This window comes from Tissierella carlieri, assembly GCF_018917285.1.
Lineage (GTDB): Bacteria > Bacillota > Clostridia > Tissierellales > Tissierellaceae > Tissierella > Tissierella carlieri.
Genome location: NZ_JAHLOH010000049.1, coordinates 1 through 57,671, shown reverse-complemented (window position 1 = coordinate 57,671; position 57,671 = coordinate 1). Strand labels below are relative to the sequence as shown.

The window sequence follows — 57,671 nt, the reverse complement described above, 5'->3', positions numbered from 1 at the left end:
AAGTACTTCAAGATATCCTACATTTCCATTCTTATACATTACCCTTAATCTTTTATTAAATGTTTCTTGTTTATCATTAACATTCTCTTCTGCCTCTTTTAATTCTAGTGTTGTCTTTTCAATATTATTCTCTAAATCCTGCAATTCTTTTTCTACATTATTTAGCTCATTAGTAGCATTATCCATTTTTACATCTAAATCTGCTATTTGTTTAGATACATCCTTTGCCTGTTGTTCAATGGCTTTAATTTCTTTTTTGGTATTCTCTATCTGCTTATTAACGTTTTTCTGTTGCTTTTTCAAATCATTTACTGAATCTGCATATGCTTGAATAAAGTTAAATGTAAATATTAAAGCTAGAACCAAAAATATAATTTTTCTTTTTTTCATATTGCCCCCCCTATACATTAAGAAAACGTTTTAAAGATACTATACTCCCTAATGCCCCGATTCCAACACCTATAGCTGTAAACATTATTGTTATGTCCTTAATTAGCAGAGACGGTGGCACTAGATATACTGTAAGAAGAACATAGAGCTTATCACTGACTGATTTGAAGAAATATTCATATCCATAATTTATCAATAATATGGAAAATACCGCTCCAATAAGCCCAAATAATATTCCTTCTATAATAAATGGTCCTCTTATATAACCATTAGTTGCACCTACATATTTCATTATATTTATCTCTCTTTTTCTTGAGGCCACTGTAATTTTTATAGTATTGGAAATGATAAATACTGATACCAATACTAAGATTCCTATTACAACTATACCTCCAAATCTAATATAATTAGCAACTACCATAAGCTTGTCTATTATATCCTTATAATAGTTTACATCCTCTATTCCTTTTATAGACTTAAGTGTCTCAACTACTGAATCTGCATATTTTATATCTTTTAACTGAATTATATAAGAATTTTGAAGAGGATTATCATCTTCCAGCCCTTCTAGCACATAGCTCTCTTCTTCCCATTGTTCCTTCATTATTTCTAGTCCTTGCTCCTTAGAGCGAAATACTACAGATAATACACCTTCTATTGATTTTATGGATTCCTCTATAGGTTCTATATCTTTATCTTCTAGATCTAGTTCTAAAAACACTTGTATTTCATCAAACTTAGTTTTTACCTCTAATACTAAATTATTTATACTTAAGATTAAAATTAAAACTATACCTAGTATCATAAGTACAGCTGATATGGATCCAACAGATGCTAGTCCCATACCACGGTTTCGCCACATGCCCTGAAACCCTTGTTTTATTGTGTTCTTAAACACCCGAAATCGCATCACCATACCCGCCCTTCTGTTCATCTCTAACTAATTTACCATCATGAATTTCTATTACTCTTTTCTTCATTTGGTTTACTATGTCTTTGGCATGGGTTGCCATAAGTATTGTAGTACCCCTACCATTTATTTCAGATAGAACTTTCATTATTTCCCATGCAGTTTCTGGATCTAAATTACCAGTAGGCTCGTCCGCAATCAACACAGGAGGACTATTGACTATTGCCCTGGCAATAGATACTCTTTGACGTTCTCCTCCAGATAACTGATCTGGATAACTAGATGCCTTTCTACTCAAGTCTACCATACTAAGTACCATGGGTACCTTTCTTCTTATTTCCTTCGGATGAGAACCTATTATTTCCATTGCAAAGGCTACATTTTCATATACAGTCTTATTTGGCAGCAGTCTAAAATCTTGAAATACAACACCTACATCTCTCCTAATATAGGGTACTCTTCTATTTCTAACCTTTGTAATATCCATATCATTTAATATTATCTTACCCTCTGTAGGTTGTTCTTCTTTTAGTAATAATTTAATCATAGTAGATTTACCTGCTCCAGATGAACCTACTACAAAAACAAATTCACCTTTATGTATATCCACATTTATATTTGAAAGAGCTTTAACATTATTATCGTATTCTTTGCTTACATTTTCAAATTTTATCAAACATATCACCTCGTTTTTCTATAATATAATATATTAAAATTCGAGTAAAGTCCCATTAATTTCCATTTTTTTATAATACATAGGAAAATTCTCTTAAATTATTCTTTTTAAAAAAGGTTACCTTGATAATATTTTATAGAAACATTTTTTACTTTCCCTTAATTGTATATTATAATATAAAATGTGAGATAAATAAACCATAAGAGGTGATTATTTTGGACAAAAAAATTTTAAGAGAAAAAGTCTTGCAAAAAAGAGCGGATTTATCTCCTAAAAGTATTATTGAATATAGCGATATTATTGCGGAGAAATTGTATAAAATGGATTCTTATAAAGAAGCTAAAACCATTATGTCTTTTATTAGTTTTGATTCCGAAGTTAATACACATGAAATAATTAAAAGATCTATAAGCCATAATAAATCAATAGTTGTACCTATAACCATACCTAAAACTAAAGAATTGAAGGTTTCTGAAGTCCTAGATTTTTCAGAGCTTGAATTAGGATACTATAATATCCTTACCCCTAAGAAAGAATATATAAGATTTATTGACCCTAGTACTATAGACCTAATTTTAGTTCCTGGTGTGGTTTTCGCTAGAAATGGTTATAGAGTTGGATATGGTGGCGGTTATTATGATAGATTTTTATCTAAATTTGAAAAAAAGGTGGATAAGATTGGATTAGCTTTTGACCTACAAGTCACAAATGAAGTTCCTACAGATTCCTTTGATATACCTGTAGATTTAATTATAACTGAAAAGGAAATAATTAATTGTTTGAAAAAATAAACTTAACACTATCTTTTAATTTATATTATTAATGATATAATATATGAGGTGTTAAATTTGTTATTTAGGAGGAATTATAATGGTAAGAACCGTAGGCACTACAGCAAGAGGTATTAGAACCCCTATTGTCAAGAAAGGTGACGATTTAGTTAATATTGTAGTGGATTCTTTACTCCTAGCAGCTAACTCTGAAAACTTTCATATTAACGATAGAGATGTTTTAGGTATTACTGAATCCTTATTAGCTAGAGCCCAAGGTAATTATGCTACTGCTGATATTATAGGAAAAGATATTGAATCTAAATTCCCTTCAACTGTGGGATTAGTTTTCCCGATTTTGAGTAGAAATAGATTTTCCATTATATTAAAAGGAATAATATCCAGTGGAAGAAAAGTAGTATTACTTCTTTCCTATCCATCAGATGAAGTAGGAAATCACCTAATGGATATAGATAAAATGGATGAATTGAAAATCAATCCTTATACTGATGTCTTAGCAGAATCTGATTATAGAAAACTATTTGGTGAAAAAGTAGTACATCCTTTTACAGGTGTAGACTATGTAAATGTATATAAAGAAATAGGTAAAGAAAATATTGAAATAATTTTCTCTAACGATCCAAGAACTATATTAAACTATACGAAAGATATCTTGGTGGCGAATGTTCATGATAGACATAGAACTAAAAGAATACTTAAAGAAGCTGGAGCTAATCTAGTTTATGGGCTAGATGACATTCTAAACTCGCCTATAGATAACTCTGGTTACAATCCAGAATATGGAGTACTTGGTTCAAACCTTTCTTCTGACCATGAGCTAAAACTATTTCCAAGGGATTGTCAGGTTTTTGTAGAATCTGTACAAAACAAGATTAAGGAAAAAACTGGTAAGAATATTGAGGTTATGATTTATGGAGATGGGGCTTTTAAAGATCCCGTCGGAAAAATTTGGGAACTTGCTGATCCAGTAGTTTCTCCAGGATACACTAAGGGGTTAGAAGGCACACCAAATGAATTAAAATTAAAATATATCGTTGATACAGAATTAGATGCTTTACGTGGTGATGAAGTTATAGAGGCTGTTAAAAAGAAAATAAATACTAAAAATAATCATATGGTGGCAAAAGAAGAATCTCTTGGTACAACTCCTAGGAGATTAACGGATTTATTAGGAAGCCTTTGTGATTTAACTAGCGGTAGTGGTGATAAAGGTACTCCTGTAGTACTTATTCAAGGGTATTTTGATAATTATGCAACTGAATAATTTTAAGGGATGGTATTTTAATTATCCATCCCTTTTTCTTATCTTAGTTTGAAAGCTATTTTCTATTCTTCTAGTTCTCTATCTAGCATAGCATAATATATTAGTTTTTCCTGTACATAAGCATTAATAGTATTTTCTTCGTATTCTCCACTTTCATTTAATTCTCCTGCTTTTATACCTGTTAATATTTCCATCCCCTCATCTATAGTATCTATAGCATAAATAGTGAACTTTGCATCTTTTACTGCCATGATTACTTCATCATTTAGCATTAAATTTTCTATGTTTTTACTTGGAATTATGACTCCCTCCCCACCTTTGAATCCTTTTATCTTGCAAATCTTATAAAAGCCCTCTATCTTCTCATTTACTCCTCCAATAGGCTGGATCATTCCCTTTTGATTTACAGAACCAGTTACCGCAATTCCTTGTTTTACTGGGATATCTCCTAAACTTGATAATATAGCATACAACTCAGTACTTGATGCACTATCTCCATCTATACCATCATAGGATTGCTCAAAGGTAATACTAGCTGTCATAGATAATTGAATATTTTGAGCATATTTCTCCCCTAAATATCCACTCATAATTAAAACTCCTTTATCATGGATATTTCCACTTTGCTCTGTTTCTTTTTCAATGTTTATTATTCCATCTTTTCCAAAGTAGGTATTTGCAGTTATCTTAGTAGGTCTACCAAAAGAATATTGACCTAAATCAATAACTGATAGACCATTTATTTCTCCGACTTTTTCTCCTTGAGTATCTATCAAGATAGTTTCATTATTTATTAACTCTAAAAGTTTTTCCTCATATGAATTATTTCTATACTGTTTCTTTAATATTGCCTTTTCAACATCTTCTTTTGTAACTACTTTTTTACCTTCACTTGATGCCCAACCATCAGCTTCATATATTATCTCTACAAGTTCATTAAAACTGGCAGTAAGTTTATTTTTCTCATCTGCTATTCTACTGCTTAAATCTATTATTGCTCCTAATGCCTCTTTATGGAATGGTAGCAAGTTTTCCTCTTTACATTGATAAGCTACAAAAGAACCTATTTTTAATATATTTTCTTTATTTCTCTCCATTTCAGTATCAAAGTCTGCCCTTATTCTAAATATTTTTTTGAATTCTTCATCATAAGCATACAAAATATGATAGGTGATGTAATCACCAATAATTATTATCTTGATATCTAATGGAATTGGCTCAGGATTTAATGTTTCAGATGTTAAATTTGAACTGTAAACATTTTCAACCTTTAATTCCTCAGTAGTTATTGTCCTCTTTAACCCTTCCCAAGAAATTCTATTTTGTAAAATGTCTTTTGCTTGAATTAATATATATCCTCCATTAGCTTCATGCATAGAACCTGGTTTAATTCTAGTATGATCTGTCTTTGCAACACCCATCTCATTAGCATACTCTATTTTACCAAATAAATTATAATAATTAGGATTCATCTCCCTAATAACTGGTGCTCCTTGAGTATAGCTATTATCTATAAATAAATTGATAGAATATCTTTTTAAAAAATCCTCTTTTTTATTCCCTTGTAAAAAGATCTTCTCCACATAGTTTTCTTCTTCATTGTCTAAAAACATTTCATAATTTTTTACTATATCTTCCTTCATATCCAAAAGAAAACTAGTTATTCCTTCATTTTCTCTATACTTTACTTGAATTGGCCCTATAAATGTAGTAGCTACTAATACAATTTGTTCTTCCTTTATCCTTTTTATTTCATTTTTTAATTTAGTTTCAACAGCCTTTATTCGCTTAATATAATCATAAGATTTTTGAGTTAACTCTATGGATATATCTCCAAGTCTATCCATTTCATCATCTGATAATTTTTCAAGTTCTTCATCAGTCATAGGTCTATTATCAATCAAGGGTATGCTCAATATACCTCTATCTGTTTGCTTAAATACGAAACTATATTCTTTTGCAAAATTATTCAATTCCATTAATATACTTTCAGCTACTTTTTTATTTTCATTAAATATAGCATTTTTACTATCTTCATAATCCTTTGAACTTAAGGCCCTAGGTATTTCAGTTTCTATATTCTTTATAGCAGATTCTATTTCTTGTTTAAAACCTATTCCTTTCCCAGAAGATAAATTTATTGCCTTAGGACAATTTGGCTTTTTAAAATTATATACATAACACCAATCACAAGGTGTAGGTTTTTTCTTAGCAAATTCTTCAGCAACTAAATATGAATAGGAGTTTCTTCCTGTACCTATAAAACCTGATACATAAATATTATATCCTTTTCTCTTCATTGAGAGCCCATATTTTAATGCTTCCATAGCTCTATCTTGACCTATTAGTTCTCTATCTACTATCCAATCTTCCGTAGTCTCATGGGGAAATATATTTGGATCACATTGATTTCTTAGCTTTTCAACTGGAACTTTATACTTTTTTAACATTTGGATCACCTCCGTAGATAACTGATTTAATTATACACTATTTCATAATTTAATGTATTCCAAAATTTGGATTTGTTGAGTAAAAATGGAGTAGGAGGTAACTAATTTTTAGTTACCTCCTACTCCATTTTTATTTACTTAATTTTATCTATTTAGTTACTAAGCTTAATTCTACCGGAATACTTGCTTCTACTTTTTCACCATTTAACGATTTAACTGCTGTTTCAACACCAATTGATCCAATTAGTGTTGGCTGTTGAGCAACTGTTGCAGCCATTTCTCCTGCATTTACTGATGCTACAGCATCATCAGTAGCATCAAATCCTACTACCATTATATCTCTTCCACTAGCCTTTATTGCTTCCAATGCACCTAGAGCCATTTCATCATTATGAGCAAATAATGCTTGGATATCTGGCTGTGATTGAAGAATATTTTCCATTACATCTAATCCTTTTACCCTATCAAAGTCTGCAGTTTGTTTTGCTACTACTTTAAGCTCAGATCCAGCTACAGCTTCATTAAATCCTTGTCCGCGATCTCTAGCTGCACTTGTTCCTGCTATACCTTCTAATTCTACTACATTACCTTTTCCACCTAATTTTTCAATTATAAATTCTCCTGCCATCTTTCCACCTGCTACGTTATCAGAAGCTATATGAGATAGAACTTCTCCACCATTTGATGCCCTATCTAATGTAATTACAGGTATCTTTGCATCATTAGCAGCTCTAACACTATTTACTACTGCATCAGAATCTGTTGGATTAACTAAGATTAAGTCAACACCTTTTGTTATTAAATCCTCCATATTTGATATTTCTTTTGCTGGATCATCTTGTGAATCTAGCACTATAATTTCTACTCCTAATTCTTTTGCTTTTGCTTCTGCCCCTTCTTTAAGTGATACGAAGAAAGGATTTGTCTGAGTTGATATTACTAGTCCTATTTTCTTTGCTCCGTCAGTTGATTTTCCTCCCGTATTAGAACTACATGCTACTAATGATAATGATAGAACTAATACTAATAAAAGCACTAATAGTTTTTTCATGTTAACTCTCTCCTTTTCAATTAATTTATATTTCTTCTAGGCATTTGCCCTATAGAAAACAATGATTAAAATAATACTCCTGATTTAAGAATTATATTTGCATAAGGTGTGAATTCCCCAGTTCTAATCACCGCTTTTACATCACAAGACAGCTTTTTTAATTCTTCATGTGAAATAGCTTTTAAAATAAATTCACCTTTCACAACTTCTTCTAGTTCTTTTTTAAAGTTAGGACTAACTTCACTCATCTCAGTTCCGATTATTCCTTCAGCTACACACAATTCACCTAATACCGCTTTTAATACATCAAAAAAACCTGGCACACCATTGGCTATTGCAAGATCTATTAATTGTACTCCCTTTGGTACTGGCATTCCTGCATCTCCAATTAAAATCATATCATTGTGAGCCATTTCTGCTATGACCTTGGATAGTTCTCCATGTAAAAGACCTATTTTCTTCATATTTATACCACCTTTATTTTGTCTTCTCTTTTTTATCTAGTAGCACTGCAACTATTATTACTATTGCTTTGGCTATCATTTGATAATAGGACTGGACATCCATTAGATTTAAAGCATTATTAAGTATTCCTATAATCAACGCACCAATAATAGTCCCTATTATCGTACCTTGTCCACCTACTAAAGATGTTCCGCCAAGTACTACTGCCGCTATTGCATCTAATTCATAGCCCTCTCCTGATGTTGGTTGAGCTGAAGATAGTCTAGATGTTACAATGATTCCAGCAATAGCTGCTAGTATACCACTAGCTGTATATGCTAATATTTTTATCTTAGCAGTATTTACACCGGATAGTAACGAAGCTTCTTCATTACCTCCTACAGCATATAGATGTCTTCCATATTGAGTGTGGTTTAAAATGTAATAGCAGACTATAAATACAATAATCATAATAGCTATAGGTACTGGTATACCTAATACTTCTCCCGTACCAATCCATCTAAATACCCCTGATATATGTTCTCCAGAAACAGGTATTGGCCTCCCAGAGGTAAATACCATTGTTGCACCTCTCAAAAGAATCATAATAGCAAGAGTGGCTATAAATGGTTGTACCTTTCCTTTAGTAATAATTATTCCATTCACTATTCCTGCTACTGCACCAATAACTATGGCCGCTAAGAGAGATAACCAAATATTATAGCCTGATGCTAGCATCTTCGCCCCTACAGCTCCTGAAAATCCTAGAATAGACCCTACAGATAAATCTATGCCCGCTGATAATATTACAAAGGTCATTCCAGCAGCAATTATTGCATTTATAGATGTTTGTCTAAATACATTTAGAAGATTTCCCATAGTTAGAAATCTTGGATTTAAAATACTTATAATTACTGAGAAAATTATTAGTCCAATTATTGGTCTTAACTTGTCTAAGTTTCTATTTTCCATTCTATCTATCCTCCCCTCTTACTATATAACTCATTATCTTTTCTTGTGTAGCTTCTTCCCTAGATATCTCACCTCTTAATTGTCCTTCATGCATTACTAATATACGATCACTCATTCCTAATATCTCTGGCATTTCTGATGAAATCATTATAATTGATCTGCCTTCCTCTTTGATTTTATTTAAAAGATCATATATTTCTTTTTTGGCTCCTACATCAACACCTCTTGTCGGTTCATCTAAGATTAATACCTTTGGGTCTGTAAGAAGTGATTTAGCAATTGCTACCTTCTGCTGATTTCCACCACTCAGGTTCTGAACTTTTTGATGAAGGGAAGGTGTTTTTATATTGATTTTCTCTCTATATTCTGATGCAATTCTATTTTCTTTCTTTTTATCTATGCCTAGAAATCTTTTGAATTTCTCCAATGCAGATATGGTCATGTTACTCCTTACATCCATCATTAAAATAAGCCCGTCATGCTTTCGATCTTCTGACACATATACTATACCTTTATCTAATGCCTCTTTCGGAGTTCTAAGATTTACTTTTTCACCATCTAATGTCATTGTGCCGCTATCCTTCTTATATACTCCATAAAGTGTTTTTGCTAATTCCGTTCTACCAGCACCTACTAATCCAGAAATCCCTAGTATCTCACCTTTTCTAAGTGTAAATCCAATATCTTTAATATATTCATTACTTAAATTCTCTACATTTAATACTTCTTCTTGAAAATTAGTTTTTATATAGGGAAATTGTTCTTCTAGTGTTCTACCTACCATAAGTCGTATAATCTCATCTTCATCTACTTCTGATACTTTTTTTTCAGCTATAAATTGTCCATCTCGAAGAACTGTAAGTTTATCACATATTTCAAAGACCTCTTTTAATCTATGAGATATATATACTATTCCTTTTCCTTCTTTTTTTAGTTCCCGAATTATCTCAAATAAATTCTCTACTTCTTGATCTGTTAAGGTGTCTGTAGGTTCATCCATTATAATGATCTTAGCATTTAATGAGAGTGCTTTAGCTATTTCTACCATTTGCTGCTGAGCGATAGATAATGTATTCACTTTTACATTAGGATTAATATTTATTTTTAGCTTTCTTAATAATTCATCTGATTGTCTTATCATTTCTCTTTTATTAAGAACTCCTGTCGTTAGCTTCAATTCTCTACCTAAAAATATATTTTCGTATACTGTCAGATAGGGAATCAAATTTAATTCTTGATGAATTATTGCTATTCCCTTATCAGTAGCATCTCTTGGCGAAATCATTTCCACTGGCTGGTCCTCAAGGATTATTTGACCTGAGTCTCTTTTATATACTCCTGATAATATCTTCATTAATGTACTTTTTCCTGCACCATTTTCACCTAATAGGGCCATCACTTCATTTTCATACACTGTAAAATTTACGCTATCTAGAGCCTTTACTCCTGGAAAACTCTTGGATATCATTTCCATGATTAACATTGGTTCTCCCATTATCGACACCTCCTTTACCTAAAATTATCCACTTCTTCTTTTGTCGGAAGGGAACTCTGAGCCCCTACTTTTTGTATTGCTAATGCTGCTGTTTTTTGCCCCATTTCTATAGATCTTTCTATATTTCCATTTTCTATATAAGAAGAAACAAAGCCACCAATGAAACTATCTCCAGCCGCTGTTGTGTCAACTACATTTACTTTATAGGCCTCAAAAAATTTATGGCCTCTTGTATCTATATATAGAACACCTTTGCTGCCCAATGTAACTATTATTTGTCTTATACCTTTATGAAGAAGTTTATTTGCAGCTTTTAATATTGAGTCTTGATCAGTAATTTTTATCTTTGATATTCTTTCTAATTCATGCTCATTTGGGATTAATATATCTATATTTTCGATTATCTCATCATCTAATTCATATGCTGGTGCTGGATTTAATATGGTTGTCTTACCTAACTTTCTTGCAATCTTTAATCCTTCTTTTACAGTTTCTAAAGGAACTTCCAACTGAAATACTACGATATCAGCCTTTTCAAAAGCTATAAGATGTCTTTGTAGATATTCTTTATCTACATCTCCATTAGCTCCAGGGATAACTATTATATTGTTATTACCATGCTTATCTACATTAATAACTGCAATCCCTGTAGATTCATCTGTCTTTTCTATATGTTCTATATTAACTCCAGATTCTTTCATAGATTCAATTAATGCATCTCCAAAAACATCTTTACCTACCTTACCCAAAAATATAATCTCGTTATTCAATTTGGCTATGGCTACCCCTTGATTAGCTCCTTTACCCCCTGGAATCTGCAATAATTCATTTCCTAATAGGGTTTCACCTATTTGGGGAATCTCATTTACTTTTATCACCAAATCCATATTCATACTTCCAACTACTGTAACTATAGACTTCAATTAGCTACTCCCCCTTTCTACTAATATTGTTTCTAAAACTTTGGTCATCTTAATACTTTTTTCTTCAATCATCGATATTAACATTTCTACTGCTTCTTCTCCCATTTGATATATAGGTTGCTTAATAGTCGTTAGAGGCGGATCAATGTATTGAGATATTGATATATCATCAAATCCTATTATCTTAACTTCTTCTGGTATTCTAATATTTTTTTCTTTAAGAGCTTTAATAGCACCAATAGCAATTAAATCATTTCCACAGTAAACTCCGTCTATTTCTGTCTGCATAAGTAAAGCCATGGTACCTTGGTATCCAGATTCTATGGTATAATTTTGTAAAAATATTTTTTCCTTATCTATTTTTAATCCATTATCTATAAGGGCCTTTTCATATCCCCTTAGACGTGCTGCTGATAATTTGGTTTTACTGTCAGCAGATATAAATCCTATATTTTTACATCCTTTTTTTATGAGAAAGTTTGTAGCATTATAAGCTCCTTCTTCATTATTTACAACTATACGTCCTACTTTTTTATCAGAAGCAATATCCCTATCTACTAATACCATAGGAGTATTACATCGATCTAGAGATTTGCTTATACTACTCTCAGAGGCCGTTAGTATTATGCCATCTACCATCTTTTCCTGAAGAATTTGAATATATTTTTCTTCCTTTGATTGTTTATTATCTGAGTTACACAAAATAACCGAATATCCCTTTCTTTCTGCAGCATCTTCTGCACCTCTTGCAATCTCGGAAAAGAAAAGATTCATAACATCAGGCATAATAATTCCTATGGTTTTAGTTCTCTTCATCTTCAAACTTTTCGCAATTCCATTAGGAATATAGCCTTCTCTTTCAATTATTCCCAGTACCTTCTGTCTCGTAGCTTCACTTATATGCTTATCTTTTCCATTAATAATCTTAGAAACTGTAGCACTGGATACATTGGCTAATTCCGCAATTCTTTTTATTGTCATTATTATCACGTTCCTTAATAAGTTACTATAATAATTTAGGTAATCGATTACCTAAATTATATCATGGTTCTAATAAAAATCAATATAGTTTTTTTATATAAATTGTGAACACTATCAAAGCGTTGAAGGTAGCTTTTCTTAGACACTGCATAAGCGACTTCCACAAAATCAAAGATTTCGGAAATCTCCTTAAAATTCTTTGGATATCAATTTTTTAAAATAAAAAATAGAAAAGTAAAGCTTTTCTATTCGTTATAAAAAACTCCTAGAAGGATATCCCTCTAGGAGTTTTCACTTATTTTATGCCTGCTGCTATTTTTATCATTTTTTGATGCTCTGGATCTTGTTTTCCATCCACATGTCTTGTACTACCTGCAAAATGTATATCAAAATGACCATCCATTCCATTGCCTTTTATATAATCGAAATTAATTCCTCTTCCATATCCTCCAGATCTATTGTTTGTTGTTGCTCCACCTGCCACACTATCTAGGCCTGCATGAGGCATAAAAGTTACACTAGCAGCTATTCTCCTGCCATTATATTCTATAATAGCTGGCCTTCTTACCCAGCTAAATCCTCCCCATATGGATTTCATAATATCAGTATCTTCCTTAGTTAAAGTCTCACAATCTGCATGATTTGATCCTATGGATCTTTGTACCATATAGGATTTTCCAGTATAAAAATCGATTACTTTAAACTTTGCTCCTCTCGGAACTATATTGTCTACTTCAGTAAACCAATTAAGATATTCTCCATATGTAGTATCTTGCACTACTTCTTGTGATGCTTGTATTTTTTCTACTTCTCTAGTAGTTACTCTATCTACAGTTCCTCTATTAGGAGCATTTTTATTTACTGCTCTTTCAGGAATCTTTATAACTTGTCCAGGATAAATCATTGTTTTTTGATTGGCTTTATTTTCTTTTAATATATTTTCCAATGTTATACCATATTTTTGAGAAATCTTCCAAAAAGTATCTCCTTTTGCTACTGTGTGGTTAGCTGCTAAACTAGTTGTACCAATACAAAGAGTTAATACCGCAGTTCCTATTACTGTTTTCGTAGTTTTTTTCATATCTTTGTTCCTCCAATTTGAGTTTAATTTTGTAACCTTTTTGTTACCTATTTATATTAATTCGGCATAAATCCTGAAAATCCTCTATGTAATATTTTCCAATAAAGTATATAAGAAAAGTTTTTAAGGTCGCATTAGAGGAAACTTTTTTAAAACTCATTACGAAAGGTTTTTGATATGAGGTATTCAAGTAGTACTTTCCTATTCCCTATAAAAATTAAACTGCAGGGTATAGCACAGCTTTCCCCCTGCAGTTTATTGAAAAATATATTATAAATAAATTTCTAGACATTAAATTTTATTCAACATATTCAATATCTAAATGTACTTCTTCAGGCATATCTTTTAGATTTGTTTTCACTACAATATATGGATAATCGTATTCTTGTTCTACTATTTCATTAGGATCTGGATCTGTAAACTTTGCATATACAACTATATCAAATACATCCTTGCTATATTTCTCCTTAATGATTTGATTTATTTCTACTAAGTACCCTTTTGATTTCTTTTCTCCTCTTGTAACTACAACATATATGTCATCTTTATATTTGCATGTTAAAGCCCTTTCTTCCATTAAGTATTTAGGTAATACTTCAGAAATTTTATCTGGAATCTCTTCTTCTTTTACTTCTTTAAATTTTATTTGTCCTTCATTTCCCTTTAACAATTTAGGTATGAATAGAATCCCAATAACTAGAATAATTGCCAAGGCAATAATTTGATTCCTTTTCAATCTAATCCCCCCAATATTAATCTTATATAATTAATATTCTATGGAGAACTCTATTATGTTTATTTTATAAGAAAAGCTTTTAATGAATCATTAAAGGCTTTTCTTGGTCACTGCATAAACAACTTGCACGAAATCAAAGATTTCGGCAATCTGCTTTAAATTCATTAGGATCAAGTTCTTAGAATAAAAAACAAAGAGTAGAACCTTCCAATTCATTATAAAAAACCTCTGATACTAATATCAGAGGTCTCCTTATCTATAATATTTCTTTTGCCTTACTTATAATATTCTCTACATTAAGCCCATATTTTTCCAACAATTCAAATCCATCTCCCGACTCACCAAAAGTATCCATCGTTCCTATCCTAATAACACGAGTTGGTTGGTTTTCCACTACTACTTCGGCTACTGCACTGCCTAATCCTCCAATTACGCTATGCTCCTCAACAGTAACTATACCTTTAGTTTCTTTAGCTGCCTTTATTATAATATCTTCATCTATAGGTTTAATACTAGACATGTTTATAACTCTTGCCGATATACCTTCTTCTGCTAGCTTTTCTGATGCAGACAATGCTTTTTCAACCATAACACCTGTAGCTATAATAGTTACATCTGTTCCCTCTTTTAGTTCCACACCTTTACCTATTTCAAACTCATAATTTTCATCAAATATTACAGGGACTTTTGCTCTCCCAAGTCTTATATATACTGGTCCATCATGTTCTACTGCCTTAAATATACATTGTTTCGTTTCTATTGCATCTGCTGGGCTCAAAACCACCATATTTGGCAAAGATCTCATTAAACTAATATCTTCTAATGCCTGATGAGTTGCTCCATCTTCCCCTACAGTTAAACCTGCATGAGTTGCTCCAATTTTTACATTTAATTTTGGATAACATACAGAGTTTCTAATAATTTCTAGGGCACGGCCTGTAGCAAACATTGCAAAGGTACTTGCAAAAGGAACTTTGCCAGCTGTTGCTAATCCTGCTGCTGTACCTATTAAATTTTGCTCCGCTATACCTACATTAAAAAATCTCTCAGGATAAGCCTTAGCAAAAACTGAAGTTTTAGTAGAACCTGAAAGGTCTGCATCTAATACTACTATATTCTTATTGTTTCCACCTAATTCTTTTAGTGCCTCACCATATGCATCTCTTGTTGCAATCATATTAGCCATTCAAACCACCTCCTAGTTCTTCTAAAGCTTTAGAAGCTTCTTCAGCTGATGGAGCTTTTCCATGCCAGCCTACTTGATCTTCCATAAATGATACTCCTTTTCCCTTATGAGTACGAGCAATAATTATAGTAGGTTTATTTTTAGTATTTTTTGCTTCCTCTATAGCATTTAATATTTCATCAAAAGAATGACCATCAATGGTCAGTACATGCCAGCCAAATGATTTAAACTTCTCATCAATAGGTTCAATATTCATTATTTCTTTGTTTGGACCGTCAATTTGAAGTCCATTATGGTCTAAAAATACAGTTATATTATCTAATTTATAATGTGCAGCTAACATAGCTGCTTCCCAAATTAGTCCTTCTTGACATTCTCCATCTCCTATCATAGCATATACCCTGTAGTCTTTATTATCTAATTTACCTGCTAAAGCCATGCCATTAGCAGCAGCTAGCCCTTGTCCTAAAGAGCCCGTAGTCATATCAACACCTGGAATATCCTTCATATCAGGATGACCTTGTAAAATTGAACCAATTTTTCTAAATCTATCTAACTCTTCCTTTGGGAAAAATCCTTTTTCCGCTAAAGTTCCATATAATACTGGAGTACCATGTCCCTTTGATAATACAAATCTATCTCTATCTTTCCATTTCGGATTAGTAGTATCTACTCTCATTTCTTTAAAATATAAAGTTGTTAAGATTTCCACTGCTGATAAAGAACCACCAGGATGACCAGACTGAGATTTTTCCAGCATATTAATTATGTCTATTCTGATACTTCGAGCTATTTCTTTTAACTCCATTATATCCCTCCTATTGTTTTTTCTCATATGTGAATCCCTCACCTAGCACTTCATACATTTCAGACACCATTACAAAGGCATATGGATCAAATTCTTTTACTATATCCTTTACCCTAGTAAACTGTGATCTAGGAACTACACATAAAAGAACATCTTTCTTTTCCTTCGAATACATACCTTTTCCTTTTAATAAAGTTACTCCTCTACCTAATTCTACCATAAGTTTTTCGCTTATTTCATCTGGGCTATCAGAGACAATAAAGAATCCCTTTAAGTATCCAATCCCCTCCAAGATCATATCTATTACCTTCATCGTAACAAACATGGCAATAATTGAATATAGAGATATCTCAATTTTCCTCTCTACTACACCCGCAAAGATAACTACAAATAAGTCAATCATTGTCATAAATGTGGCTGTGCTTAGATTTGGAAACTTATTATTTAGTATAGATCCAGCTAAATCAGTGCCACCAGTAGTTCCTCCAAATTTAAAAACTATACCTAGTCCAATACCATTTAACACTCCTCCAAATATAGCTGATAATAATAAATCATGAGTTAAGACTATTGGTGGCAAGAACTTTAAAAATAAGGATAGTATTAGAGTGGCGTATAAGGTTTTTATTGCTGTTCCTTTACCTAAAATTTTCGCACCAAAAATAAACAAAGGGATATTTAATGCTAAGTTTGTAATGTATATAGGAATTTTAGCTGTCTTTTCTATAACTACAGCAAAACCAGTGACACCTCCAGGTGCTATAGTATTTGGTGCAAGAAAGTAATTTAGAGCTATGGCCATCATCAATACACCAATACCTATTAAAATATAGTCATATACTATCTTATACCATTTTTCATTATGCCCCATAAAATTCCTCCTTCCTTATTTAATTACATCCTTAGAAAACAATACCTTTAGCATAAACTTAGGCAACACTATCTGTCTTTTGATCCTAGAAGGTTCCTTCACTAATCTATAGAACCATTCTAAACCTAATTTTTCAAATATCTTAGGCGTACTCTTAGTATTGCCTGCTAAGATATTCATTACCCCTCCATGACCTATTATAATCTTTCCCTTAATATTTCCCTTATTAGTATCTATCCAATTTTCTTGCTTAGGAAATCCTAGTCCAACAAAAATTATATCTGGATTTGAAGAATTTATATCATTGATAACTTTAATCTCTTCTTCATGGTTCTCGTAACCATTATGGGTACCTTTAAAATATCCATGATGATAACCTGCTATTCTAATATTTGGATAGGTTTTCTTTATATTTTCTGCTGCTGCTTTAGCAACACCATCTTCGCAACCTAGTAAGTACACACTATAATTATTTTCATTAGCTATATCAAGTAATTTAATAGTTAGGTAATATCCTGTTACCCTTTCCTTTAAAGGCTTTTTCTTAATTTTAGAAGCATAAATCAATCCTATACCATCTGCTGTTATCAAATCACCTTCATTTATCAAACCTTTAAGTTGCTCATTATCTTTAGCCCCCATAACAATTTCAGTATTTGGAGTATAAATTGTTTTTAGCTCACTACCCTTTAAATAATTTATCATTTCTTTAGTAGCTTCATCAAAGGTTATATTATGTATTTTTACTCCAAATATTTCTATACTATCCATATAACAATCTACCCCTTTAATAAATCTAATGCCATGGTTACATTAGATAACGCCTTATTTTTCAATTCCTCATTTTGTTTTTTTAAATCTTCTTTAATATCATTTCTGTTATTCCATACACAATCTATTTTTTCTATTAAATCATCATAGACTAATTTCTCCACATTACATATATAATCCATTCCAATAGAACGTAATATCCCATCTACCTTAGGATCATAAGATAACCCCACCATTGGGACTTGCTGAGTAGCCGCATAAATTAATGAGTGAAGCCTCATTGCTACTATTAGCTCCATTTCTTTAATTATGCCCATTATTTCTTCCACATTATATTTTTGTGATATTACATAACATCCTTCTTCATTTACTAATTTATTTATTTCAATGCTTATTTCCAAGTCTTCTGGATAATGCATAGGTATCATGAGTACATTTACATTATACTCTTTTATTATATTCCTTATGGTATCTGCCATAATTGTAATTAAATTTTCTGCATTTTTCCACTGTCTAACTGAGACACCTATAAATTTCTTATCAGTAGGTATTCTTTCACGCTCAAGTATTCCCCTAACTCTATCCTCCGATACTGGCTCCAAAGTAAATACAGGATCTGCTGTAACCACTATGTTTTTATTTTTAACTCCTAAATCAGATATAAATTCTCTAGAGTCTTCATCTCTTAATGTTATGATATCTACCCTATTTAATATTTTTCTTGTTAAAAACCTGTTTAGCTTCTTTTTAATTGGTCCAATACCATTAGCATATATCATTACAGGTTTCTTATACAACTTAGCTATCTTCATTAAAGTTAAATAGTATAATAAAGAACGAGTGCTTGTTACATCCTGTAATAGAGATCCTCCCCCTGAAATAAATAAAGATGAGTCTTTCATAGCTCCAAACACTTCTTTAATTTTGAATCTATTGATAGCTTGCACTGGATACATATTTTCAGTTTTAGGAGGATTTTTAGAAAGCACAGTTATATTTATCTCTTTATTATATTCTTTAATGTCTTTTACTATAGCTTTTAAAATAGCATCATCTCCACTATTATCAAAGCCATAATATCCTGATATAAGAATTGAGTCCTTAAATCTCATAGAAATTCTCCTTTTTCTGCAGCCATTCTTTTTTCAATAAAAATATTATATGGTTCATTTCACATCACGCAGTATTTCTTGATAAATTTCAACATGCTTTCTTGCCATTGCGTTAGAAGAATAATTTTCTTCAACCTTTTTATATAATTTTTCTCCCATCTCTTTAATTTTAGACTTATCTGATGATAAAATATCTATTTTATCAGCTAACTCTTTACTGTCACCGACGGGAATTAAATAACCATTTTTGTCATCTTCTATTAATTTACTTAGTCCACCTACATTTGTTGATATAATAGGCTTTTTCATTAGTGCACCCTCTAATATCGCATAAGGAAAACTCTCACTTACTGAAGTTAAAGTATTTATATCTATAGCATTAAAAAATGAAAATGGGTCCTTTACATAGTCTAAGAAGTAGATATATTCTTCTATGCCTAGTTCTTGAACTAGTGACTCTAATTTCCTTCTTTCATATCCATCTCCTGCAATTAAGAAGATTATATCTTTTCGTCTATTAAGTATAATAGATGCAGCATTAATAAAAGTCTCGTGATCCTTTACTTTATCTAGTCTTGCTGCAATACCAATTATAATTTTACCTTCATAGTTAATTCCATACCTTACTAAAAACTCTTCTCTAGAGATATATTTTAATTCTTGTTCCATATCTATACCATTGTATGCTGTAAATATTTCCTCTTCTTTAAAACCTCTATCTATTAGCATATCCTTAAAAGTATCTGAAATAGCAATAAAATATTTAAATCTCTTAAGAGCAAACTTATTTAAAGAAGTGAAAATAATTTTTTTATAGAAATTATCCTTAAAATCTAATTCATAATCACTATGAATAGTGGTGATAAATGGCTTTTTCACTTTTTTTCTCAAGAACATGGCAATAAAATTTGCTCTAGCTCCATGGCAATGAATTATATCATATTCTTCTCTTTCAACTTCATCAGCTAGTCTATGTACTACTGACATATCTGATCTACTTTTCTGCTCAAATACCTCAATATCTATACCAGCAGCTTTAGCATCATAGAAGAATGTATCTTCAATAAAACATATAATTTTTGCATCTATCAATTTATCGATACCCTTTATAAGAGAGATTATGTGAGTTTTAGCTCCACCTGTATCTCCACCGCTTATTAGATGAAGTACCTTCATTTAAGACCCTCCTTTCTATTAATTGGTTTCTGTCTTTCCTTTTGGTGCAAGAGTATTTATTAATGCAATTACAATCCAAAAGTATATGACCATAGCAGGCACTTCAAATATATTTTCAACAAAGTTTTGTGCCAGTACCCCCATTGCCCCTGAAAATAATCCGATAGCAAGGATTCTCTTTTTAATATCATCCTGATATCTTATTATCTTCATAGCAAAAATAATAAAGCATATAATAACAAAAGCTAAACCAACTATACCATATATTCCCATTTCAGTTAACGTTTTAAGATAGTAATTATCTAGATAGAAAGGAGCCAATTGATTATTAATTGCTACTGCTCCACCATATCTACCAAGTCCAACGCCGAATAATCTGTTTCTACGCCACATAGTAAGCCCTATTTCCCATCTATATAATCTACCTCCAGCCGCAGATTTTATTAGGTATACAGGAGATAACATGAACAATAGTCTTTGACTTAAAGAACCACCAAATAAAATAAATATACCTACAAAGGCTATAAAAGGTATTATTAACCTTGGATTTAAAGTAATAATGAAAATAAACATAGCTCCAGCAAAGGCTAACCATGCTCCCCTAGATAAAGTTAAAAGTAAACCTATGGTCATAAACATAGTTGCACTAAAATAAAATACTCTCATATATTTATCCTTATGAGTAATAAGCATTGAAATTGCAATAGGAATAAGTAAAACAAAAATAACACCTAATATATTAGGACTACCAACTATAGAAAAAGCCCTAGTTCTAATATTTTCAGTTGTATCCACCCAATTCCCAGGCATAGGAACCTTCGCAATATATTGATATACTGCATGGATTCCCATAAACAATCCTGTAGAAAGCATTAAGTTAATCACTCTCTCAGAATCTTCTATACTTCTAATAAATTGTGTAGCCACAAAATACCAAAGAATATGCTGGAAAACTGCGCGAAATCCTTCTATTGCTATACCTAGATTAGGCGCAACTATAAACACATGGCAAATTCCTAAAACTATATAGATAGCCGCGGGCAAATCCATAGGTGTAAAATTATGCTTAATTTTTCCACCAGATAATATTCTTTTAAGAATTATATATCCAACTAGAAGAATTAATAATAATTCATCCCATATGGAACCTAAAGAAGCTAATCCGCGAGTCCTTCTAATTACAAAATCCACAACTATATAAGAAGCAGGAATAAATATCAATAAATCTAACCAGGAACCTTTACCTTTTATCTTTTTGATTATTCTATATAAATAGCTATTATCTCTAATAGGCCTTTCTGTAACTACCTCTTCTGTATTTATTTTTTTCATAAAGGGTCTTAAAATTACACTATTTGTTAAGGAGTTAAATATAAATTCTTCCATCTTCATAAATTTCTTATCTAAATTCATAAGAAATATATAAATAAAACTAATATCCATCCAAGTTTTATATTCTTCTGGCTTATATTTTCCTTTATTATCGGTTTTATTTTGCATCCTAAATAAAAAACTATTATCTGATAATTTTTTAAGGCTAAGTAATAGGTTGAAAATAAAACTTCCTTTAATAGCTTTTCTTATATCCATATTAATCCACTACCTTTAAACTTACTATTTGAGCTTTTAACCTATATAAATCAGATTCTATAAAGATTATTTTGCCTTGTCTCAACTCTTGTTTTCCAAACTTATAGCTATAATTTTTATATGGAGTAGTTGCTTTAAACTTGATCCTAGCCTTTTCCATCATTGGATCTATTGAGGTAACTACATTTCCATCCTTATCTAAATTTGTCGCCTCTACAGGTAATATTTCAACCTCTTCTATATAAGCGTCTAAATAATGCTTCATCTCGCCTAATTGATCTCCAACTGCTATTACATCAAGATATCCCTTATCTGTTACAATAGTTGCCTCTACTTCCACATTAACTATTTCATCCTTTACGGATAAATCTGCAAGATCTTTATTTAATATCTTTAAAAGAGATAAAAATATTAAAAATGCTACTAAAATCATAGCAAGAAAATCTAAAATATTTATTTTACCAAAAATTCTACCTTCTTTATCTATTAGTTTCAATTATTTCACCTCTATATGCTTTATAGTACCAGGAAATTCAACTGTAGTTGTTTTCATTATCATAGGAAGTCCTACCTTTATCTCTTGACCGCCTAAATCCATATAAGGACCTGACGAAGCAACTTCTGCTTTAATCTTTACAGTTACTGTTACTTCCTCTGCATCTTCATAAGTAGCCATTTTTCCATCTTCACCTACAATAGATTTCACTTTTGGGTCAATGTTTATTTCTTCTACAAAACCTTTTTGTAAATTGTTTTGGGAGAAAAGTTGATCTCCTATTTTTAAATCAGTTACCATTTCTTCAGTTAATTCACTGGCTTCAACAGTTATGACTATGTTCTTGCCGCCTGCTGTCACAACATCCTTAGATTTTTTAATTATCTTACCTCGGTTTAAAAATACTATAACTGCTAACAATATGATAATTGTTATAGTCGTATCTATCCAATTCCATTTTTTCTTCACAAAATCACCTTCCTAAATTATTACTAAATATCCTTTGATTCCTTGAATATTTCAGATAGTCTTTTCGCTTGAGATTCTCTACTATATACTTGTATCTTATCCCAATTTGGTTCATGAACTAATTTACCTTCTATCCAGCTTTTATAATATCTTTCTAAAACAACACTTATTCCATCTATATCTTCAGGATCTACTACAGTACCTGTATTGGTCTCATTGATTACTTGTGCTGCTGCACCATCCTCTGGAACAATAGATAAAATAGGTCTATCAACTCTTATATATTCAAATATCTTTCCAGTATAAAAATTCTTAGATCCTTTACCTTTACCAATTACCAGTAGGAGAATGTCTGAATTATATAGCATTTGTATACTTTCCTTATGAGGCAAATATCCAAAGGATTTCATATTGTCCACTAAATCATATTTTTTAGCATATTCATCTAAAACCTCCTGATATATATTACCTACTACTCTTATTTCTAATTTACTCTTATCAATTTTTTTATTGTCAATTGCTATTTTCAATCCATCTAAAAATTCAGTTAGATTTCGTCTACCATAGAGAGAACCTGTATATGTGATTACAAACTTATCTCCACCATCTCTTGCATTATTAAGTCCAACAAAATCTTCCTCATCATATCCATTTGGTATATAAGTAGAACGCCCTACTAAAGATGGATTATCTTTAATAAAATTATCTAACATAAAAGGTGTATTAGTAATAAGAAAATCGCATTCATTAGTAACTTCTAATTCCTTTTTCTTCTCAAGATTTAACTTTATTTTTCTATACCAACTATCCAGATGATACGGATTGTTAGTCCATTCGTCTCTAAAGTCAGTTATCCATCTAATATTAGGGAAGAGTCTCTTGATATATAATCCCATCAAATGTGAACTATAAGGAAAAGAAGTCGTATAAATGATATTTATATTTTCTTTCTTGATTATCTCAGCTATCTTGTCCCTATTGAAATAATACCAAAAGTATTCTGAATCTGGTGATAATATTCTAGTACCTAAAAACTTAAATGGTAGCCTAAAGATTCCTTTCCTATTTACTGTATCATAAGGTTTTAACCTATATACTTTTAAATTTTTTGGTAAATCTTCTAGTAAAGTTTTATCAGTTAAATCTGCCACATGTTCTTTAGTTATGACTACTGGCTCGTAACCAAATTTGGGTAAATACTTAACAAATTTTGTAGTTCTTTGAACTCCAGCACCACCCATTGGTGGAAACTCATTGGCAATAATCAATACCTTCTCCATTTTTAATCCCTACCTAATAGTGTAATTTTAAAACCTAAATCTTTAAGGGAAGCTTCATCTAAGAAATTTCTAGTATCATAGATATGCTTGTCTTTCATTAATTTAGCTACTTTTTTAAAGTCTATATTTTTATATTCGTTATGATTTACTGCCAGAATCATTAAATCTGCATCCTTGACTACATCATATAAGGAATCAAGCATAAGATTACCTAACTCAAAGTTTTCTTTACATGCATGAGGGTCATGTAATGATAAAGCAAATCTGGTATTTTCTTTTAATAATTTTACCAAATTTACTATAGGGCTTTCCCTCATATCATCTATATTTGGTTTATATGTAAGTCCTAATATAGATATTTTAGCATTTCCATCTGGGAAAATTTCCCTTAGTTTATCTAATATATGATTTGGCATATTATCATTTGTTTCTCTAGCAAGTTTAATAATATTTCCTTTAATTTGTCTTTCTACAATGAACCAAGGATCAACTGCTAAACAATGTCCTCCAACCCCTGGTCCCGGTTGATGAATATTAACTCTAGGATGCCTATTAGCTAAAGTTATAACATCCCAAGCATTTATTCCCATCTCTTCACAGGTTATGGCAAGCTCATTTGCCAAGGCAATATTAACATCCCTATAAGTATTTTCCATAAGCTTACACATTTCTGCTGTTTTGGAATCAGTTGTAAAAATCTCCCCCTTAACAAAAACACTATATAAATCCTTAACTAACTGAGCAGATTTTTCATTTATTCCCCCAATAATTCTATCGCTTTCAATTAATTCTTGAATTATTTTGCCTGGTAAAACTCTTTCTGGTGAATGAGCAACAAAAACTTCTTCTCCTATATCAAGTCCTGATTTACCAAGTATAGGTAATATTATTTTTTCAGTAGACTCTGGTGGAGAAGTAGATTCTAGAACTACTATATTTCCTTTTCTAAGTACGGGAACTATAGATTCAGCTGCTTTTCTAACATAATCCATATTAGCAGTTTTGTCCTTGTTAATTGGTGTAGGAACTGAAATAATAAAAACATCAGCTTCTTCTAATTTGCTAATACCTTTTAATTTTCCCTCTTCTACAACTTCATTAACTAAATCTTCAAGACCTGGTTCTTCAATTATAATTTTTCCTTGATTTAAAGCATTTATTACTTTTTCATTAATATCATAGCCTAATACTGTCATTCCAGATTTAGCAAATATGGCAGCAGTAGGCAAACCAATATAACCTAATCCAATAATAGTTATTTTCATATCCTTCGTTGATGTCATAAATTCTCCTCCATTTCGCCTTGCATCATTTAGTAGATATCTGATTCAATGGGCATAACATACCAGTTTTTCTCATTGATGATGTAGTTTTCCAATTCTTTTTTTTGTGTTAAATCCTTAACTACAAAAGATATTGAAGACCTAGACTTGAAAAAACCTAATTTAACTAGAAATTGACGATATTTCATAGATTCAGAAGCCCAAGATACTACAAAATCTATTTTTTCAACTTTAAAATATTTTTTTGCTTCTAAGTAAAGACCTGTTAATATGCTTTCATCTATACCTATCATATCTACAATACTTCCTAGTTTTACATTAGATTTCCCTCTCAAACTTCGTTCTTCTATCTTTACTACCATATATCCCATTAATTCATCTTCTAAATAAGCTCCAAAGGTATTATAATGATTCTTAGGATGATTTTTGATTCTCCAGTTTAAGAATTTACTATCCCTTTTTGTCATTATTTGACTACTTGTCTTTATTTTATCCCAAAGCATGTCAAAGTCTTCATTAAATTCCTTTACTTCCTTAAATATATAAGACTTATTAATCTTCATTGTTCTTTCCTTGTAGATAAATTTTATGAATAAGGTACTAGGTAAAGCCAATGCTTTAGCTAAAGGTTTCAAGTTTATTATACTAGATAAAAAATTATCTAATTTATAAGGCTTAAGTAGTAGTGGAATATCCCCTACCAAGGTCGCATCAATATCATCTCCTAGTAAGCCTCTCAATGCTTCATTAGTTGGAAATCCAACTCTGACTTCTATTCCTTTTAGGTCAGCTAATTCATAAGATTTTTTAACCATTTTCTCATATATACCTTTTCCTCTATACTCCTTGCTAATCATAGTATCTACTGAATGGCCTGCTAATATCTCTTTGTCATTAATTATAATCTTTGTAGGGATAAGCGTACATTGTCCTATTATCTTAGAGTCTTCTTCTGCTACAACAATAATTGGCTCTCCCCATGGATTTTCCATGAATTGCCATTTCCAATATTCTTCTTCTCTAGATGCAGTGTATATTTCATTAAATAAATTTAATATTCCCTTTTCATCACCACTTTTGTACTCCCTTATATCAACCAAGGTACTCCTCCTATCGTATTTCATAATCTCCTTTAACTAGGAAAAAACTATTTGTTAAAGCTCTAGCGCCTCTTCCATCATCTCTAGGTATTATAAGTAAATGATTTGCTATAATATTTTCCTCCATTGCCAAATCTTTACCTACAGTAATATCTGTTAATCCATTCATTACACCATTGACTACTATCGCTATAGCTCTAGCTTCTCCTGAACGTAGTATGATCTCTGTTCCATCTTTACAGATTAAAGATTTTCCTGCTGGTACTTCAACTACTGCCCATGATCCCGTAGTCTCATTTCCAGTATTTTTCTTTCCTAATTCTGTATCTACATAGTATTTTAATTGCTCTATTTTTTTCTCTACATAACTAAGAGTGACTAATGGATCTAATTCAGAGCCTGGTTCTGAAAATACCCTTGTTGCTCCTAATAATATAACTATTGCACTTAATCCAATTCCTATTCTCTTAATTTTATTTTTCATATGTATTAACCTCCTAAAATTTAGTTAATAGCTAATAGTGAATAACTAATAGTTAAAAGACCCTAAATCTTTACTTAAAACTATTCACTTCTCACTTTTAACTCTTCACTGCTTTTAATTATACTACAAAACCAATAAAAAAATAAGCATTAAGTAATGCCTATTTTAAATATGTATGTATTCACTATAGTTCTATTAATCCTAAGCTTATTTTTAAGCATTCATCTACGTTAGACATCATTTCTTCACTGAATCTTCCTATTCTCTCTCTAAGTCTCTTTTTATCTATAGTTCTTATTTGCTCCAGAAGGACTACTGAATCCTTTGGTAGTCCGTATTCTGGAGCATTTATCTCTACATGTGTAGGCAATTTCGCCTTATTTATCTGGGAAGTAATTGCAGCAATAATAATAGTAGGACTATATTTGTTTCCAACATCATTTTGGATAACAAGTACTGGTCTTACCCCTCCTTGTTCAGATCCTATAACAGGACTTAAATCAGCATAATATATATCTCCTCGTTTAACTATCATAATATCGCCTGCCTCTTAAGACTTGCTTCATATGTGGCTAGTTCAAGAATATCTTGCTCTAACCCCATTTCAGCAAAAGCTAAATTAATTTGACTCATTTCCTTATATCCTTCCCTCAATTTCTCAATAATATCTAATTTCTTTTTCTCACTAATAAAGAGTTTCATGGCTTCTGCTATAAAATCAGAACGGTTTTTATACTCCATAGGAACCATAACATCAACTTCTTCTAGGAGGCTATTGGGTAAACTAACTGTTATCCTTCTAGTCTCAGCCATAAAGGCACACCCCCCACACAAAATCTTGGATAAAAAATATATAAAATAGCCTAAAACAATTATATATGCTTTTCGTTGCCAATGTCAACCTATTCATCAATTTATTCCTTTTAAGCTTTATTCCAGTAAATAATCTTTTATCTTCACTATATTTCCATTAGATATATAGACTCTAGGAACCCTTCTACTTACCATGCATACAATCTCATAATTTATTGTACCAATTTTTTCTGCTAGTTCATCAGCATGAGGATATTCTGGTTCACATCCAAATATTACCACTTCATCTCCTAGTTTCACATCTTCTATATGAGTGACATCTATCATACATTGATCCATACATATTTTCCCTATTATTTTTGCCCTTTTACCATTTATAGTTACTTCAGCTTTCTCAGTTAGCAATCTAGTAAATCCATCTGCATATCCTATGGGTATAGTTGCTATCTTTGATTCCTTATCTGTAACAAAAATTTGTCCATAGCTGATCCCAGTTCCCTTAGGTACTGCTTTTAAGTGAGATATCCTAGCTTTCAAAGTCATTGCCGGCTTTAACTCTATATCCTTTCTCACTTCATCTGAAGGATAAAAACCATATATCATTATTCCTGCTCTAACCATATTTAGATTATACTGTGGCAAATCAATAATTGCAGCACTATTAGATACATGTTTTATTGGTATATTTAATCCTTGTTCTTCCAAATCATTAACTATGTTTACGTATTTTTCAAATTGACCTCTTGCATGAGATTTATCAGTTTCATCAGCTTTTGCAAAATGAGTAAAAATTCCTTCTATATAGATATTAGGAAGCTTAGATATCTTTATTATATCTTCTATAGATTCTTTAGCTGGAAGAAATCCAATTCTACCCATTCCACTATCAATCTTAATATGAATTATGGCTGTTTTTCCTAGTTCTACTGCTTTATTTGATAATGTCTTAGCTTCTTCATAGTTGTATATAGCTTGAATTAAATCATAGTCCAATAGTTTTCCATATTGTGTTGGAGGTGTATAACCTAAAATTAATATTGGTTCAGTTATATTTCCTTTTCTTAATTCTATAGCTTCTGTTAGAATAGCTACTGCTAATCTATCTGCACCATTATCTAGAAAAGTTCTTGAGATCTCTACAGAACCATGACCATATCCGTTAGCTTTTACTACAGCAGTAACTAATGCATTCTCGTTTGTATGTTTTCTCACCTCTCTAATATTGTGAGCTAAGTTATCTAAGTTGATTTCTGCCCATACTGGCCTTGTTTCATCTAAAGTATACATTTAATAATCCCCCTTATAATTTTGTCTTTAGGTTTCTAATAAATTTAAAGTTTTCATAAGTAATTTCTACCTGTAATGCACCACTATCATCAAATATATTTAATTTATATGGAGTATAATTTTTCTTTTCTATCCAAATCCTTGCAGAATCCCTGTATTTATTTTTTTCCTCAAGCTTAAATTCAAAAGTAAGATATTCTTCATTATTTATCTCCTGAGTACTAATTGTACTTGCCTTAGATATATTTTCATAAAATCCTCCTATTAGCATTTGCTTATTTAAAGATTTTATTGTTACTAATGATATGGATTGGTTAATTGATGGATGTTCAACAAAAACTTTATCATCAGTATTTAGTATTATTATACCCTTGCTTTCTTTTGGCTTTAAAATTTCTAGTTTATATTTGTTAGGTTTGTTATATGTTTCTTCTATTAAGTATATTGATTCTGTTTCGCCTGAAATGATTTTAATATTAGCTTTACATTTATATCCGTTATATTTTTCATATGTTTTTTCTATTTTAGATAAGACTCTTTTGTCTTTATACAGAATCTTCTCCTTAGGAGAAAAGTTACATGATGTTAATAAAACCATAAGGATCAATATAAATAATAGGAGCCTTTTCAATATCACCCCAACCTTTACTCTTGAATTTTTTTAATACTGTAGGGGATATTTTCTAATATATCTGTAGCAATAACTCCATGTTCTCCTTTATAAATACTAGCTAAGTCTCCTGCTAATCCGTGACAAAATACACCTAGCTTTGCTGCATCAATTGGTATTAATCCTTGACCTATAAAAGAGGCTATAATTCCTGTAAGTAAATCCCCAGATCCTGCAGTAGCCATTCCTGGATTCCCAGTTGCATTTATATATATTTCATTCTTAGGTGATGCAACTACTGTATTAGCTCCTTTTAAAGCTACTATTATATTATATTTCTCAGAAGTATATTTAGAATAATAAATTCTATTTTCTTGAATTTCCTTTGTACTTATACCTAGGAATCTTCCCAATTCTCCTGGATGTGGGGTAATGATAATTGGTTGATCTCTTTTATATAAAATATCTGGATTAATGGATAAACAATTTATTCCATCTGCATCTATAACTATGGGCCCTTTATAATTATTTATAATTTCTTCAGTTAGATAAGTTCTTTCCTTATCTGCTCCAATACCAGGCCCTATGGCTATTGCATCCATTCCTTCTATTCCTTCTAAAATATCAGATAATGAATCTTTTGTAAAATATCCTTTATTCTTATCTTCTGCTGATTTTACTATTACTTCCGTAAGCTTTATGGACATAATATTTTCTAAGGATTTAGGTACTATACTATATACAAGACCTGTTCCAGCTCTTAATGTTGCCATTGACGTTAAATAAGGTGCACCTACCATCCCTCTACTTCCACCTATAACAGCCACTCTGCCATAAGTTCCCTTATGACTATCTCTACTTCTTCTGGGCAGTAATTTTTTTATAGAATCATCTATTTTTATATTTATATTATTGCTTCTATATCCTATTGCGAAGGCTAAAGCATAATCTTCCTCATGAGAAATAGATATTTCTATACTATCTAAACCCAGTTCTTCTAATTTTTCTTTTCCCTTATTTATAAGGTTTACATAGGGTTTTCCACTCGCACAATGAAGTATCTCTATTTCTTTCCAGCCTACAGACCCTATCCCTGTTCCTAGAACCTTGCTAATAGCTTCCTTAGCAGCAAAAATACCTGCTATAGTTGTGTACTTATGACCACCATTGGAAATGTATTCTATTTCTTTTACTGTAAATATCTTATCATAGAATCTACTCTTTTTCTCTGATATTATTTTTTTTATTCTATTTATATTCACGATATCTGTTCCCATGGATATTCTATCTTCACATATCATTTTATTTAAATCTCTCTTTATCAATTTTTTCTATAACTTCTGATCCTAAAAGTCCATGAAGAAAAGTATATGTCTCATTTATCCATTCTTCATAATCATGCTTTGTTTTTATTAAATTCTTTAATTTCTGTCTTAAAGCTTCTATTTCCCCTATTGATTGAGTAACAATTTTTTCTTTAACTTTAAGCTCATCATAACCATATTCAATTGTCAGATTTAACAATTTAAGATTTGCCTCTCTTATTTCTTTTGGTATTGTCTCAAGTTGAAAAGTCAGTTCCTCTAGCTCTTCGTTTACACTAATCATTCGATTTTTATAATCATCTAAAAGTGCTATATTTTCAACTTTATTATCGTTATTTATTGAATCTGATATCCCAAGAATCATTTTCATACATTTTAATTTTTCCTTCTGTAATTCCCTGTTTCGAATTTCTAAATCTCTTTCTTTTGATACAAGTTGAATAAGTTCTTCTTTAGCACTTTGAATATTCTTATCATTAACATCTCCAAACAATTTAACCCAAGATTCATCATTATACAGTAAAGGTATTTTATTTTTAAGCAATATACTTTGATCTAAACTAATATTTCTACCAAACATGAGACCACTCCCTATATATAATTTTACTATTTTATTTGAATATTACAAACAATATAATTCTTTATTTAATTCAGAACTTATTATATAATGTTGCTAGAATCTGAATAAATAATAGAAGGTGTATAAATTGACCGAAAGCTCCATTTCTCTCCAATATGATTTTAATTATAACAAGAGAATTAATATTTTAAATGGAATCTTAGCTACAATTGTAACCAACCTAGTTAACCCATATTATTCAAAGTTTGCTGAAAGATTAGGAGCTACTGATTACCAAATAGCTTATCTTACATCCTTACCTCATTTTATAAGCATATTAGCTTTTATACCTGGAGCTATACTGATTGAATCATTAAGTAATAAACAAAAAACTATAGGCGGTACAATGTTATTACATAAGATTTTCTTTTTATTTATAGCTATTATACCATTTTTAAATGTAAATCAGGCTAGTCTATTTGTCCTAATGATAGGTTTGATGAATTTACCAGGTAGTATTGCAACTATGGGATATCAAGCTAGTATGGGAGATGTGTTTTGCATAAAAGAACGAGGCGAAGCAATGGGCCTTAGAAATAAATATTCTTCATTTATTGGAATAATTATAACGTTTATATCTGGGAAGCTACTTACGTCTATACCAAAAACAGATAAAGATACTATAAAGCTCTATCAGATTTTCTTTATTATTGCATTTATAGTATCTGTATTTGAAGTGATTTCTTTCTTTAAATTTAAAGGTTTTGCAACTAAAAATAAAAAAGAATCTAATTATTTTTCTTCTTTAAAACAGGTACTAAAGGAAATACCTAATAATAAAAAATTCCTTCTATTTACTTTTGCATCACTTTTCTTTCATATTGGCTGGGTAGGTGCTCAACCTTTATTTAATATTTATACTATAAAGATATTGAAAGCTGATGAAAATTGGTTAGCTGCCATATCTATAGCTAGTGCCATTTCCTCAATATGGACATATACTAAATGGCCAAAATGGGCAGATAAAAATGGAAATAATGTTACTTTAGCTATAGCTATTATAGGAATGGGTGTAACTCCCATTCTATATGCAGTCTCTAACCAAATATGGCTGTTAGTATTATTCAATGTTTTAATAGGAGTATCAGTAGCTGGTACAGTTCTGTTATTGTTTAATATATTATTAGAAATCATTCCAAATGAAAATAAAACTATTTATATAGCTATCTATAATACACTTATAGCTATTATCTCCGGTATTTCTCCTATTCTCGGTGTAAAGGTAATGGATATGACAAATATATACATAGCACTAATTGCAGTAGCTGCGATTAGACTGGCATCAAGTATATTTTTCTATAAAATGAAATAAAAAGACTTTCGTCTAGATTAAGAATAGTAGATTTCCTATATATAATAAAAAATGAGCTAATTAGCTCATTTTTTATTATATAACTGTTTTATTTTTAACTACAAAAATTTTATCATACTTATCTTTTGTTTCTTGGAATATTACATGACTTACATTTACTATAGTTACACCATCTAAATCTAATAATGTATTTTCTATCTCTTTAGCTACCTTAGAATCTAGACTTGCGAAAGCTTCATCAAGAAAAATTATATCTGACTTGGAAAGGAGTCCTCTCGCTATGGCAACTCTAGATCTTTCTCCTCCAGAGATATTCTTTCCATTATCATATATCATAGTATCAAGTCCGTTTTGCAAACCTTTTACAAAGTCTTTCAATCCAGCTCTTTCTATAGCAAGATTAATTTCCTCTTCACTATAATCTTTATATAGAGTAATATTGTTCCTAAGTGTATCTTCAAATAGAAATACTTGTTGGTCTACATTAGAAATATTCTTAAAATAACTTGCTTTCCTAATATCCTTCAAACTTTTGCCATCAATTAATATATCTCCATTGGTCGGATTGAAATATTTTCTAAAAAGCTTTAATAATGTTGATTTTCCTCCACCGCTAGGACCTACAACTAAATACTTTTCTCCTTTCACGATGTTTAAATTAACATCTGTTAATACTTCCTTATTTTCATATCCAAAGGATACATCATTAAATTCAATGCTATTATTAAATTCATTTATATCTATTGTTTCTTCATAGTTGTCATAATTTTTAAGACTTCCATCCATTTTCTCAAATAATGATTTAACCGAAAATATCTTTGGGAACCATTCCGCTAAGTTCATCAGAGGAAAAATCACTCTACTCATATTATTTACTATTAAAATAACAGCCCCAGTAGTTATTGATCCCCTTATAGCCATAAAAGCTGATATAATAAGAATTCCAAATGTTGAGCTATACATTACAAGTTGCTGCAAAGATAAAGTATAAGTATGAATTTTATCTATTGTATATCCCTTATATTGAATATCTTTACTTTTATTATAAAAATCTTCTTTAACTTTTTCATTTAGATTATTAGCCTTAATAATTTGGAAGGCTCCTAGGACTTCTTTTATATAAGATGTATATCCTTCGAATAGATCTGACCTATGTTTTTCATGTCTTTGTAACGGCTTTCCTACTGCCATTGATAAAACCACTGATATTATAGATATGCCTATTCCAATAAATAGAGCTGATGGACTTACTGAGGCAATAACTATAAAGGATACTAAAAATCCAATAAAGCTGTTTCCTACTTCATATATTCCTTCTAAGTACTTCTTCTCTATATTATTCATATCATTAGTTATAGCAGATAAATATTTTGCATTATTCTCAGATTGAAATTCATTAATATTTTTACCAAATAATTTCTCTACATAGCTGACCTTTGTTTTAACTAAGGATTTATATATATATAATCCCCTTGTATAAGAAGAGAGGATGTTAAATGGAAGTGATAATCCAATAAATAAGAAGGCTTTTATAGCTTCTTCTTTAAACAAGTTCATATTTCCTTCCATAGCCGCATCAATTATCCTCATAATCTTAATAGTTATATATCCGTCTAAGGCTATTCCAATAGTCAACACTAAAAATGCTAGGGCTAGATATACCCAAGATTTCTTTATGGACCTTTTCATATTGCCACCTCCATAAAGTATTCATTTGAATTATATTCATTGATCTGATTGTTTTTAATTTCTAAAACATGATCATATTTTTCTGTTATTCCTTCATAATACCTATGAGAAATAGCAATAACTGTACAATCTAAGGAAAGTATTGTCTCTTCTACCTTTCTTCCCAATTCCTCATCAAGACTTGAGGTACCCTCATCTACAAATAAAATCTCACAATCTTTAACTATGGCTCTAGCAATGGAAATCCTTTGTCGCTCTCCTCCAGATAAATTCTTTCCATTTTCCATTAACATTTCATCAATTCCATTTTCCTTCTTTTGAAGTAGATTATCTAGCCCTGCTTTATTTGCTGCCTCTTGGATTTTTCCTTCATCATAGGATTTATATAATGCTATATTATTATATATGGTATCCTCAAATAAAAATACATCTTGATATATGAAAGAAACTTTATCATTTAAGCTAGATTCTTTAATCTCCCTATAATCTATGCCATCTACAGTTATTTCACCTTTATAATCATCATAAATCATTGATAGTAATTTAATCAATGTCGATTTACCCGAACCACTTGTCCCTTTGAGTAAATATTTCTTACCCTTTTCAATCTTGAAGGATGTATCTTTCAAAATTTCTTTTCCTTCATATTCAAAGTATAGGTTTTTAACTTCTATCTCATTTTTAAATGTAAATTCCTTTTCCTTTTGTATATAAACCGAATCATCTTCATTGCTCTTTGTTATCTTATCATATATCTTAGCTGATGATTTCAGTTGATTAAAAAGAGGTAAAATAGAAGTAACATTCCATATACAACCATTTGCTAATTGCACCATAAAGGTTACCTTGGTTAAAGACATACCTTTTCCTAATAAAGTAGACAAATAAACCATAGATCCTATTAAGAATCCAAAGCCTAAGAACTCCATAATTCTTCTTTGGCTATCTGTATATATATTAAATTCAAACTTTTTTCTTTCTAATCCAGTAATAGATTTCAATGCCTTAGATAGAAATCGATCTTCTATATTATTTAATTTCAATATCTCTAGTCCATTAAAAGTATTTGACATCTCTATGGCAAAATTCTCATTATATTCTGATACTTCTTCTTGAAGTTTTACTGTCTTACTTTCAAAACTCTTGCTAATAAAAAATAATATTATGGAGATAACGAAAGCACCTATGGCAAATTTTATATCTAAAAACCCTATTATAGTAAGTGATACCACATATACTCCACCACGAAATATTACATTAATAAGCTGTAGAAAAAAGTTACTTTCAAATATATTAATATCATTGATTAGATTAGAAATATAGCTATCCTTGGATTTCTTACTAAACTCTTTATAGGATGAGTTTAATATCTTATCAAATGCTAAAAGTCTAACATCTAACAATGTATCCCTCATGAAGGATATTCTCATAAATCTAGATACTATATACATTACAGCTCCTAATACTGTTACTCCCAGTGAAATAAAACAAATTCTAATGAAATTTTCCATTGTTCCAACTTGAATACTACCTATAATCATTGACATAACCAAGTTTACCAATGTGTTATCTAACACTGGTATAAAGCAGGCCAGTATGTAAAATATAAATCTTGATTTCCGTTTAAGTAAAAGTTCTTTCATCGTATCCCCCCGTTTAATCAATTTATAATTAATAATTCCCAACTTACAATTTATAATGAACAATTTAAATATTAATTATAAAATTGTAGTTCCTAATGATAGGATAGTATTAATTATTAAAAATGTCAATAGCCATATTAACATTTTTAATTTTTACTTCAAATATATTAATACTACAATTAAATATGTTAATTTATTATGCAATTTTAATTTCTTAGGAAATTTTACCTTAGTATTAATCATTTTATGGTTAATACTATTGTTATAACTGGAGGTGATGGATATGAATCATAAAGAAAAGCTTAATCAACCCTATTATACTAAGCCTGTTAATAAAACACAATCTAATTTACCTGACAAAACAGAAAATTTGGACAACAATAGTTTTTATCAAAATAGTGAGGCTTTTCCTCCTAGGGGAAGTTTTATAAATATACCAGAAGATATATTATTTGGACCCAATGCAAAATCATTAGATTCCATAATTAAAGATAAGAATGATAATATTAATTCAGATTTATATAAAGAAACAAAAAATAATAAATAATTTCCAAGTTAATATTCTGTTTCATCATTTCCTGAAAAACACAACATTAAAAGCTATGAGATTTCAAAAACTCATAGCTTTTTAATATTTATATATATCCCTTATCTTAAACTAAAGAATGTATACTATGAATTAATCTTACGATTCATTCCTTTTTCACACGACTTATTTTTAAGAAGATGTATGTTATCACACTATATCATTGTGATTATGGTCTCTATAACGAGTAATTATTACTGAACTAATAAACAGTAGCTTTTATGCTAAATGACATCGGGAATTTATCAATATTATATTCAAGATTAAACAATCCATTTCCTACATTTTTCATTCCACCAGCATTGAAGAAGTTCTCCTTATACTCATTAAAATAATTGATATGCAAACCAGCATTTGTAAGAGCATTAATGATGTCGGAAACGGTGTACATCCAGAAATATGCTTTTACGCCACGTTTAGGTGTTGAAACGTATCCACCAATAGAATCTTCTTCATCGGGAATTTTGCTAAAGTAGGGATACTGAATCTCTATTTCGTTTTTCGCAAGTTTATCTGTATTAAAAGTTAAGAAAAATGGATGTGAATCAAAAACGTAAACAAATCCATTGTCATTTAAAAGATGACGAATTGTTCTCCCCCATTGATTTAGGTCTGGAAGCCAACCAATGGCACCTTCTGAAACAAAGACCACATCATATTTTTCATTGTGTTTCTCCATTAATGTCATAATATCAGACTCAATGAAGTCAATATCTTCAATATTTAGATCATTCGCAAGCTTTTTAGCATAAAAAACATTGTCTGGGACTAAATCAACGCCTATAACTTCTCTTGCCCCCATTTTTGCTAAAAGTATTGTGTCAGCTCCTGTGTTACATTGTAGGTGTATAACCCTTTTGCCTTTTAAATCGCCAATTTCATTTTTTATATACATATTAAACTGATGGGTCCCATTTGATAGCATTTTTTTGAATGCTTCATAATGATCTTGGGATACCTGTCCCCAAGCATGTTTATTTGAATCAATTTCTTTCATTTATTTACCCTCCATAAATATAAATTTTCTAACTCATTCACAGAATTAAGAGATCCTATTAAAAATAATTGTACAATTAAGCCTACCATCATTATAATCAGTTTTAAATACCTTAAAAATAGCTTCCCTCTTTCTTTCCTGAACCTTATCCTAGAACCTTTTCTTTAAAAAGTACTGCTTTATACCATCAGGATATTCATCTAATATAGAGAACACCTCATATCCACATCTTTTATAGAACCAAGGGGATTGATAACTAAATGTACAAGTATGGGCAAAAACACATCCATATGCTCTAGCTATTTTCTCTGCTTCAGTAATCAGTAGCCTACCATATCCTTTACCTCTATATTTTTCATCAATCCACATTACATCAATATACATGCAATATTTGAAAGTATCGCATAAAATTGCCCCTATCGTTTCTTCATCAGAAGTTTTAAGATATAAATTAATATCAATACCTGGCTTTCTTAATACTCCTTCTGTCTTCATTACATTGTGTTTAAATAATCCATTACAAACATAATCAAAATCACCATCTGAGCACTCTGTCGTAATTATGACGCTTTCATCAAACTTTTTCTTCACATGAAGCCCACCATGCTGAACATCTCTTGCATATAACATATTATTTAATGTTTTGACAATATCTACTAAATCCCAAACAAACACGTCAACTAATGTATCTTGCCCTTTAAGAGATTGAATAACCTGTTTTTTTACTTTTCCGCCTAGATATAAATAGTATTTATTAGAAGGCACTTCATGCCAATTATACACTATTAGTTCTCTAAATCCATACACCTTAAATTCATCTACTATGGCTTTAATCAATTTAATACCAAGTCCACGTTCTCGATATTCCTGTTTTACGAACAGATAATTTAATTCTACTCCTTTATCACTATCTTCCTTCTGTGCTATACTTGCTCCTACAAAACCAGCAAATTTTTCCCCATCAAAAACCCCATAAATACGCCTTATGTCATCACATTTTTCGTTTATCCATGATATAAGGAATTCCAGTTCTTCTTCTCTGTCCATTACATTAGGTGGAATAACACCTCTATAATCATTATTCCAGCATTTAATTCGTAAATCAACAGCCTTATATAGCTCCTCATTAGATAATCTGCGAATTAGCATAAATACACCTCATTCCTATACTTTATTTTCTCTCTCATTATTTCTATGAGATAATAATTAATCATAGATTAGACTATCTATTATGATATACAACTTAAATTTTATTATATAGAATATTACTTAAATATAATATGTCAAAAACAATTAATATAAGTTCTTAACAAAAAAGACTCATCTTTTTAATATTAGATGAATCTTTTTAATATTTCATTTAGAGTAAACTATTCTTTTAATACTTTCAATGGAAAGGCAAAATTCTTCTGCCAGTTCATCGATAGATAAACCTATAAGAAATTTTTCACGAATTTGGCTGTTTCTCTGATCTAAATATACTCTATGACCTGAATTTTCTCCCCATTTTTTTCTAACCCCTTCAGGCTTAGGAATATAGACTAATTCCCCTTGTACATATTTCTGTATTTGTTTTAATAATTCTTCCGGAAAAATATTATTTGCTTTAATATATTTCATTCTAACTCCACTCCTTAAAAAATTTCGTTCTAAGGAAGCAAAGTCTACATTATAAACGATTCTATTCATAAACAAGTTAGAATGAACATCGGCAATTCTATAATCTTACTCCATACAAATTAATTGCCATCGTTTATCTTGTATGACTTGCATGGAGAATGTGCCTGTTTTATAACTCTTTGAATACATGAAAAACACCACCTTTATAAAAATCTATTATCTCGTTAAAAATTACATCTTTATATTATAATATCTTCTCTGAAAAAGCAAATTTACATGGATAAATAAAAATAATGCTACATGAGAATCCATCCCATGTAGCACTAAATTTTTCTACTTCCTGGTTTTACTATTGATAATCCTTCCTTACATAAAGGACAATCTTCTATATCATAGGTTTTTATTTCTAATTTAGTTCCTCCATATACTGGATATTTAATATCACCTTTAGATCTGTCTGCTATACATGCTATTCCAACTACAACTCCACCATATTCCTCAACAACTCTGATAGCTTCATATGCCGATTTTCCAGTGGTTACAACATCTTCAGTGATGAGTACCTTTTGTCCCCTTTCAATATGGAAACCTCTTTTTAGTTTCATTTCACCTTCTTCTCGTTCAGTGAATATAGCAGGTTTACCTAGCTGACGTCCTAGCTCATAAGCTACTATAATTCCTCCCATAGCCGGTCCTACAACTATATCAATATCTAAATCTTTAACCTTTTCTACTATAAAAGATATGGCTTTTGCTGCCTTATCTGGGTATTGTAATAGCTTTGCACATTGTACATATCTATCACTATGTTTCCCTGATGATAATAAGAAATGTCCTTCAAGCAATGCATTTGATTCCTTTAATAAATCGATTATCATACTAAAACCCCTTTCATCAATTTTCAATTCACAATTCACAATTCACAATTGTTGAGGTCTAGCTACGGGGTCTTTTTAGCGACCGCAGGTCGTATCCATAATTGTGCATTTAAGCAGAGTACCAAAATTGTGGTTTTCAATTTTGTGTACATCGCTTAGCTACTGATATTTGCCCCGCAGGGTATAATTCGGTAGTCCTTTAGGGTTTGTTCACCTAGTACATTGTTAACTGTGCATTGTTATATTATTCCTCTAATTTCTTCCAGTGATTTAATGCCTTCTTTATTCATAAAATCTTCTATACCTCTAATAATATCCACAGAGATATCTGGTTTAATAAAATTGCCACTTCCTACTTGAATAGCTGTGGCTCCTGCCATAATAAATTCTACAGCATCCTCTGCTGTTGTTATTCCACCTATGCCTATTATAGGTACATCTACAACCTGATTTACCTCATATACCATTCTTAAAGCTATAGGTTTGATACATGGTCCTGATAAACCAGCTGTTATATTATTAAATATAGGCCTTCTCCCATAAATATCTATTGCCAGAGCATTAAAGGTATTCACAAGAGAAAGTCCATCTGCCCCTGCTTCTACACATGTATATGCCATGTCTTTTATATTTTCAGCATTAGGAGATAGTTTTACTATGATTGGCTTTTTAGATAGTTTTTTAGCTTCCTTCACTACTTCTGATGCTGTGCTACATTTTATACCAAAGGCCATACCACCTTCTTTTACATTGGGACATGATATATTAAGCTCAATAAAATGAACTGAAGTATTATTTAGCAGCTCTATACCCTGTAGATAATCATCTAAAGTGCTTCCTCCTAGATTGGCTAATATTACTGTATCTTTTTTTTCCAAGAATGGTAGTTCATCCTCAATAAATCCCCTTACTCCAGGATTTTGTAACCCTATACTATTCATCAATCCTGAGGGAGTTTCATATATTCTTATCCCTTTATTCCCATCCCTTTTATTTAATGTAAGTCCTTTAGTAGATATACCTCCTAATTTTTCTATAGAAAAATATTCTTCGAATTCTCTACCAAAGCCAAAGGTTCCTGAGGCAGCTATGACTGGATTCTTAAGTTCTACACCACATATATTTACCTTAGTCATATAATACAACCTCCTCACCTTTGAATACTGGCCCTTCCTTACATACTCTTTCCATTCCTCTTATGGTCTCTATTGTGCATCCAAGGCAAGCACCTATACCACATGCCATGCGATTTTCCATAGAAACATATACTGGAACTTTATCCTTACACATCCTTATCACTACCTCCATCATTGGAGTTGGTCCACAGGTTAAAACCAAATCATATTTACTTGGATCAAATAATTCTGTTATAAATCCTCTATGACCAGTAGAGCCATCTTCTGTGGCGATAAATACATTTTTTACATAAGGTCTTATTTGGTCTAAAAAGTAAGCATTACTTCTAAATCCACTGTAGATATCAACTTCTCCTAAAAGCTTTTTAGCCAAATATAACATTGGTGCAATACCTATACCACCAGATATCAATGCTATTTTCCCTTGGATTTTTAGATCAAATCCATTGCCCAATGGTCCTAGTACACTTAATCTATCTCCCTTTTTTAACTTTGATATAATATGAGTTCCTCTACCCCTAACTTCATATAAAAACTTTATTCTTCTACCTTCTACATCTGCAATACTAATAGGTCTAGGTAAAAATGGATCTAATTCTTCCCATCCTCTGATCATATAGAACTGTCCTGGTACTCCCTTAAACTCTCCTTCAAGAATTATCTCATATATATTTGGACTTATTTCAGTATTTGAACAAATTATTCCATCTTTATAGCTATCTGCCATAGCCAATATCCTCCCTCATGGAAAGCACTGCTTCTCTAGTATATTTTTCGAAGTTTTTAATTCCATCTTCATAGTTCTTATAAGCTGTAATTATACCTCTTGATGAGTTTACAACTCCCCCATTTCCTTCATTGAGATAGAGACTTACATCCTTACCTCCAGCTCCTTGGGCTCCATATCCAGGTATTAGAAAGTACATGTCTTTATATCTTTCTCTAATTTCAATTGCTTCATCTGTATGAGTACCACCGACTACAGCTCCAATTAAGCTATATCCAGATTTACCAATATATTTTTTTCCCATTTCCTCTAGCTTGTCACCTACATGATAATAGAGATTCTTGCCTCCTACATCTAGATACTCTATATCCTTTGCACCCGGATTAGAAGTTCTAAGAAGTACAAATATCCCCTTATTGCCTTTGTCTAGATATTTAAAATATGGTGTAATGCTGTCAAAGCCCATATATGGATTAAGGGTAATAAAATCAGTTTCAAAATCGCCCTCAAAATGTGCTTTAGCGTACATATCTGCTGTAGAAGCAATGTCTCCACGCTTTACATCTCCTATGGATAGTGCATTGATGCCCCTTAGATATTCTAAGGTTTTCATATAGCCAAATAGGCCACGAATTCCATAAGCTTCATAATATGCAATTTGCAGCTTATAAATTGCAGTTATATCCTCTGTACAATCAATTATTTTCTTATTGAATTGAAAAATAACCTCGTCTATATCTTTGTACTTCTTCTTTATTTTTTCAGGAATATAGTCTAGACTAGTATCTAATCCAACACAAACATTTCCTTTTTTCTCTACCTCATCATATAATCTATCAATTATCACATTCTCACCCCAAATTTTTAATCCTTATTTATATATTTAAACTCTCCATTTTTTAATGTCATAATTACCTGTCCACAAAACTTCATTCCGTTAAATGGAGTATTCTTTCCCTTAGATATAAATTTTTCTCCATCTATTATAATTTCTTTATTTAAATCTAATAAAACTATATCTCCATCATAGCCTTTTTCTATTTTACCTTTTCTGACCCCTATTATTCTTCCTGCATTTCCTGACATTATTTGAGACAATTTCATTAAATCTATTTTACTAGACTTAACTAAAGTCGTATAAGAAACAGGAAAAGCTGTTTCTATTCCAGATAGTCCCGGAGCTCCTTTTTCTTTATCTTCTTCAGTATGGGGTGCATGATCTGTAGCTATGGTATCTACAGTGCCATCTATTATCCCTTGAATAAGTGATTCTACATCTTCCTTTGCTCTTATAGGAGGATTAACCTTAAAATCATTATCCCAAAGAGCTATATGATGTGGTGTTACTTCACATGTAACATTAACTCCTTCTGATTTTGCTTTTCTTACTTCCTCAATAGCCTCTCTTGTACTTACATGGCATAAATGTAACCTTGCCCCAGTTACCCTTGATAAATAAATATCTCTTATTGTAATAATATTTTCCGATATTCTATAGTCAATTGGAGTCAAATCATCATCTTCTGCATGGGTCATGATAGTTAGTCCTTTTTCCTTAGCCTTAGTCATAGCCTTATACATAACGATATTTGATTTTATTCCTTTGCCATCATCAGAAATAAATTTTACTCTATTATCTAATCTATCCAAATGTTTAAGAGTATGTCCATCAAAATCCTTTGTGATAGAAACAGTTTGATGGATATTCACTAAATCCAGTTCCTTTGCTTTATTCAGCACATATTCTACTGTTTCCATTGAAGAGCAAATCGGATTAGTATTTCCCATTAGGTTGACTAATGTATATCCACCTTTTAATGCTGCCAGTCCCCCAGTAAATAAGTCTTCTTTATGAGTAAATCCTGGTTCCCTAAAATGAACATGTAAATCGATGAATGAAGGCATAAGAACTAAGCCTTCTCCATCTATTTCTGTACAATTATAATCTAAATTTACACCGAAATCTTCTATTATTCCATTTTTAATATATAAATCCCCAAGAAAATCCTTGGACTCATCTACTATTCTTGCTCCTTTTATAAGAATATCCACTCTATCCCTCCCAAGAATATATCTGATCACAATATTCACATTTGTATCTTCCCTTATCTTCATCGATTAAAACAAATCTATGGACTATTCCTCTTTCATTGGAGGTTATACATCTAGGGTTCTTACATTCAATAATTCCTTCTACTCTATCTGGCAATGATAAATTGATTTTTTCTGTAATTCTTTCATTTTCAATAATGTTTACTGTAATATTTGGGTCAATAAATCCTAACATTGCTAAATCTATATCTATAACATTTTCAATTTTAATCATATCCTTACATCCATGCTTCTTACTAGCAGCATTCATTATAAGAGCCACAGTAAAATCAGCCTCATCTAGTTTTAAATGTTTAAATATAAAAAATCCATATCCTGGTTTAATATGATCTATAACAATGCCTTTTGTAATACTATTAATATTTAACATTATTTCACCCCCAATAATTTAACGATTAAAGCCATTCTAACAAACATTCCGTATTTTGCTTGTTTAAAATACCAAGCTCTAGGGTCATTATCTACTTCCATGCTTATTTCATTTACTCTTGGAAGTGGATGAAGAATTGTTAAATCTGATTTAGCTGATTTTAACTTAACATTATCTAATATATAACTATCTTTTAGTCTTATATAATCAGCCTCATTGAAAAAACGCTCTTTTTGTACTCTAGTCATATATAGTATATCCAACTGATCTATAACTTCTTCAAGTCTTTCTACTTCTAAATAATCTAGAGCTTTTTTATCTAGAATCTCAGTCTTAATATATTCAGGAGTTTGTAATTCATTAGGGGATATTAATATAAATCTAATATTATCATATCTTGACATTGCTTTTATTAAAGAATGAACTGTACGACCAAATTTAAGATCTCCACATAGTCCTATGGTTAAATTAGAAAAGTTACCTTTTGCAACTCTAATAGTCAAAAGGTCTGTAAGTGTTTGAGTTGGGTGCTGGTGACCACCATCACCTGCATTTATTAGAGGAATATCACAAAACTGTGAACCGTATTTTGGTGCCCCTTCCTTTGGGTGACGTATAGCAATAATATCTGTGTACGCTGCAACTGTTCTTATGGTATCAGGTAAATTCTCTCCTTTAGTTACAGAACTTGAACCTGGCTCTGAAAAACCTACTATTTTTCCTCCTAGCCTAAGCATTGCAGCTTCAAAACTTAACCTAGTTCTAGTACTAGGTTCGAAAAATAATGTCCCCAAAACCTTTCCATCACAAATATGGGTAAAGTCTTCTGGTTTCTCAATAATTTCTTCTGCTAATTGAAATATCTCTTCTAGCTCTTCCACAGTAAAATCCTGTGGATCAATTAGATGCCTTCCTTTTAACATTTTAATTCCTCCTTTAACTTAGTAGCCTTTTAAAGGATTAGCGTTCGAAAAAACCTTCCAAATAGGAAGGCACAAGTATACCATAAATATTTATCTACGCTCTCCTTCCTAACCTCTCTGGATTAGATTAAAGGTATTTATATCTATAATATAATAGCATATTAAAAATAAAATGTCTATAAGTTTTATCCCAGTTGTAATTAAAAATTTTTATTTAAAAATTGAGAACTCCTTAATTTGGAGTTCTCAATACTTACTATTGCATTTGCTGATTTGTATTTGTTGTAGTTGTATTTGTACTATTAGCAGCTGATGTTAATGTGTTCTTTATTTGATTTACGTCATTTTTATTAGCTGGCGGAGCTGGCTTATAATATCCTTTTTGCTCGGCTATTTGGTATAATTGATATTGCATTTGTTCTGCTTCATTTCTTAATGTCTGTAGAGTTGATCTTAATTGTTGATTTGAACATTCCATTATAGCTGTTGTATAAGTATTTATACTAGCTTTAGCTCCTGCTAAAATATCATTTACAATATCTCTTTCTTGCATCATTTATTTTCCCTCCTCTTATAATGAATTAATTAGGTTAGTGGCAGTAGTTTTTGCGTCTGTACTTGCTTGCTGAAGCATTTGTTTTAATTGTGGATCTTGAACTTGATTTGCATAAGTTCCAAACTTACTACTCATAGTTAAGTGACCACCAGCAATTTCTTTTACACAGTTAAGTTCTTGTTGAGTTACACTATTTAAATTTACAGTATTTTTAAGTGCCATAAATACACTCCTTTCAATTTTTTTGTTCTCCTTTATTGTTTGTTAAAATAATTTTTTTATTCTTCCAAAAGATTCTTAAATATAATTAAATAAATAGGAAAAACTAAATTCAGGAGGTGTAAAAATGGAAAGAATCCCTAGTATAAAAAACAATCCTGAATTCGACATATATTACCAAAGTGAAAATCTTCAAAACACAGATTTTACAAGCTATGAAAATTTGGATTCTAGAAGACCAGATGCTTATGTAGGCTTTTCCAATGATATATTTTTATATCCACAATCCTTTTTTACTAGTTTTGATGATTTAGAATGGTACGATGAATTATAAAAAAAGGTAAAAGTAAAATTTTTTTAAATTTATAGTTGACAAAATTAAGAAATAGTATTAAAATGAATTTTAAAATCAACTGAATATAACTCTTATCGAGAGTGGCGGAGGGAATGGCCCTATGAAGCCCGGCAACCTGTATTATTACAAGGTGCTAAATCCAACGGTATTTGTACCGAAAGATGAGAGAGGAATGTAGACCTCTTTCTTCTGAAGAGGTTTTTTTATTTAGACCTCTTTAAATAAAGAGGTTTTTGTTTTAGCAATTTAAGGGGTGAATATATTAAATGATTAAAATCAATAATTTATCTAAAATATTTTTTAGTGACAAAGAGAAATTAACAGCAGTAAACAATGTAAACCTGAATATAAAGAAAGGAGAGATTTTTGGGATTATTGGATTAAGTGGCGCTGGAAAATCCACTTTAATTAGATGTTTAAATAGACTTGAGGAACCAACGAAAGGAAAAATATTTATTGATGGAATAGATCTAACAGCACTTGACAAGGAAAGTTTAAGAAAAGAGCGAAAAGAAATAGGTATGATATTTCAACATTTTAATCTATTATCTCAAAAAACTGTTTATGAAAATATAGCCTTTCCTTTACAGTTAGAAAAAATGGATTCTGAAAAAATTCATAATAGAGTTAATGAGCTTTTAGAATATGTAGATTTAAAAGATAAAAAAAACAGCTATCCTAGTCAACTAAGCGGAGGCCAAAAACAAAGAGTGGCTATCGCAAGAGCCATTGCTAATAATCCTAAAATACTTCTTAGTGATGAGGGAACCTCTGCATTGGACCCGAAGACTACAAAGTCTATATTAGAATTACTAAAAAAAATAAGAGATGAGTTAAATATAACCATAGTGATGATAACCCATCAGATGGAAGTAGTAAAGGAAATATGCGATAGAATTGCTATTATGGAAGATGGACAAGTTGTAGAAGAAAATACCGTAGAAAATCTCTTTAGAGAACCTAAGACAAAGATTGCCCAAGCCTTCATCAGCTCTTTACAAGGAAATATAGAAGAAGAAATTATAAATCCAAATGATTTTAAGGGAAATCTTATTAGATTAAGTTTTTTAGGAGATAGTGCTAAAAGACCAATTGTATCTAAAGTAATAAGAAGTTTTAATATTGATGTGAATATATTATCAGGAAATATCAACAAATTGCAATCCACTAGTGTAGGCCATCTAATATTAGAATTAATTGGAGAAGATGAAGAAATAAATAAAGCTCTTTCATTTTTAGAGAATGAAGATGTTCACGTGGAGGTGATATAATGGCTGAGTTAGTTATACCTTCTTTATTAGAAACTCTATATATGGTATTTTTCTCAACAGTATTTTCATTATTGCTAGGATTTCCACTAGGAATTCTATTGGTAATTACTGAAAAAGATAATATCTGGGAAAAGCCTACGTTTAACAAGATTTTAGGGAGTATTATAAATGTAATGAGATCTATACCTTTCATTATTCTAATGATTTTAGCATTTCCTATCTCAAAGCTTATAGTTGGTACAAAAATAGGTACAACAGCAACTATAGTACCTTTGTCCCTAGCTGCAGCTCCTTTCGTAGCTAGAGTTATGGAAGGGAGTTTAAAGGAAATCGACAGGGGTGTAATTGAATCTAGTCTCGCTATGGGGGCTACAGTTCAACAAATTGTTGGAAAAGTTCTTATTCCAGAGTCACTTCCTTCTATAGTGTCCGGAGTAACCTTAACTATAATAAATCTAATTGGATATTCGGCCATGGCAGGTGCTATAGGAGGTGGTGGATTAGGTGATCTAGCTATTCGTTTTGGACTATATAAATGGCAAAAAGATGTAATGTTTGTAGCCCTTGTAGTCATTATAATTTTAGTTCAAGGAGTACAACTTTTAGGTAACTATATTTCTTTAAAAATAAATAAAAATAAATAAAATAAATGGGGGAATTAAATTGAAAAAATTATTATCACTTGTATTAATTGTCGTATTATCATTATCAGTTTTAGCAGGCTGTAGCTCTAAGCCTTCCGAAACGAACAAAATTAAAATAGGTGTATCTCCAGACCCACATGCTAAATTAGTTAGTTTAGTTGTAGATGATCTGAAAAAAGAAGGAATTGAAATTGAAATAATTGAATTCGCAGCAGACTATGTAACGCCAAACCTATCTCTTAATGATGGAGATATAGATGCTAATTTCTTTCAGCATGAACCTTATTTCAATGATTTTAAAGCAAAACAAAACTTAGACTTAGTCTCTTTAGGAAAAATTCATGTAGAGCCAATGGCATTATACTCTTCTAAATATAAATCTATAGATGAAATACCAGATGGTGCTGTAATAGCTATACCAAATGATACAGTAAATGGTGGTAGAGCTTTACTTTTACTCGAAGCTAATGGATTAATCAAACTAAAAGATGATGTTGGATATGCAGCTAACGAAAAAACTGATATAGTAGATAATCCTAAAAACATTAAATTTAAGGCTCTTGAAGCTGCTTTCCTTCCAACAACTTTAGATGATGTCGATGGCGCTATAATTAACGGTAACTATGCCCTTGAGGGAGGACTTAATCCTGTAAAAGATGGTCTTTTGATTGAAGGCGGAGAATCACCTTATGCTAATCTTATAGCCGTAAGAACTGGAGAAGAAACACAAGATAAATTCGTTAAATTATTGAAAGCATTACAGTCTGAAAAGGTAAAAAAATATATAGAAGAAAATTATGATGGTGCTGTAGTTCCAGCATTTTAAAGAAATAGAGGCAAGGTAAACTTGCCTCTATTAATAAATTTGTATTATAGAAATTATTTACTTGATTTGTATTTTCCTTGGATCTCTATATCTTTTGTATCTATTATAAACTGCTTATCATGGCTGTACATTGGATTATATTTATAAATTGAAATATCGTATATAATATAACCTTCTCTTACTTCTATCCCATTATTTATATTATTTTTTTCTACAGCAGTATTCTCATACAAGAATATTACCTGTACTAATTTTTCTCGATTGTTAGGATTTTCAGCTATAAAAGTTCCTGTAATATTTTCATTTTTAATGGATATCCCTTCTATATCAATAGTTTCTCCATCTAACTTTATAGGTAATTCAGAGCTCATTTCTTTAATCACACTATGCTTATTTGGATATCCAATTAAAATTAAATTACCCTGTTTATCTGTTTCAGTTATATTTTTTTCTTCTTTAACCTTCATTTGTAAGTCGAATCTACCTGTGCCATCCTTTATTAACATTTGGGTAAACTGCTCGAATTTAGTTAGGTCTTCTTCACTTAAATATTCTGGTTTTACTATTATTACATCTTCCCCTTCTAAGGCTCTAAGAGCTATACTGCCTATGATCAATCCATTTCTCTTTTCTGATTCCTTCAAATAACGCTTCTCCTGATTTAGATAATAGACATCTCGTTCCTCTTGTGTTAATTCAATATCCTCTGGATAATAGTTGGGTTGTGTTACTGCAGACTCCATAGAAATCTTTATATCTTTCCCTGCAACTTCTTCTATTATATTTAATAATCCCTCTATGGTTGCATTTTTGAACTCATTTCTTTCATAATAAGTCCTTAATATTTTTATAAATTTTTCTTCACCTACTTTTTGTTTGAGAGATTCAAAGAAGGCAGGTCCCCTTCTATATATAGCTTCTCCATAATCTCCCCAATCCTTAAACTGGTCTACATTACTATTTAACGGTAATAAAGTTGATGGATATATTGAATTTCGTATAGCAGAATCAATTCCGTTTTGATGATTTTTTCCATATTCTTTTTCAAAGTAGTAAGCAGTAGTAAATACTGTTAATGATTCATCTAAAAAAGGCTCCTCAAATTCATTATTTCCAACTGCTACATACCACCATTGATGAATAGTTTCATGAACTGCTGCTTCTATTAGGAATGAAGCACTTTCTTCTATATTAATATCTTCCATATCCCAGTATCTTCCCATTTGTATTGCTTGAGGGTATTCCATAGCTCCCCCACCTAAATATGTTTCTGCTATCCTCAGTTCATCATAAGGGTACTTCCCTATGGTTTTATTCATAAACCTTACGGTCTTAACTACTTCATCTAATAATATATCTGCAGTCTTACTATCTTTTTTGCCCTCCTCCAAGATATGGTAGTTACTGACTTTAATTCCATCTACTTCCTTAGTCTCTACTTTATATTTATCACTCATAAAAATAACAAAATCTCTAACCTTTTCAGCTCTTATAACTATAGTCTTATTTTCACCATTTTCTTTCTCCTCTATTATGGTTCCTGTTGGCGCTGCTACCATCCTCTTAGGTACAGTAAGCTCTACATCATAATTTGAAATATCACTATAGTTGGACTCTCCTATTGTATGGAATGGATTTTCATCCCATTTCTTATCCTTGTCATTATAGACAGATAGGATCGGATACCAATTTGTCAAGGAATAAACTCCTTCTAAGTGATGTAGGCGATGATGTCCCTCGGGAATTTTTACAGCGAATCCAATTTTAACTTCTATCTTCTCACCTTTTTTTAATGGTTCTTCCATATTTATTTTTAGTATTTGATTCTCATCTGTATATTTAGTTTTTTTATCATTAATATAAACCTGTTTTATCTTAATATTACCCTTCTGTTCCTCGGTTAACTTAGGCATTTCCTCCCCCTCCATTAGATACATACCACCTATAGCTGGTAATGTCTCATAGGATTCATAGGAATTGGGATAAAGATGAAACACTAGACTATTTAAGTCTGTATTATAATTATTAGTAAAAATAACTTTCTGCTCTCCCTCCACAGTATGATCCTCAGTATTTAAAATAATGTTCATTTCATACTGAGTTAGATTACCTAAGTCTACTGCAACTCCCAATTGAAAACTACTTAATAGGATTACTAAAATTAATGCAATTGATAGAAACCTTTTTTTGTTCATGATATATCCCCCCTGATTTTTGGTAATTTTATTACCATCTTATCATAGATTGCCTATAATTTCCAGAATATATAGTATATTTAAAATAAATTAAAATAAGTAAAGGTTAAAAATAATACTGGTATTGTAGTACCAGTATTATATCCATAACCTATTAAATTTCATTAAAGATAATAAATCCCTAAAAGTTAAGATTCCAATCCATTCAGTCTTAGCAATTTCCCATTCGTCTAAATAATCATCTCACTTCCATGTAGGTAGCACTTTCTTATTCTCTTCAAATTTAGCTATTAAATAATCCAAATTCCTAAATGGCATTGGAACATAATCTGTTCATTTATCTTCATTAACATTAATCAATATGGCTTTTTCCAATGGTCTAGCTTCTTTATTCATATAAGATTTTATTTCATTAAAAGTTTCCTTAGATAATTTCTGCATACTATATTTTCCTCCTAAATTCATCAAATCTTTCAATGGTATTAATCCAACCTGATATAATGTCATAGTATTCTTTTACTCTATCTGGATTCTTTTCATATCCTTTCAACAAATCTATTTGATGTTCATAATATACTCTTAGCTTTTCAACTGGTAATTCTTTAAAATCTCCTTTAGTCAAATCATTGTTAGTAATTCCTTTTTTGAATTCACTTAATTTATCAGAAAAATACTCTGGAGCTGCACCTGTATACTTTTTAAAATCTCGAAGTACCCATTGACGCTCAAATACAGGTCTATTTTGCCAACCGTCAACTTGTTCTAAAAAAGTCTGTAAAATCTCAGTCATAATTTCTAATACTTTACCTTTTTCATCATCGGAAAGTATGATTCTATTATTTTCTTTCGGCTCATTAATTGATACTCCAATATCCATTAGAGCTTGAATTGAGCTTATCTCTAACCCATTATAAATGTTAGCATTTGCTACAGATGCAGCAAAACCTGCTCCAGCTTCTTCCACACTTAACAATACATATTCATTCATTTTATAAAACTCATCTACAGTTTTACCATACAATGGGGCTATTTCAGTTATAGCTTTATGTGCGGTATCTGTTTTAACCATACCAGGCCCTATGGAGTATGTAATAATTCCTGTACCATCTAGCTCTCCAGTTAAAGTATTTGATAACTCTACTTGTGATGTTTTAAAGACCTCATATGCACCCATATAAGGCGCGGCACCTGAAGAAGGAACGAAAGCTAGAACTCCTGACTTTTGTTCTAGCATCTTAGGCAAAAAATATTCAATAAGAAGTACTGGCCCCCTCAGATTTGTTCTATAGCTTAAATCCCATTTTTCAATCCCGATCTTATGCACTGCACCTATGGGAGCGACTGTTGCGTTATTTATGAGAATATCTAACTTTCCAAACTCTGCATATATTTTTTGTGATAGTTTTTTTACTTTTCTTTCACAACCTATATCTGTATGAATAAAAAGACAACAATTTGATTCAAACTCCGATTTTAGTTTTTTCTCTGCCAATCTACCTTTATTTTTATCTATATCACCAATAATAACCTTCACACCAAGCCAAATTAAAGAACGGGCGGCCTCAAATCCTATTCCACCGCCTGCACCAGTAATAAGTGCAACCTTTCCTTTTAATTGTCCCTTATGAAGTGAGCCCTTGCTTATAATTAGAGTATCATTTGACAAAACTTATCCCTCCATACCAGAAATCTTAATTCTAAAAATCTGAAACATTTACATCTAGGAATCTACACCTTCAAAACCCACAGGCTATAAAGTCCTACTTTTTCTTTATGTATTCCTTTAGTCTAGCAAAATTGTCATAAGCTAATAAATTACTATTATATTCATCAGCACAAAAATTACTTCCTAGCTTTTCTTTCGCCTCTTGAAAAGACAGTCCTCTTCTTTCATTAAAAACTGTACACGGAAAATCAATGCATTCTCCACAATTATCAATTTTCTTATCTATTACACATTTACGAACAGGACAATCATCATCTATACGCTTGGCATTTTCCTTATTACATCTACATCCATCACAGTATATTTCTTCTGGTGGTATATCAAGATCATAATATTTTTTCCACATATTAGTTAAGATTTCTCTTTCATCTTTATTTATTATATTAGGGGCAAAAGCTTTACATAAATCACACTTATATCCACACATTGTTATTTCTTCCATAGATAATCTTACACCTTTCTTTTTGGCTTCTTTTTAATTAAAATTAATCTCTTTATATCTTCAGTTAAATTCATATTATATACATTAATCCAGAGCCATTCACCATCACAAATCTACTAATTACATTATTTATTAACATTCTAAATCCTTACTTTAAAAATGCAATCTTTTCCACCACATGCCACAGTTTCTTGAATTTCTGACTCAACAGCTTTATCACAAATCAAATTAAATGTTTTTATTACATGACCATTACAACATTCACACCATGTTTTTGACATAGGTTCATAACTATCTAATTTTCTAAACATTCCACATACGCATTTATTCCATCCAAAAGAAACAGTAAGCAGCTCCTCATCTTTCTTTACATATCCTGGAGAAAGTAGTTTTGAATACTCTACGCAAAATTCATCAAGACTTTGGCTTCTCTCTTTCAACTCATTGATTTCTTGAGCCTGTTTTTTAGTTAAATTACACGTATGTTTTTGTCTTATTTTAATAATTGTATCTCTATCAAGTAGCTCGTCCATTCTATCCATGACTATTTTCCCTAATTTTGCTTGTTCCTGTGCAGGCATTTTATCTGGAAGTGTCAAGTATTCAGGAAATATCTTAATTGCCATATCATACCCCAATTCTTCCTTTATACTGCGAAATATTTGATAAAATTTAAAAATTGCCATCTATATCACCCCATAATCCTTTTATATCTATAATGCCATTCTTAGTATGACAACAGTATGTCATATTTAATATTTGGGTTAAACATAAATCTATAATCCTTGAAAAGTCAACTAATCTTCTAGTGAAGTTTATTAGTTTAACTTGCTTAAAGGTAGTACTCTAGTAATGTCCTATAACCGACTTATCCTTTGTTCTATGCTTGCGGTTAGGTTCATATTCCTGCCAATATACTCTTTTTTCATTAAATCGTGTTCTTGCCTCTTTTTCTTCTGCAGGATATCCAACATAAACAATACCTAAAGGAGTAACATACCCAGGTATATTAAGTATCTTCTTTAATGGCCTTATATTGCTTTCCAAAGGATATATTCCTATCTAGACTGATCCAAGTCCCATACTAGTCGCTGCGATTAAAATATTTTCTATTGCAGCGCTACAATCTTGCACCCACATTTCTTGAGATGGACCTTTGAAAGCTAATTTCATATTCCCACATACAACAATAGCAACAGGTGCATTGTATCTAGCAAAAATCAATTTATCTCTTAATTCAGAAAGTTTTTCATCATCATCAACAACTATAAACTCCCATGGTTGACAATTTGCCGCTGTGGGTGCTGCTGTAGCAGCTTTCAACAAAGTTATAATCATATCTTTTTCAACTTTCTTGTCTAAATAGTGTCTTATACTTCTTCTCTTATAAATCGTTTCGATTACTTCCACTCTAAAACCCCTTTCAGCTCAAAGCATATGGTTTTTTATAAATAATTTACTTAATAATCATTAATCTATAAATACAAGAACATAACTAAGGCTTGAGGTAAATATATTGTTATAAAATGTTCTCATCTTCTTATCCTTCCATATAAGTCTCATTTAAAATAACAACCTAATTTTTTTAATAGTATTTCGTTTTAATATAATATCTTGTGAAGTTAATTCTTATTGCCTATACAACACTCACAAAACTTATAAATCTAGTTTAACAAGCTATTGATTCAAATTTAACACTTCTTTTAAAATAAAAAACCGTTTTTTTAACCCTTTGTAATCTTTATTATTCCTATTTAATTTATCTATCAACGGTCCTACTATTCTATATAATGCTGCATTTAATAGTAATAAGTAGAAAGCATCTTTTTCAATATTAATATCATCTTTAAAAATAAAGTTGTCGGCACCCAAATCTGAATGTATTAGTTGCTTATTTTTGTCTGTTATTCTTGACTTGTTTTTAGCTAGCATATTTATAGCATCATAGACATATCTTTGGTACTATTTAAGAGTTCATCTATATCATCATAAACAAACCCTATTTCTTCTAGTGTTTGCTTACCAATTTGTATATTTCTTGTTAATTTACTATTTCCACCTATTTTTTTATAAAATTTCACATTAGGATTATCTTTTAACGCCCATATTACAACCTTATCATAATTTTCATTAATCAAATCATTTACTGCAAAATTTATTAATTTCTTACCTATACCCCTCTGTTGATATTCCTTTAATATATAAATAGCATAGATTTCCCCAGCATTTGTTAAACCATATCTATCTTCTTGTCTACACTTGCCATAAGTTGCTGTGCCTATAACTTTTTCATTATCTATTGCTACACATTTATAGACTTTTCTCCCTTCTACCTCAAGTCTACCAAAATTATCTTTGTCTCTTTTTACTCTATCTTCTCTTTCCTTTTCCTTTTCTCTTTCCAATAGATAATCTTCATCTATAATACCAGTATAGGTAGTCCTCCATGTTTTTAAGTTTACATCTATCATGTCTTCAATATCTTTAGCTTCTGCATATCTAATTTTTATCATTTCTCTCTTCCTTTCTATAAAGGCTTTACAAAAAGTTTCTTATAAAAAGCCAAGTTTTTTATATAAATTATAAGCAGGTATATTATCACTATGAACATCCAATACAACCTCATCTATATTTCTTCTGATCATATCATTTATACACTTTGCTAATAAAGTAGATCCAACCCCCATATTACGATAATCTCTTAGAACTCCCATTGAATAAATATGTAAATTCTCATTTTCCTCGGGTAAACCTACTAATAAGCCAATAACTTTATTATTATCATACGTTGTAAGGATATATCTCTTTGAAAAATCACCTAGCCTACCACTTTGTAGAGCATTTAAAAATCCATCTGGTTTTTTACCTGCAATATCGGGATCTAAAATTCCTTCCATAATATTTGGTAAATATTGTCTTAAAGTTTCAATTAACTCTGAATCTGCTAAGATTAATTCTTGAACCTCCCAGTTTGAAAAGACTTCTATGGTCTTTACCAAACTCTTTTTTAACATAAGCTTCATCTCTATTAACTCCTTTATCTTCTTTTTTACTCTATATTTTTCCAACAAAAAAATTAATCCCATTAAAAACTAAAAGACTCCTTAATATCACAATATACGCTATTTAAGATTTCTTAATTTTATAATAAAACTTATACATAACTATTTATTCTATAAAATTTATTAAATCCCTTCTTTTTCTCATTAATATTTTGAAAAATATTATTTTTAAAAAAGCATGTAATCTTTCTTTTGATGTGACCCCAATAAGTTAGACTTTGTAGCGTAGTAGTTTTGTGAACTGCTACGCTATTTTTTATGCAGCCGAAAGGCTAAGTCTGTATTCTACAGGACTCATCCATCCAAGCTTCTCTTTAATCCTTTTCTCGTTGTAATACTTAATATATTTTTCTATCGAATTTTTAAGTTCTTCATAACTGTAGTAAACCATACCATAATACATTTCCTGTTTCATAATTCCAAAGAAGTTTTCCATAGGAGAATTATCAATGCAGTTTCCTTTACGCGACATACTCTGAAATATTTTGTTTGATTCAAGTACACGAATATATGCTTTCATCTGATATGCCCAACCTCTATCAGAATGGAATGTTCTCCTGTATTTACAATCTGAGGTAATCTCTATTGCCTCATTTAAGGCTTGCATTACATTTTGGCCTGATGGTCTTGGAGAAATGCTATGACTTAGGATTTCTCTATTACATAAATCCATAAATGGATCCAGGTAGAGTTTTTTGATAAGCATTCTCCCTTTTTGATCCACCTCATAATATTTGAATTCCGACGTATCAGTTGTAATCTTCTGGTGAGGAATATTTGTATCAAAACGTCTATTAATTCTGTTAGGTGAAATCTTACCAACATTCCCTTTGTATGAGCTGTACTTACGACTTTTGCGAGTGAAAGCAGTCACCTGAAGATTAAGCTTTTGCACAATACGCTGAACCTTCTTCTTGTTGATGAGCAGTCCTTGCTTTC

General features: G+C 30.8%; 63 protein-coding genes and 1 riboswitch (1 of these 64 running past the window's edge). Of the genes, 8 read left to right on the top strand and 55 right to left on the bottom strand.

The features are described 5' to 3' along the window. The 3 genes in view from KQI38_RS17980 to ftsE are tightly spaced (at most 28 nt apart) and all read right to left on the bottom strand, a layout consistent with a single transcriptional unit that may run on beyond the window. Positions 1-390: the beginning of a murein hydrolase activator EnvC family protein gene (locus tag KQI38_RS17980; RefSeq protein WP_216561854.1), read on the bottom strand. Its footprint begins 744 nt before the window's first position; the window shows 390 of its 1,134 coding nt (coding positions 1-390); the start codon lies at positions 388-390; its stop codon lies beyond the left edge, outside the window. A 10-nt stretch (positions 391-400) separates the two neighbouring features. After that, positions 401-1,252, bottom strand: coding sequence for a permease-like cell division protein FtsX (ftsX, locus tag KQI38_RS17975; protein ID WP_235601204.1), 852 nt, complete (start codon positions 1,250-1,252; stop codon positions 401-403). Between the two features lie 28 nt (positions 1,253-1,280). Further along, a complete protein-coding gene (ftsE, locus tag KQI38_RS17970) occupies positions 1,281-1,976 on the bottom strand; it encodes a cell division ATP-binding protein FtsE (RefSeq protein ID WP_216561852.1) in 696 nt (231 codons plus the stop codon). A gap of 215 nt (positions 1,977-2,191) precedes the next feature. Between ftsE and KQI38_RS17965 the strand changes: the two genes are divergently transcribed. Continuing rightward, entirely contained in the window at positions 2,192-2,767 is a 576-nt protein-coding gene (locus KQI38_RS17965; RefSeq protein ID WP_216561850.1) for a 5-formyltetrahydrofolate cyclo-ligase, read from the top strand. A 79-nt stretch (positions 2,768-2,846) separates the two neighbouring features. Beyond that, a complete protein-coding gene (locus tag KQI38_RS17960) occupies positions 2,847-4,031 on the top strand; it encodes a coenzyme F420-0:L-glutamate ligase (protein WP_216561848.1) in 1,185 nt (394 codons plus the stop codon). Between the two features lie 62 nt (positions 4,032-4,093). Here KQI38_RS17960 and KQI38_RS17955 read toward each other — a convergent pair whose 3' ends face one another. From KQI38_RS17955 to KQI38_RS17820, 28 genes are all read right to left on the bottom strand, one after another. Continuing rightward, positions 4,094-6,481: an ATP-binding protein gene (locus KQI38_RS17955; RefSeq protein WP_216561846.1), complete on the bottom strand. Its 2,388-nt coding sequence runs from the start codon at positions 6,479-6,481 to the stop codon at positions 4,094-4,096. 148 nt (positions 6,482-6,629) lie between these two features. Continuing rightward, positions 6,630-7,532, bottom strand: coding sequence for a ribose ABC transporter substrate-binding protein RbsB (gene rbsB / locus KQI38_RS17950; protein ID WP_216561844.1), 903 nt, complete (start codon positions 7,530-7,532; stop codon positions 6,630-6,632). A 65-nt stretch (positions 7,533-7,597) separates the two neighbouring features. Continuing rightward, positions 7,598-7,996: a D-ribose pyranase gene (gene rbsD, locus KQI38_RS17945; RefSeq protein ID WP_216561842.1), complete on the bottom strand. Its 399-nt coding sequence runs from the start codon at positions 7,994-7,996 to the stop codon at positions 7,598-7,600. Between the two features lie 13 nt (positions 7,997-8,009). Continuing rightward, a complete protein-coding gene (gene rbsC / locus KQI38_RS17940) occupies positions 8,010-8,948 on the bottom strand; it encodes a ribose ABC transporter permease (protein WP_216561840.1) in 939 nt (312 codons plus the stop codon). A 1-nt stretch (position 8,949) separates the two neighbouring features. After that, positions 8,950-10,443 carry a sugar ABC transporter ATP-binding protein gene (locus tag KQI38_RS17935; RefSeq protein WP_216561838.1) on the bottom strand — a complete coding sequence of 498 codons (1,494 nt, stop codon included), beginning with the start codon at positions 10,441-10,443 and terminating at the stop codon, positions 8,950-8,952. Between the two features lie 14 nt (positions 10,444-10,457). Further along, positions 10,458-11,366 (bottom strand): ribokinase, encoded by a 909-nt coding sequence (gene rbsK / locus KQI38_RS17930; protein ID WP_216561836.1) that lies wholly within the window; start codon positions 11,364-11,366, stop codon positions 10,458-10,460. Beyond that, positions 11,367-12,347, bottom strand: coding sequence for a LacI family DNA-binding transcriptional regulator (locus KQI38_RS17925; RefSeq protein WP_216561834.1), 981 nt, complete (start codon positions 12,345-12,347; stop codon positions 11,367-11,369). It abuts the gene before it with no gap. 295 nt (positions 12,348-12,642) lie between these two features. Continuing rightward, positions 12,643-13,428: a muramidase family protein gene (locus tag KQI38_RS17920; protein WP_216561832.1), complete on the bottom strand. Its 786-nt coding sequence runs from the start codon at positions 13,426-13,428 to the stop codon at positions 12,643-12,645. A 298-nt stretch (positions 13,429-13,726) separates the two neighbouring features. Continuing rightward, entirely contained in the window at positions 13,727-14,164 is a 438-nt protein-coding gene (locus tag KQI38_RS17915) for a protease complex subunit PrcB family protein (protein WP_216561830.1), read from the bottom strand. Between the two features lie 256 nt (positions 14,165-14,420). Beyond that, a complete protein-coding gene (locus KQI38_RS17910; RefSeq protein ID WP_216561828.1) occupies positions 14,421-15,350 on the bottom strand; it encodes a transketolase family protein in 930 nt (309 codons plus the stop codon). After that, complete coding sequence (locus KQI38_RS17905) at positions 15,343-16,158, bottom strand: transketolase (protein ID WP_216561826.1); 816 nt, start codon at positions 16,156-16,158, stop codon at positions 15,343-15,345. Before KQI38_RS17905 ends, KQI38_RS17910 begins: the two co-directional genes overlap by 8 nt. A 10-nt stretch (positions 16,159-16,168) precedes the next feature. Continuing rightward, positions 16,169-17,029 (bottom strand): YitT family protein, encoded by an 861-nt coding sequence (locus KQI38_RS17900; protein ID WP_216561824.1) that lies wholly within the window; start codon positions 17,027-17,029, stop codon positions 16,169-16,171. Positions 17,030-17,044: 15 nt separating this feature from the next. After that, on the bottom strand, positions 17,045-17,800 hold the full coding sequence (locus KQI38_RS17895) for a WecB/TagA/CpsF family glycosyltransferase (RefSeq protein WP_216561822.1): 756 nt from the start codon (positions 17,798-17,800) through the stop codon (positions 17,045-17,047). Positions 17,801-17,808: 8 nt separating this feature from the next. Then, a complete protein-coding gene (csaB, locus tag KQI38_RS17890) occupies positions 17,809-18,912 on the bottom strand; it encodes a polysaccharide pyruvyl transferase CsaB (RefSeq protein ID WP_216561820.1) in 1,104 nt (367 codons plus the stop codon). A gap of 54 nt (positions 18,913-18,966) precedes the next feature. Then, positions 18,967-20,088: a glycosyltransferase gene (locus KQI38_RS17885; protein ID WP_216561818.1), complete on the bottom strand. Its 1,122-nt coding sequence runs from the start codon at positions 20,086-20,088 to the stop codon at positions 18,967-18,969. A gap of 18 nt (positions 20,089-20,106) precedes the next feature. Continuing rightward, complete coding sequence (locus KQI38_RS17880) at positions 20,107-21,678, bottom strand: O-antigen ligase family protein (RefSeq protein ID WP_216561816.1); 1,572 nt, start codon at positions 21,676-21,678, stop codon at positions 20,107-20,109. A gap of 1 nt (position 21,679) precedes the next feature. Continuing rightward, entirely contained in the window at positions 21,680-22,174 is a 495-nt protein-coding gene (locus KQI38_RS17875) for a DUF4330 domain-containing protein (protein WP_216561814.1), read from the bottom strand. Next, positions 22,175-22,642, bottom strand: a complete 468-nt coding sequence (locus tag KQI38_RS17870; RefSeq protein WP_216561812.1) for a DUF4330 family protein — start codon at positions 22,640-22,642, stop codon at positions 22,175-22,177. A gap of 23 nt (positions 22,643-22,665) precedes the next feature. Continuing rightward, positions 22,666-23,922 (bottom strand): glycosyltransferase, encoded by a 1,257-nt coding sequence (locus tag KQI38_RS17865; RefSeq protein WP_216561810.1) that lies wholly within the window; start codon positions 23,920-23,922, stop codon positions 22,666-22,668. 2 nt (positions 23,923-23,924) lie between these two features. Beyond that, positions 23,925-25,205, bottom strand: a complete 1,281-nt coding sequence (locus KQI38_RS17860) for a nucleotide sugar dehydrogenase (RefSeq protein WP_216561808.1) — start codon at positions 25,203-25,205, stop codon at positions 23,925-23,927. A gap of 29 nt (positions 25,206-25,234) precedes the next feature. After that, positions 25,235-26,305, bottom strand: a complete 1,071-nt coding sequence (locus KQI38_RS17855) for a GNAT family N-acetyltransferase (RefSeq protein ID WP_216561806.1) — start codon at positions 26,303-26,305, stop codon at positions 25,235-25,237. Positions 26,306-26,315: 10 nt separating this feature from the next. After that, complete coding sequence (locus KQI38_RS17850) at positions 26,316-26,789, bottom strand: hypothetical protein (RefSeq protein WP_216561804.1); 474 nt, start codon at positions 26,787-26,789, stop codon at positions 26,316-26,318. 184 nt (positions 26,790-26,973) lie between these two features. Beyond that, positions 26,974-27,324, bottom strand: a complete 351-nt coding sequence (locus tag KQI38_RS17845) for a type II toxin-antitoxin system PemK/MazF family toxin (RefSeq protein ID WP_094899102.1) — start codon at positions 27,322-27,324, stop codon at positions 26,974-26,976. Then, positions 27,321-27,602: a CopG family ribbon-helix-helix protein gene (locus KQI38_RS17840; protein WP_216561802.1), complete on the bottom strand. Its 282-nt coding sequence runs from the start codon at positions 27,600-27,602 to the stop codon at positions 27,321-27,323. The genes KQI38_RS17845 and KQI38_RS17840 overlap by 4 nt, the downstream gene beginning before the upstream one ends. A 117-nt stretch (positions 27,603-27,719) precedes the next feature. Continuing rightward, positions 27,720-28,889 (bottom strand): alanine racemase, encoded by a 1,170-nt coding sequence (gene alr / locus KQI38_RS17835; protein WP_216561800.1) that lies wholly within the window; start codon positions 28,887-28,889, stop codon positions 27,720-27,722. 13 nt (positions 28,890-28,902) lie between these two features. After that, positions 28,903-29,487, bottom strand: coding sequence for a LolA family protein (locus KQI38_RS17830; protein ID WP_216561798.1), 585 nt, complete (start codon positions 29,485-29,487; stop codon positions 28,903-28,905). A gap of 47 nt (positions 29,488-29,534) precedes the next feature. Next, on the bottom strand, positions 29,535-30,824 hold the full coding sequence (locus KQI38_RS17825) for an NAD(P)H-hydrate dehydratase (protein WP_246565916.1): 1,290 nt from the start codon (positions 30,822-30,824) through the stop codon (positions 29,535-29,537). Further along, positions 30,802-31,404 carry a hypothetical protein gene (locus tag KQI38_RS17820; protein WP_216561796.1) on the bottom strand — a complete coding sequence of 201 codons (603 nt, stop codon included), beginning with the start codon at positions 31,402-31,404 and terminating at the stop codon, positions 30,802-30,804. The genes KQI38_RS17825 and KQI38_RS17820 overlap by 23 nt, the downstream gene beginning before the upstream one ends. Positions 31,405-31,531: 127 nt before the next feature. Between KQI38_RS17820 and KQI38_RS17815 the strand changes: the two genes are divergently transcribed. Then, a complete protein-coding gene (locus KQI38_RS17815; RefSeq protein WP_216561794.1) occupies positions 31,532-32,755 on the top strand; it encodes an MFS transporter in 1,224 nt (407 codons plus the stop codon). Positions 32,756-32,830: 75 nt separating this feature from the next. Here KQI38_RS17815 and KQI38_RS17810 read toward each other — a convergent pair whose 3' ends face one another. Beyond that, positions 32,831-34,444 carry an ABC transporter ATP-binding protein gene (locus KQI38_RS17810; protein WP_216561793.1) on the bottom strand — a complete coding sequence of 538 codons (1,614 nt, stop codon included), beginning with the start codon at positions 34,442-34,444 and terminating at the stop codon, positions 32,831-32,833. Continuing rightward, on the bottom strand, positions 34,441-36,087 hold the full coding sequence (locus KQI38_RS17805) for an ABC transporter ATP-binding protein (RefSeq protein ID WP_216561791.1): 1,647 nt from the start codon (positions 36,085-36,087) through the stop codon (positions 34,441-34,443). Before KQI38_RS17805 ends, KQI38_RS17810 begins: the two co-directional genes overlap by 4 nt. A 283-nt stretch (positions 36,088-36,370) precedes the next feature. Here KQI38_RS17805 and KQI38_RS17800 point away from each other — a divergent pair, with 283 nt between their 5' ends. Further along, positions 36,371-36,634, top strand: coding sequence for a hypothetical protein (locus KQI38_RS17800; RefSeq protein ID WP_216561789.1), 264 nt, complete (start codon positions 36,371-36,373; stop codon positions 36,632-36,634). A gap of 241 nt (positions 36,635-36,875) precedes the next feature. Here the strand turns inward: KQI38_RS17800 and KQI38_RS17795 are convergent, their stop codons facing one another. The 12 genes from KQI38_RS17795 to KQI38_RS17740 form a co-directional block, all read right to left on the bottom strand. Further along, a complete protein-coding gene (locus KQI38_RS17795; protein WP_216561787.1) occupies positions 36,876-37,670 on the bottom strand; it encodes a class I SAM-dependent methyltransferase in 795 nt (264 codons plus the stop codon). 150 nt (positions 37,671-37,820) lie between these two features. After that, positions 37,821-38,819, bottom strand: coding sequence for a GNAT family N-acetyltransferase (locus KQI38_RS17790; protein ID WP_216561784.1), 999 nt, complete (start codon positions 38,817-38,819; stop codon positions 37,821-37,823). Positions 38,820-39,026: 207 nt separating this feature from the next. Then, positions 39,027-39,290 (bottom strand): CD3324 family protein, encoded by a 264-nt coding sequence (locus tag KQI38_RS17785; protein ID WP_216561782.1) that lies wholly within the window; start codon positions 39,288-39,290, stop codon positions 39,027-39,029. Positions 39,291-39,613: 323 nt separating this feature from the next. Beyond that, the gene (gene pyrE, locus KQI38_RS17780) at positions 39,614-40,168 is read right to left on the bottom strand and encodes an orotate phosphoribosyltransferase (RefSeq protein ID WP_216561780.1); all 555 of its coding nucleotides are present in this window, start codon (positions 40,166-40,168) and stop codon (positions 39,614-39,616) included. A 239-nt stretch (positions 40,169-40,407) separates the two neighbouring features. Beyond that, entirely contained in the window at positions 40,408-41,304 is an 897-nt protein-coding gene (locus KQI38_RS17775) for a dihydroorotate dehydrogenase (RefSeq protein ID WP_216561778.1), read from the bottom strand. Further along, a complete protein-coding gene (locus tag KQI38_RS17770; RefSeq protein ID WP_216561776.1) occupies positions 41,297-42,031 on the bottom strand; it encodes a dihydroorotate dehydrogenase electron transfer subunit in 735 nt (244 codons plus the stop codon). Before KQI38_RS17770 ends, KQI38_RS17775 begins: the two co-directional genes overlap by 8 nt. Further along, entirely contained in the window at positions 42,021-42,878 is an 858-nt protein-coding gene (gene pyrF, locus KQI38_RS17765; protein ID WP_216561774.1) for an orotidine-5'-phosphate decarboxylase, read from the bottom strand. Before pyrF ends, KQI38_RS17770 begins: the two co-directional genes overlap by 11 nt. A 17-nt stretch (positions 42,879-42,895) precedes the next feature. Beyond that, complete coding sequence (locus KQI38_RS17760) at positions 42,896-44,083, bottom strand: dihydroorotase (RefSeq protein WP_216561772.1); 1,188 nt, start codon at positions 44,081-44,083, stop codon at positions 42,896-42,898. Position 44,084: 1 nt separating this feature from the next. Beyond that, a complete protein-coding gene (locus tag KQI38_RS17755; protein WP_216561771.1) occupies positions 44,085-44,513 on the bottom strand; it encodes an aspartate carbamoyltransferase regulatory subunit in 429 nt (142 codons plus the stop codon). Beyond that, positions 44,513-45,436 (bottom strand): aspartate carbamoyltransferase, encoded by a 924-nt coding sequence (gene pyrB / locus KQI38_RS17750; protein WP_216561770.1) that lies wholly within the window; start codon positions 45,434-45,436, stop codon positions 44,513-44,515. Before pyrB ends, KQI38_RS17755 begins: the two co-directional genes overlap by 1 nt. A 256-nt stretch (positions 45,437-45,692) precedes the next feature. Next, positions 45,693-45,992, bottom strand: coding sequence for a spore coat protein (locus tag KQI38_RS17745; protein WP_246565914.1), 300 nt, complete (start codon positions 45,990-45,992; stop codon positions 45,693-45,695). Between the two features lie 15 nt (positions 45,993-46,007). Then, entirely contained in the window at positions 46,008-46,214 is a 207-nt protein-coding gene (locus KQI38_RS17740) for a hypothetical protein (RefSeq protein ID WP_235601199.1), read from the bottom strand. 124 nt (positions 46,215-46,338) lie between these two features. Here KQI38_RS17740 and KQI38_RS17735 point away from each other — a divergent pair, with 124 nt between their 5' ends. From KQI38_RS17735 to KQI38_RS17720, 4 genes are all read left to right on the top strand, one after another. Continuing rightward, positions 46,339-46,545, top strand: a complete 207-nt coding sequence (locus tag KQI38_RS17735) for a hypothetical protein (protein WP_216561767.1) — start codon at positions 46,339-46,341, stop codon at positions 46,543-46,545. An 89-nt stretch (positions 46,546-46,634) separates the two neighbouring features. Then, positions 46,635-46,734: riboswitch (SAM riboswitch) on the top strand. Positions 46,735-46,832: 98 nt separating this feature from the next. After that, on the top strand, positions 46,833-47,837 hold the full coding sequence (locus KQI38_RS17730) for a methionine ABC transporter ATP-binding protein (RefSeq protein ID WP_216561765.1): 1,005 nt from the start codon (positions 46,833-46,835) through the stop codon (positions 47,835-47,837). Continuing rightward, positions 47,837-48,481, top strand: a complete 645-nt coding sequence (locus KQI38_RS17725; protein ID WP_216561763.1) for a methionine ABC transporter permease — start codon at positions 47,837-47,839, stop codon at positions 48,479-48,481. Before KQI38_RS17730 ends, KQI38_RS17725 begins: the two co-directional genes overlap by 1 nt. A 19-nt stretch (positions 48,482-48,500) precedes the next feature. Continuing rightward, positions 48,501-49,307: a MetQ/NlpA family ABC transporter substrate-binding protein gene (locus KQI38_RS17720; RefSeq protein WP_216561761.1), complete on the top strand. Its 807-nt coding sequence runs from the start codon at positions 48,501-48,503 to the stop codon at positions 49,305-49,307. Between the two features lie 53 nt (positions 49,308-49,360). Here the strand turns inward: KQI38_RS17720 and KQI38_RS17715 are convergent, their stop codons facing one another. The 10 genes from KQI38_RS17715 to KQI38_RS17670 form a co-directional block, all read right to left on the bottom strand. Then, positions 49,361-51,502 (bottom strand): M1 family metallopeptidase, encoded by a 2,142-nt coding sequence (locus KQI38_RS17715; RefSeq protein WP_216561759.1) that lies wholly within the window; start codon positions 51,500-51,502, stop codon positions 49,361-49,363. Positions 51,503-51,944: 442 nt separating this feature from the next. Continuing rightward, positions 51,945-53,168 (bottom strand): SDR family NAD(P)-dependent oxidoreductase, encoded by a 1,224-nt coding sequence (locus tag KQI38_RS17710; RefSeq protein ID WP_216561757.1) that lies wholly within the window; start codon positions 53,166-53,168, stop codon positions 51,945-51,947. A gap of 94 nt (positions 53,169-53,262) precedes the next feature. Beyond that, complete coding sequence (locus KQI38_RS17705) at positions 53,263-53,670, bottom strand: DUF3795 domain-containing protein (protein ID WP_216561755.1); 408 nt, start codon at positions 53,668-53,670, stop codon at positions 53,263-53,265. Between the two features lie 140 nt (positions 53,671-53,810). After that, positions 53,811-54,356, bottom strand: a complete 546-nt coding sequence (locus tag KQI38_RS17700) for a DUF6144 family protein (protein ID WP_216561753.1) — start codon at positions 54,354-54,356, stop codon at positions 53,811-53,813. A gap of 160 nt (positions 54,357-54,516) precedes the next feature. Next, positions 54,517-54,717, bottom strand: a complete 201-nt coding sequence (locus tag KQI38_RS17695; protein ID WP_216561751.1) for a nitroreductase family protein — start codon at positions 54,715-54,717, stop codon at positions 54,517-54,519. Positions 54,718-54,732: 15 nt separating this feature from the next. Continuing rightward, a complete protein-coding gene (locus KQI38_RS17690) occupies positions 54,733-55,080 on the bottom strand; it encodes a nitroreductase family protein (protein ID WP_216561749.1) in 348 nt (115 codons plus the stop codon). A gap of 267 nt (positions 55,081-55,347) precedes the next feature. Beyond that, positions 55,348-55,602, bottom strand: coding sequence for a hypothetical protein (locus KQI38_RS17685; RefSeq protein ID WP_216561747.1), 255 nt, complete (start codon positions 55,600-55,602; stop codon positions 55,348-55,350). 2 nt (positions 55,603-55,604) lie between these two features. Further along, positions 55,605-56,183, bottom strand: coding sequence for a GNAT family N-acetyltransferase (locus KQI38_RS17680; RefSeq protein ID WP_216561746.1), 579 nt, complete (start codon positions 56,181-56,183; stop codon positions 55,605-55,607). A 39-nt stretch (positions 56,184-56,222) separates the two neighbouring features. Further along, positions 56,223-56,738: a GNAT family N-acetyltransferase gene (locus KQI38_RS17675; protein ID WP_216561744.1), complete on the bottom strand. Its 516-nt coding sequence runs from the start codon at positions 56,736-56,738 to the stop codon at positions 56,223-56,225. 250 nt (positions 56,739-56,988) lie between these two features. Next, positions 56,989-57,671, bottom strand: a 683-nt coding sequence (locus tag KQI38_RS17670) for an IS3 family transposase (RefSeq protein ID WP_216561742.1), incomplete at its 5' end; no start/stop codon positions are given.

Coding starts and splice junctions, on each gene's coding strand:
- KQI38_RS17795 (WP_216561787.1), bottom strand. CDS start 37,670: ATGAAAGAAATTGATTCAAATAAACATGCTTGGGGACAGGTATCCCAA.
- KQI38_RS17880 (WP_216561816.1), bottom strand. CDS start 21,678: ATGGATATAAGAAAAGCTATTAAAGGAAGTTTTATTTTCAACCTATTA.
- rbsC (WP_216561840.1), bottom strand. CDS start 8,948: ATGGAAAATAGAAACTTAGACAAGTTAAGACCAATAATTGGACTAATA.
- KQI38_RS17865 (WP_216561810.1), bottom strand. CDS start 23,922: ATGGAGAAGGTATTGATTATTGCCAATGAGTTTCCACCAATGGGTGGT.
- KQI38_RS17735 (WP_216561767.1), top strand. CDS start 46,339: ATGGAAAGAATCCCTAGTATAAAAAACAATCCTGAATTCGACATATAT.
- KQI38_RS17845 (WP_094899102.1), bottom strand. CDS start 27,324: ATGATAGTTAAACGAGGAGATATATATTATGCTGATTTAAGTCCTGTT.
- KQI38_RS17730 (WP_216561765.1), top strand. CDS start 46,833: ATGATTAAAATCAATAATTTATCTAAAATATTTTTTAGTGACAAAGAG.
- KQI38_RS17810 (WP_216561793.1), bottom strand. CDS start 34,444: ATGAAAAGGTCCATAAAGAAATCTTGGGTATATCTAGCCCTAGCATTT.
- KQI38_RS17715 (WP_216561759.1), bottom strand. CDS start 51,502: ATGAACAAAAAAAGGTTTCTATCAATTGCATTAATTTTAGTAATCCTA.
- KQI38_RS17955 (WP_216561846.1), bottom strand. CDS start 6,481: ATGTTAAAAAAGTATAAAGTTCCAGTTGAAAAGCTAAGAAATCAATGT.
- KQI38_RS17935 (WP_216561838.1), bottom strand. CDS start 10,443: ATGGGAGAACCAATGTTAATCATGGAAATGATATCCAAGAGTTTTCCA.
- KQI38_RS17820 (WP_216561796.1), bottom strand. CDS start 31,404: ATGTTTGGTAGAAATATTAGTTTAGATCAAAGTATATTGCTTAAAAAT.
- KQI38_RS17685 (WP_216561747.1), bottom strand. CDS start 55,602: ATGCTAGCTAAAAACAAGTCAAGAATAACAGACAAAAATAAGCAACTA.
- KQI38_RS17790 (WP_216561784.1), bottom strand. CDS start 38,819: ATGCTAATTCGCAGATTATCTAATGAGGAGCTATATAAGGCTGTTGAT.
- KQI38_RS17700 (WP_216561753.1), bottom strand. CDS start 54,356: ATGGCAATTTTTAAATTTTATCAAATATTTCGCAGTATAAAGGAAGAA.
- KQI38_RS17770 (WP_216561776.1), bottom strand. CDS start 42,031: ATGGCAGATAGCTATAAAGATGGAATAATTTGTTCAAATACTGAAATA.
- KQI38_RS17755 (WP_216561771.1), bottom strand. CDS start 44,513: ATGTTAAATATTAATAGTATTACAAAAGGCATTGTTATAGATCATATT.
- KQI38_RS17725 (WP_216561763.1), top strand. CDS start 47,837: ATGGCTGAGTTAGTTATACCTTCTTTATTAGAAACTCTATATATGGTA.
- KQI38_RS17860 (WP_216561808.1), bottom strand. CDS start 25,205: ATGACATCAACGAAGGATATGAAAATAACTATTATTGGATTAGGTTAT.
- KQI38_RS17920 (WP_216561832.1), bottom strand. CDS start 13,428: ATGAAAAAAACTACGAAAACAGTAATAGGAACTGCGGTATTAACTCTT.
- pyrB (WP_216561770.1), bottom strand. CDS start 45,436: ATGTTAAAAGGAAGGCATCTAATTGATCCACAGGATTTTACTGTGGAA.
- KQI38_RS17805 (WP_216561791.1), bottom strand. CDS start 36,087: ATGAAAGAACTTTTACTTAAACGGAAATCAAGATTTATATTTTACATA.
- KQI38_RS17850 (WP_216561804.1), bottom strand. CDS start 26,789: ATGAAAAATAAAATTAAGAGAATAGGAATTGGATTAAGTGCAATAGTT.
- KQI38_RS17840 (WP_216561802.1), bottom strand. CDS start 27,602: ATGGCTGAGACTAGAAGGATAACAGTTAGTTTACCCAATAGCCTCCTA.
- KQI38_RS17785 (WP_216561782.1), bottom strand. CDS start 39,290: ATGAAATATATTAAAGCAAATAATATTTTTCCGGAAGAATTATTAAAA.
- KQI38_RS17740 (WP_235601199.1), bottom strand. CDS start 46,214: ATGGCACTTAAAAATACTGTAAATTTAAATAGTGTAACTCAACAAGAA.
- KQI38_RS17830 (WP_216561798.1), bottom strand. CDS start 29,487: ATGGTTTTATTAACATCATGTAACTTTTCTCCTAAGGAGAAGATTCTG.
- rbsD (WP_216561842.1), bottom strand. CDS start 7,996: ATGAAGAAAATAGGTCTTTTACATGGAGAACTATCCAAGGTCATAGCA.
- KQI38_RS17775 (WP_216561778.1), bottom strand. CDS start 41,304: ATGACTAAGGTAAATATATGTGGTGTAGAACTTAAGAATCCAGTCATA.
- KQI38_RS17895 (WP_216561822.1), bottom strand. CDS start 17,800: ATGGATAGTATAGAAATATTTGGAGTAAAAATACATAATATAACCTTT.
- pyrE (WP_216561780.1), bottom strand. CDS start 40,168: ATGATAATCGATTTATTAAAGGAATCAAATGCATTGCTTGAAGGACAT.
- KQI38_RS17910 (WP_216561828.1), bottom strand. CDS start 15,350: ATGGCTAATATGATTGCAACAAGAGATGCATATGGTGAGGCACTAAAA.
- rbsB (WP_216561844.1), bottom strand. CDS start 7,532: ATGAAAAAACTATTAGTGCTTTTATTAGTATTAGTTCTATCATTATCA.
- KQI38_RS17745 (WP_246565914.1), bottom strand. CDS start 45,992: ATGATGCAAGAAAGAGATATTGTAAATGATATTTTAGCAGGAGCTAAA.
- KQI38_RS17680 (WP_216561746.1), bottom strand. CDS start 56,183: ATGATAAAAATTAGATATGCAGAAGCTAAAGATATTGAAGACATGATA.
- KQI38_RS17900 (WP_216561824.1), bottom strand. CDS start 17,029: ATGGGGCATAATGAAAAATGGTATAAGATAGTATATGACTATATTTTA.
- ftsX (WP_235601204.1), bottom strand. CDS start 1,252: ATGTGGCGAAACCGTGGTATGGGACTAGCATCTGTTGGATCCATATCA.
- csaB (WP_216561820.1), bottom strand. CDS start 18,912: ATGAGATTTAAGGACTCAATTCTTATATCAGGATATTATGGCTTTGAT.
- KQI38_RS17705 (WP_216561755.1), bottom strand. CDS start 53,670: ATGGAAGAAATAACAATGTGTGGATATAAGTGTGATTTATGTAAAGCT.
- KQI38_RS17800 (WP_216561789.1), top strand. CDS start 36,371: ATGAATCATAAAGAAAAGCTTAATCAACCCTATTATACTAAGCCTGTT.
- alr (WP_216561800.1), bottom strand. CDS start 28,889: ATGTATACTTTAGATGAAACAAGGCCAGTATGGGCAGAAATCAACTTA.
- KQI38_RS17925 (WP_216561834.1), bottom strand. CDS start 12,347: ATGACAATAAAAAGAATTGCGGAATTAGCCAATGTATCCAGTGCTACA.
- KQI38_RS17885 (WP_216561818.1), bottom strand. CDS start 20,088: ATGAAGGTACTTCATCTAATAAGCGGTGGAGATACAGGTGGAGCTAAA.
- KQI38_RS17960 (WP_216561848.1), top strand. CDS start 2,847: ATGGTAAGAACCGTAGGCACTACAGCAAGAGGTATTAGAACCCCTATT.
- KQI38_RS17905 (WP_216561826.1), bottom strand. CDS start 16,158: ATGGAGTTAAAAGAAATAGCTCGAAGTATCAGAATAGACATAATTAAT.